The 48,412-nt window shown below is 40.8% G+C and carries 32 protein-coding genes and 1 pseudogene; 11 read left to right on the top strand and 22 right to left on the bottom strand.

Annotation, left to right across the window (positions count from 1 at the left end; genetic code table 11):
* Nucleotides 1-80: 80 nt before the first annotated feature.
* Nucleotides 81-1,194, top strand: a pseudogene (locus IXB50_RS22200) (ISAzo13 family transposase); the annotation flags it as partial.
* A 100-nt stretch (nt 1,195-1,294) separates the two neighbouring features.
* Here the strand turns inward: IXB50_RS22200 and IXB50_RS17900 are convergent.
* The 17 genes from IXB50_RS17900 to IXB50_RS17820 all read right to left on the bottom strand — a co-directional run bounded on the left by IXB50_RS17900 (nt 1,295) and on the right by IXB50_RS17820 (nt 25,308).
* Nucleotides 1,295-1,768, bottom strand: a complete 474-nt coding sequence (locus tag IXB50_RS17900) for a hypothetical protein (RefSeq protein ID WP_215610362.1) — start codon at nt 1,766-1,768, stop codon at nt 1,295-1,297.
* 128 nt (nt 1,769-1,896) lie between these two features.
* Nucleotides 1,897-3,270 (bottom strand): hypothetical protein, encoded by a 1,374-nt coding sequence (locus IXB50_RS17895; protein ID WP_215610361.1) that lies wholly within the window; start codon nt 3,268-3,270, stop codon nt 1,897-1,899.
* An 80-nt stretch (nt 3,271-3,350) separates the two neighbouring features.
* Nucleotides 3,351-4,481 (bottom strand): glycosyltransferase family 4 protein, encoded by a 1,131-nt coding sequence (locus tag IXB50_RS17890; RefSeq protein ID WP_215610360.1) that lies wholly within the window; start codon nt 4,479-4,481, stop codon nt 3,351-3,353.
* 302 nt (nt 4,482-4,783) lie between these two features.
* Nucleotides 4,784-5,590 (bottom strand): sulfotransferase family 2 domain-containing protein, encoded by an 807-nt coding sequence (locus IXB50_RS17885; RefSeq protein WP_215610359.1) that lies wholly within the window; start codon nt 5,588-5,590, stop codon nt 4,784-4,786.
* A gap of 154 nt (nt 5,591-5,744) precedes the next feature.
* Nucleotides 5,745-7,091, bottom strand: a complete 1,347-nt coding sequence (locus tag IXB50_RS17880) for a glycosyltransferase family 92 protein (RefSeq protein WP_215610358.1) — start codon at nt 7,089-7,091, stop codon at nt 5,745-5,747.
* A 73-nt stretch (nt 7,092-7,164) separates the two neighbouring features.
* On the bottom strand, nt 7,165-8,403 hold the full coding sequence (locus tag IXB50_RS17875; RefSeq protein ID WP_215610357.1) for a glycosyltransferase family 4 protein: 1,239 nt from the start codon (nt 8,401-8,403) through the stop codon (nt 7,165-7,167).
* A 31-nt stretch (nt 8,404-8,434) separates the two neighbouring features.
* Nucleotides 8,435-9,709, bottom strand: a complete 1,275-nt coding sequence (locus tag IXB50_RS17870) for a glycosyltransferase family 4 protein (RefSeq protein ID WP_215610356.1) — start codon at nt 9,707-9,709, stop codon at nt 8,435-8,437.
* A 173-nt stretch (nt 9,710-9,882) separates the two neighbouring features.
* Nucleotides 9,883-10,938, bottom strand: a complete 1,056-nt coding sequence (locus tag IXB50_RS17865; RefSeq protein ID WP_215610355.1) for a glycosyltransferase — start codon at nt 10,936-10,938, stop codon at nt 9,883-9,885.
* A gap of 63 nt (nt 10,939-11,001) precedes the next feature.
* Nucleotides 11,002-11,985: a sulfotransferase family protein gene (locus IXB50_RS17860; protein WP_215610354.1), complete on the bottom strand. Its 984-nt coding sequence runs from the start codon at nt 11,983-11,985 to the stop codon at nt 11,002-11,004.
* Between the two features lie 60 nt (nt 11,986-12,045).
* Nucleotides 12,046-13,170: a glycosyltransferase family 4 protein gene (locus tag IXB50_RS17855; protein ID WP_215610353.1), complete on the bottom strand. Its 1,125-nt coding sequence runs from the start codon at nt 13,168-13,170 to the stop codon at nt 12,046-12,048.
* A gap of 390 nt (nt 13,171-13,560) precedes the next feature.
* A complete protein-coding gene (locus tag IXB50_RS17850) occupies nt 13,561-14,343 on the bottom strand; it encodes a class I SAM-dependent methyltransferase (protein WP_215610352.1) in 783 nt (260 codons plus the stop codon).
* A gap of 45 nt (nt 14,344-14,388) precedes the next feature.
* Complete coding sequence (locus tag IXB50_RS17845) at nt 14,389-15,525, bottom strand: glycosyltransferase family 4 protein (protein WP_215610351.1); 1,137 nt, start codon at nt 15,523-15,525, stop codon at nt 14,389-14,391.
* Between the two features lie 185 nt (nt 15,526-15,710).
* The gene (locus tag IXB50_RS17840) at nt 15,711-16,793 is read right to left on the bottom strand and encodes a glycosyltransferase family 4 protein (protein ID WP_215610350.1); all 1,083 of its coding nucleotides are present in this window, start codon (nt 16,791-16,793) and stop codon (nt 15,711-15,713) included.
* Nucleotides 16,794-16,937: 144 nt separating this feature from the next.
* On the bottom strand, nt 16,938-17,894 hold the full coding sequence (locus IXB50_RS17835; protein ID WP_215610349.1) for a sulfotransferase family protein: 957 nt from the start codon (nt 17,892-17,894) through the stop codon (nt 16,938-16,940).
* Between the two features lie 205 nt (nt 17,895-18,099).
* Nucleotides 18,100-20,088, bottom strand: coding sequence for a CRTAC1 family protein (locus IXB50_RS17830; protein ID WP_215610348.1), 1,989 nt, complete (start codon nt 20,086-20,088; stop codon nt 18,100-18,102).
* A 5-nt stretch (nt 20,089-20,093) separates the two neighbouring features.
* Complete coding sequence (locus IXB50_RS17825; protein ID WP_215610347.1) at nt 20,094-21,533, bottom strand: lipopolysaccharide biosynthesis protein; 1,440 nt, start codon at nt 21,531-21,533, stop codon at nt 20,094-20,096.
* Between the two features lie 94 nt (nt 21,534-21,627).
* Entirely contained in the window at nt 21,628-25,308 is a 3,681-nt protein-coding gene (locus IXB50_RS17820) for a DUF4347 domain-containing protein (protein ID WP_215610346.1), read from the bottom strand.
* A gap of 2,925 nt (nt 25,309-28,233) precedes the next feature.
* Here IXB50_RS17820 and IXB50_RS17815 point away from each other — a divergent pair.
* The 4 genes from IXB50_RS17815 (at nt 28,234) to IXB50_RS17800 (ending at nt 34,503) form a co-directional block, all read left to right on the top strand.
* On the top strand, nt 28,234-28,842 hold the full coding sequence (locus IXB50_RS17815) for a WecB/TagA/CpsF family glycosyltransferase (RefSeq protein ID WP_215610345.1): 609 nt from the start codon (nt 28,234-28,236) through the stop codon (nt 28,840-28,842).
* A 256-nt stretch (nt 28,843-29,098) separates the two neighbouring features.
* Entirely contained in the window at nt 29,099-30,172 is a 1,074-nt protein-coding gene (gene gmd / locus IXB50_RS17810) for a GDP-mannose 4,6-dehydratase (RefSeq protein ID WP_215610344.1), read from the top strand.
* Between the two features lie 459 nt (nt 30,173-30,631).
* Complete coding sequence (locus tag IXB50_RS17805; RefSeq protein ID WP_215610343.1) at nt 30,632-32,101, top strand: SLBB domain-containing protein; 1,470 nt, start codon at nt 30,632-30,634, stop codon at nt 32,099-32,101.
* Nucleotides 32,102-32,247: 146 nt separating this feature from the next.
* Nucleotides 32,248-34,503 carry a GumC family protein gene (locus tag IXB50_RS17800; RefSeq protein ID WP_215610342.1) on the top strand — a complete coding sequence of 752 codons (2,256 nt, stop codon included), beginning with the start codon at nt 32,248-32,250 and terminating at the stop codon, nt 34,501-34,503.
* A 98-nt stretch (nt 34,504-34,601) separates the two neighbouring features.
* Here IXB50_RS17800 and recQ read toward each other — a convergent pair whose 3' ends face one another.
* Nucleotides 34,602-36,806, bottom strand: coding sequence for a DNA helicase RecQ (gene recQ / locus IXB50_RS17795; protein WP_215610341.1), 2,205 nt, complete (start codon nt 36,804-36,806; stop codon nt 34,602-34,604).
* 251 nt (nt 36,807-37,057) lie between these two features.
* Between recQ and IXB50_RS17790 the strand changes: the two genes are divergently transcribed.
* From IXB50_RS17790 to IXB50_RS17765, 6 genes are all read left to right on the top strand, one after another.
* Entirely contained in the window at nt 37,058-37,393 is a 336-nt protein-coding gene (locus tag IXB50_RS17790) for a hypothetical protein (RefSeq protein ID WP_215610364.1), read from the top strand.
* A 78-nt stretch (nt 37,394-37,471) separates the two neighbouring features.
* Entirely contained in the window at nt 37,472-38,980 is a 1,509-nt protein-coding gene (gene ycf46, locus IXB50_RS17785) for a stress-responsive protein Ycf46 (RefSeq protein WP_215610340.1), read from the top strand.
* Between the two features lie 156 nt (nt 38,981-39,136).
* Nucleotides 39,137-39,487, top strand: coding sequence for a DUF1257 domain-containing protein (locus IXB50_RS17780; RefSeq protein WP_215610339.1), 351 nt, complete (start codon nt 39,137-39,139; stop codon nt 39,485-39,487).
* Between the two features lie 157 nt (nt 39,488-39,644).
* A complete protein-coding gene (locus IXB50_RS17775; RefSeq protein ID WP_215610338.1) occupies nt 39,645-39,959 on the top strand; it encodes an ArsR/SmtB family transcription factor in 315 nt (104 codons plus the stop codon).
* Between the two features lie 297 nt (nt 39,960-40,256).
* Nucleotides 40,257-41,549: an IS5 family transposase gene (locus IXB50_RS17770; RefSeq protein ID WP_215610337.1), complete on the top strand. Its 1,293-nt coding sequence runs from the start codon at nt 40,257-40,259 to the stop codon at nt 41,547-41,549.
* An 824-nt stretch (nt 41,550-42,373) separates the two neighbouring features.
* On the top strand, nt 42,374-42,526 hold the full coding sequence (locus tag IXB50_RS17765) for a hypothetical protein (protein ID WP_215610336.1): 153 nt from the start codon (nt 42,374-42,376) through the stop codon (nt 42,524-42,526).
* A 32-nt stretch (nt 42,527-42,558) separates the two neighbouring features.
* Here IXB50_RS17765 and IXB50_RS17760 read toward each other — a convergent pair whose 3' ends face one another.
* From IXB50_RS17760 to IXB50_RS17745, 4 genes are all read right to left on the bottom strand, one after another.
* On the bottom strand, nt 42,559-43,284 hold the full coding sequence (locus tag IXB50_RS17760; protein WP_215610335.1) for a rhomboid family intramembrane serine protease: 726 nt from the start codon (nt 43,282-43,284) through the stop codon (nt 42,559-42,561).
* Between the two features lie 101 nt (nt 43,285-43,385).
* The gene (locus tag IXB50_RS17755) at nt 43,386-45,497 is read right to left on the bottom strand and encodes an NACHT domain-containing protein (RefSeq protein ID WP_215610334.1); all 2,112 of its coding nucleotides are present in this window, start codon (nt 45,495-45,497) and stop codon (nt 43,386-43,388) included.
* 961 nt (nt 45,498-46,458) lie between these two features.
* The gene (locus IXB50_RS17750) at nt 46,459-46,872 is read right to left on the bottom strand and encodes a hypothetical protein (protein ID WP_215610333.1); all 414 of its coding nucleotides are present in this window, start codon (nt 46,870-46,872) and stop codon (nt 46,459-46,461) included.
* A gap of 246 nt (nt 46,873-47,118) precedes the next feature.
* A partial coding sequence (locus IXB50_RS17745; RefSeq protein WP_215610332.1) for a GAF domain-containing sensor histidine kinase occupies nt 47,119-48,412 on the bottom strand: 1,294 nt, incomplete at its 5' end.

Genomic DNA, 48,412 nt, shown 5'->3' with positions numbered 1-48,412 from the left:
TAAGCTCCCCGAATATCAACGTGGCGAAAGGGCGATGAACCTTGCTATTGCTGGGTTATAGGCCGAATGTCGCCCTGCCAGGGCATGGTGGCATTAGCAGTGTCTCGCGTGCAACAGGCCTTTCTCGGACGACGATTCATGCTGGCATTGCTGAATTAGACCACCCTCAATCCTCGTCGTCATCGCGGTCAAATCAGACCAAAATTCGCCAGTCTGGAGGAGGTCGTAAACCTCTGTGTGAGACCGATCCAACCCTACTGAGTGACCTTAAATATCTGGTCGATCCCGTCACACGAGGGGATCCAGAATCGCCCTTATGTTGGACGAGCAAGAGTGCAGCCAAACTGACGAAAGACCTCCAAGATAAAGGGCATCAGATCAGCCCACGAACGGTTTGTACGCTACTCGATGAGTTAGGTTATAGCTTACAAGCGAATCGCAAAACCCAAGAAGGCAAAGAACATCCAGACCGGGATGCGCAATTTCAACATATTGCCGACACCGTCACCGCCTTTCAAACGTGTCATCAACCCGTCATTTCAGTGGATGCTAAGAAGAAGGAACTGGTTGGCAACTACAAAAATGAGGGCCGAGACTGGCAACCCAAGAAGACGCCTATTCAGACCAAAGCTCATGACTTTATGGATAAGAAACTGGGCAAAGTCATCCCCTATGGCGTCTACGATATCACTCAAAATCAAGGGTGGGTGAGTAGTCGGTATCGACCATAATACGGCTCAGTTTGCGGTGGCAACCATTCGCCAGTGGTGGTCTTATATGGGACAAGCACTCTACCCAGAAGCTCAGGAACTTATGATTACGGCGGATTGCGGAGGGAGTAATAGCTATCGAGCCAAATTATGGAAATGGGAGTTGCAACAGTTGGCTAACGTCTCCGACTTAACCCTACACATCTGCCATTTTCCACCAGGAACCAGTAAATGGAATAAGATTGAACACCGTTTGTTTTCTCAAATTACTGAGAATTGGCGCAGTCGACCTCTCGTGAGTCGCGAAGTGGTGGTCAACTTAATTGCCAATACCAAGACGACTACAGGCCTTAAGGTCAATGCTGTGCTTGATGAAGGGAACTATCCCACCGGCATTCAAGTGAGTGATGAGCAGTTCAATTCTATCTCGATTGAACGCAACTCTTTTCATGGTGAATGGAATTATCAAATATGTCCCTCATAACAAGAACAACTGTTCAAGTTATTTTTGCGCAGTCCCTTAGCGGCCGTCACGGTCCAATAGATACGGTCTCCTTTGTGCGTACAATGCTTTTCATCGGCCACTAGATGGGGGGGAGCGAGGCCTCTGTTTTCAGAGTCGTTCCGACGATGGACCCTCGGCCAAGGGCTTGACACAATCGATACCAATGCATCTCTGAACGACCTAACACGTAGGCAATCCAATCATAGGAGATACCATGCTTTCTCAAATACATCGCTTTGCCTGCTAGCTCAGACGTTTCACTCATATAAGGCGTGACAAAATCCGGGCGGCGTTGATAGGCTGTTTTTTCGTTAGGCAGATAGATACGACGGGTTTTCAGCTGTGGCCGAGTCGACATTACCCACCCATGAAACTGATACCCTGCATCAATGCCCTCTGGAAAGAGTTCCGGATGAGACGCAATTTGCTCGTTCAAGTACTCACGATAGGCGTCACGGTCTTCGACTAACTGGTCATAATCAATATCATCCGCTATCGGTAGACAGATCGTTTTGTCCCCAGCGGTTCCTCGTTGCTTGCGTTCGGCCATCATGCTTGGCCTCCAACCTCGACAACCTTATGATATCCAAACAAACTCAGTTGGAACTAGGATTATTTTTTATCCGCCAGCGGATGACGTGCTCCCGTCAGAAACTCTTACTATCTGGAAACATTTCCCCATCAGCTGCTTAACGGATTGCTGTCAGGGACGATTACCTTCTCCTTCAAATCCAAGCCAAGGATGTAAGCAACTGTAAGCATATGACCTGGCTCCTCCATTTGAGTCAAAATAAATCCAAATATGACTGTTGAAAGTATTAAAAACTTAGACATATAATTGAAACACATCCTACGCCATACAATTGCTCCTAAATAAAGATAAGCAGCTAAACCAACAAAACCAAAATCACCCCACAGCCCTGCCCAAGTAAATAACGGAAAGAATATGGTGGATTCCTTTGCAATCCATCCAGACCCCACCACTTGAGACACTTCAGCAGATGCCGGATGAATAGTTGCCCCCAGTGGAATTAAAAGCGAGCTATATTTCTCTAACATCCAACCTCCAAGGCGAGTAACACTATGGCCTGGCCCTATTCCAAAAAACCAATTCAACGGTGTCTCATAATGGGAGTAAACAATGGGGAATGCCGCTATTTTTGTTTGAGTTGCTACACCATCTAGACCAAAAATCCCTTCTCGCCTTGTCCAATTTTTGTAAGCATCCAAGAATGCTAAATCTAAGTTTTGGTAAGCCCAAGAAGCAATTATGATTATCAATAACGTAGGTATTCCGTACTTAAGAAGTTTAGAAGGATCTACGCTATTCATAAGCACTAATATTAAGCCCCCCACTACAAAAGCCAAGAAGACTTGTTTAGAGTCAGAAACTTGAGCTTGGTAAATCGCTGCTAGTAATATACCAATTCGAATCCAAAGAGGTCGTGACTTACAAGTCGTAAAAAAATATAAGGCTGCATATATCGACACCGTACAAGATATATAATTTGCAGCACTTCCACCACCACCACCAAAAATACCTCCAATACCATCCTGTATAGTTCCACCTCTTCTAGGATAAATCCCAGCTGGTATCAAAACAGATTGTGCAAGCGCTAAAAATAGATTAAAAAAGCAAAACCTTAAGAACCACTTCTTTAGTTTATTAAAAATCCTATCGTTGACCGGAAGAGCGACAAGCGCTAGCAAAAGAATAAAAGGTTCTGCACTGATTAGGTATTGAAGTAAAACATTTATTAGACCTGAATTGTTAATAATAGCGCTTGTCACCATACATATGAAAAGCAGCAAAAGTCCGAAAGCTAACTCTCCAGCAATATCAATATGCTCTTTGTCTCCAATGTCACTCGTATATGCTACTACACCACATACTATCAAAACGGCAAAGAAATGAAAAAAATTAAGTGGTGAAGGTGCACCAAAATAAGTGAGCAATCGCGAAAAGAACGCCGTTGACAGTGCAATTATTATTAACGTAGAGTTCTCTATAACTAAGTTGGAGCGGCGCTTAGAAAAGTCTTCATTATTCAGCATAGGATCTTCTTGCTACTTATGACTGACAATTAATAAAGAACCGATATAAAATCTAAAACTAGTTTATTAAGGTAGACACATTAAACAGTTTGAATAGAAGTGTAGAAATCTAAAAGCTGATGAGCTATGTTATTTTTTGAGAACCTAGATTCAGTATACGCTGAATCTAAGGCTCCTTCATTAAGGCTTGCAGCAATTGCCGATGATAAGTTTAGAACTGGGTTTTTATATAGGTCTATGTATCGGCAATGCGATGATCCAACTTCCCGGAAAATGGAGATATCCGAGCATACAACCGGACAATTTAATATCAACGCTTCGACCAAGGGCAAACAAAATCCTTCATTTGAAGAGGGCATAACAAATACAAGTGCATGCTCGTAAAGCCAACGTAACTCCCCATCCTCAATCCCCGAGATAAACATAACTTGTTCATCAAGATCTAAGGTTTGAACTAGACGTTCCAAATAATTAGTTTCAGGCCCTGTATTTCCAATCAATAAGAGCTTTGTTTTAGGTTGAATTTTATCTTGTGTAATCAATACACTATAAGCTTGAATTAAAAGATCTAGATTTTTATTTTTGCGATGTTGAGCAACATTTAGTAAGAAAGAATCAGTTAAGCTATCTACCAAACAATCAGGAGCTTTAGATTTTATGTTTGCAAAGTCTATAGCATTGTAAATAACTTCTGTTTTATTTTGTTTTTTGACAAAAGAAAAATGATTTTCTAATGTTTCTAGCGTACATCTAGATACACAAGCAAGACCATCACTACCACTAATACATTGTCGAAGAAAAAGCTGGTTAAATAAAACCTGTGGATAACCAAAGTTCTCTGGACATTCATACGGATATAGATCATGAATGGTTGATACAATCGGAACTTTGTATAATTGCCTGATAATAGGCAAAGGAAAGGACATATGAATTAAATCTGGCCGGAGTTGTTTAGCAAGTTTTGGTAGGCCAAACATAAGCCAAAAGTTTCGGGAGAAAGAGTTATTTTTAATATCAACACTTACTAGCTGGATTTCTTTTGAATCAAGATTAAACAATTCCTCAAAATAAAGTTTTTGCCATTCTCCAACTACTAGAGACACAGAATTCACTCGGCCAGTACTAACCAAGCATTGGGCTAAATTTACTGCATGTCTACAAACACCAGTTGGTTTTAGGGGGCGGTGCAACGCAGAAATTAAAATATGCATCTATAAACACCAGGGGAAATTAGCAAAAATTTTAAGTAGGTAAGGGTAGAAAAGTCGAAGTAAGTTTTGAAATGTAAATACAGTTGAATTCTATGTGAGAAAAGGGTTTTAGCTTAGTTGGCAAAAGGAAACTTAATTGATTGTTTTAACCCTGGCCTACTTATGAGCTAAAAATAACAAGAAAAATAAAATCTCTAACAAATAGACATTTTGTATGAACTAAGAAATATTTATGATACAGGAGCTCATATATATAGATGTTACAATGTGTATCTTCTCAAGACTCCTATTATTATAGTCCTTCAGCTCGTAACAGACCTTACCTTTTTATAGAAGGCAACTTCATCTTCCAACATTTCTTGCAATCGTTCTTCTTCAGAAGAAGATAAGCTGAGATCAACCTTAGGAACAAATCTACGTTCTTGTGATGGTTTTAGCGGTAGCTTCAAGCGCTTACCTAAATTTATAACGTCTTCGTTAAAGTTCTCAGTAAAGAGAACAGCAGAGCAACTAATGGCCTTATCTATTGCCTCTGACACATCATACTGTGATGAAAACATATAAAGTTGGGGAGTCAAATCATGTCGAGGAAGGCGATCTAAAAAGTCATGAAACGACGAGCCCACTAATAATCTTTTAGCCTCGTGAGAAGCCTCCTTCCAAAGAGGATCATTAAATTGAGCTGTTGGATCGTTTTGAATAAAATACATGTAGCGGTAAAACGACAAAACCCTTTTAACAGGTGACCGTAAAACAGTGATCGTAAACGTTTTGTCAGGCAAGTCTAATGCGTGTGATGGATTGTGGGAGTTAGCAAAAAAATAACTACCATTTTCAATCGCCTTCTTGCTGTTATGAACAAAAACATAACCATTTTTGAAAATATACAGTTTTCTACCTATAGATTTCAGATCTAATCCTGCCAAATTCCAAAAAGCCGAATTAAGGCTAGTGCCTGCCGTTTTGCGAATATGATAATGGTATATTCGCTGATAGTCTTCTCCAACGCAAAACCGCCAAGCCAGCTGGCTAGCTCGGGCCTCACAACCTATATCTCTCAAGGTTCGAAGCGGTTTTTTCATTTGCTCAATTAGTTGAATGGCACTCATATCTTTAAATTTATAAAGTATTTTTCCTTCTCTTAGTTGAAAATATTTATACCAACACGTGGCTTAAGAATACAGCATAAAATTATGCTATTAATTGATTTTCAGATTGATATCGTAACTTTTACACCTCCACTCTATCTATCTATCTATCTATCTACTCTAAAGTCTCTGAAGCTTTTATTTGTGGAATAGCAGCCCTATCTATAGAATCAAAAATTCTTATTACAGAAAAATCTTCTGTTAGCTCATAGGAAGAACCTTCACTGTGCTTTACTTCTAAACGGTTCCAATAAGATGATTTCCAATTAGTAGTAATACCTACGTAGTCTAGAAAGAAACCCTCTTCAATAGGTACAAAATAACTGTTGAGCATAGATTTTCCTATATAGATAACAAGATTTTCAAAAATAGAATCGAAAAAGGATTGAAGTTTCCCTTCTAACTTAAATAATTTCGTATACTGGATCTGTATCCTTTCAATAACATCCAAAATCTTTACTGCGAGCCACTCTCTAAGAGGGATCTCTCTAAAGAATTGTACCTGGTGAACCTTAGCCATCCATACTGCCGAAAACTTGTAAACATACTTATGAAGATTACTCTTTTGACCTTTCTTCCTTCGATTAAGCTTCAGAGAGTAGCGATTCCTTTTAGGAAAATCTCTATAGGAATAATCATTGTGCTCAGGCTGTATGTAAGGAACTTTAAAGCTACTAAAATATGCAACATCATAGTCTTTTAGAAAATCATCAATTCTTTTTTCTTTATTATTAAGAACTAGCATCTCATCGATATCAAAGTTTAAGCAATAATTATTGTTCCCGAACTTTAATCTACAATGATTTAAGGCTGCTAGTTGACAAAAGTGATTAACTGTGCTTTCAGTGGGGCCATATAAAAAATTCCAGCGTACGATCAATGTAGAGTTTGATTGACTGTCAATTTTTTGGTCCAAACTTTCTTGATAAGTACTATTGTTATCATATAGAACTACAATTTCTACCCCATGAGCAGCTCGATAATATGAAATCCAGTCTTTTATCCATCTAATTTCATTATTCTTTTGCAGTGTCATTAAAGTTAGTCTTGACTCATTTTGATATTCATTCTTAGGAATTATCAGCTCATATTGAAATATCCCACCCAAATCAATTAAAATCTCATTTTTCTTTCTCACTTGATGGTCAGCATTCAACTTACCGCAAAGGAAAGTAGTGCTTCTACCGACAGTTTCAACTAGTTCAAACTCAACTTTCTTTTGGTTGATATAAACACTGATGGGTGATAGTCCTTCCCATAAATTTAACAATGGTGGACCAAGCGCATAGATAAATTGATTACTTGGATCAAAGAAAACATCATAGAAAATAACCTTTCTGTCATACTCGGACAGATCTTTCTTGTTCAGTGGTTCCCCATCTGTAGTACGAAAGTTTTTCCTCAGGTTCCTTTGTAGACTGGAACTTTCTGGAAGAATAACTGGATAAACGTCAATTAGCATAGTGAGTTCAGACTTTGATGTTAACGATAAGTTTCTTATTAGCCCTGAATCCTTTGAGGTCGGTTACTAAGATTTAGGCTTTACCGTGTAGACTTACCGCGTTTTGATAAGTGTTATCTAGGCGTTTACCTACAACTTTCCAACTGAAGTTTTCATCAACAATTTTCTTGCCGACTTGTCCCATCCGGACCCGCAAATCGGGAGCATAGGCAAGCTTTCGCATGGCTAGTGCTATATCATCAACTGTTTGTTCAGGTTTATGCGCAGGTATCTTAAATCCAGCCTGCTCCGTAACCTGAACAGCAGGACCACCTAGGTCTAGACAAATTACAGGACGACCAGATGCCATGGCCTCAATACATACCCATCCACCAGAATCATGCAAACTAGGGTGAACTAGAACATGACTCTTTCCTAAATTTTCCAAAGTATCTTCGCGGGATAAACGTCCCCAGAACTTAATCTGATTTGCAACGCCACAATCTTGCGCAAGGTACTGCAAATTGTCTAATTCCGGTCCATTACCAACTAACCAATATTCTGCATCAGGCAAATTAGCCTTAGCAAACGCTTGAATCCCCAAATGAAATCCCTTCCAGTGGAGCAAACGCCCCATGCTAATGAATCGGATAGGTTGAGATGATGGCGACGGGAAGTTATTAAGAACTGAGATCTCCTCATCTAATAAGCCAACCTCTGGAACAACATGTACTTGAGAGGCTCCCATGTAATAAAGCCTCTTAGCAGTATCGTCAGTAGTAGCACGAACGATAGTACTATTATGGACAGTTAAAGTAACAAGAGGATCACGCTGTCCAACGTTACGAACAAAATTCCTCGCTAATTCATACAATCGAGCACGCAAAGAAAAGTCTTTCCAAAATTTGGAAGGGGCCGATTCGCCACCACCCACAGGCCCCCAGACAAAAGGAGTAGGTATTAGAGAAAGTAAACTAGGGGCAGAATATTTTACAAAGGTCACATGGTGAATAACATCGAATTTAATATCTTGATGCAAGCGTCGAGCCACAAAATAAGCTTGAATTTGCCATAGATAATAATGAATCTGCATAGCTCCAGATTGACCGAAGCGCATACTATCTTGCCAAAAAGGCAAAGTACAGTAAACAAAATGAAAATTAGGAATGGGTCTTGCTAATAATTCAGCCTCAATGGCTTCTTTGCTTTCATCCGGCCGGGTAAGAACCCAAACTTCGTGGCGCTTGGCTGCTTCGCAAGCAACATTCCAACCAACCCCTCGTTCTGATCCTCTGCCAGGTTCACAGGAATAAGCAGATATGAGTACTTTCATAGTTCACTAGCTTCATTTGAGATTAGGCTTATCAGGGAGTATTCACAGGAACGCGCTCAATGGATTCTAACGATGCTTTAGAAAGTGAAAGCTGGGAAGCTGCGTCACTACCTTTGGATTTAATTCGTTCGATAACCTCAAGAAAAGCATCAACTTCACAATATAGATCCTGTTCACTGAATATCTCTTTAGAGCGATCTCTATACTGGCTTCTTAACTCGTTATCAGTCATCTCAAGAATAGCTTCACTCAGAATATCAACTTTTCCACAAGGGTAAACTAGACCGTTATACCGATGACGTACAGTATCGTTGTAGCCCCAGTTACCGCAGCGATCGCTCAGAATTGGTGGTGTCCCCGACACCATTGCTTCTGAAACCACTAGAGGGTGAGGGTCAATGAACGAAGTAACGACAAAAACATCTAATGCAGCGAAATAAAGAGGAATTTTAGATTGATTTACGAAGCCATAATTCACCACTTCACCATCTAACTCAGCTACACGTTTGTTAATAGCCTCTTCTAACTCTCCACCACCAAATAATATGCCGCGCACTCGCGAATCCCGTTGATGAGCTTTAGAAATTGCATCAATAAATTCAAAAGGGTTTTTACGAGCAATATATTTACCCATAAAGCCATAGAGAATGGTGTCATCATCCCAGGTTAACTCCTCTCGTATACGTGAGATTTCGTCGGGAAAAGCGGCAATAGTTTGTCTGAAACGATCTCCATCAACAGGATGACATCCTCGAATGATCCTATCATCGGGTACACCATAATGTCGTAAGTGAACCTCATTGTGATCACCACAAGATAACCAGTAATCTGCCAGGTTATTCATCCATGGATATAGTAAAGCCATAACAATTAATCGAAACCGACCGTAGCGGGCGTCAGACATTATACTGGCATCATTCTGCATAATAAGTGGAATATTTCGCAGCTTACATAACAGAGCCGTCAGTCGATAAGAGTAGTTTACAAAACTCTGCATGAAAACAGCATCAAAGTTTTGGCGAGTTAGCTGCTTAAGCAATTCTGGACTAATGAAAGTCTTCTTTTGCTCAAAAGGAGTGTTTCCAAAAAAATCTTTCAAATAAGCATATTCATAACCACTCAACAAATCAACATCCCAGGACTGCGAATCTTTTCCAAGTAAGGCATCTCCACCGACTTGGTTCTCATTAGAAAGATAAAATACTTTTACGCGCAAGCCCGATTGCTCACTCAACTTCCTCCACAGTGGACCATGATGCTGTGTTGGATGTGTAAAAATTACTGCTAGATTAAATACATCGCTCATTTCTCAGTTCCTTGTTAAACAACGCATTATGATGAATAAGTAATTACTTCAGAGGGATACCTTTCGATAAGGTATGTAAGGCTTTAAAAATCAAAAATTTTATTCGATTTTTACTTTCTGAGGCAAAATCCTTGACAGAAAAACTACATAACGAAAAACTCGAATCTAAGAGCTTATGAATCAACAAATAATAAAGATTCTGGTATAGGAGAATGCAAAGCACTACTTTGAATATTCCCAGTTGCAATCAACTGAAATGTTTCTAGTTCCTTTCTCTTGCGAGGAGTATGTGATGACTCGCTAGGTGTCCAATGGGAAAACTCATCACTGCTAAAAAACTTTAATTCATAAAACATAGGTCGAGAAAAACTTTTGCGCATAACAAATGGTCTTGCAACATCTCTATTCCGCCACAGTACATCGAAATCTAGATTTAAGTAAGGTGACTCAAGTATCTCAAAATATTTTCCTTTTTTATAAATATTAAAATAGCTTAGAGAAAAAAACCTTGGCTCATAATAGACTTCTTTCTGAGAAAGCCAAAAATTATCAAATGAGTCTCTGTAGACAGTTTGACCATACAAATTCCAAACACCGTCTGAGTTTGCATTATCAACCTTCTGATAAAAATCTCTAAACTCGGATAATTTACTTTGCTTAAAAAGCATATCAGCATCCCATTTACAAACAAATCGGTGAGTACAAAGAGATATCGCATAGTTCGAAAAATATGTAAAATTGCGAATCGAGTTTTCAGGAACTTCCTTGTACTCAGAACCAAATCTCGCCATTTCAAATGGATAACTAAATATCTTTAGCTTATTATCTGAGTCATACTTTTCCTTAAACCTGTAAGCTAAGTGAATAGTATTATCATTACTATTGTTATCTACAAGGACTATCTCATCAAAAACATCGATAATTGACATTAAACACTTATGAATTTTATCTTCTTCATTTTTAGCTCTTATAAAAGCAGAGATGCCTTTTTTATCGCTTCTTAGAGGTATGCAAAAGTTAAAATCGGTTAGACCTTCTATATTTTCAAAGCAGATTTCCAGAGGTGCTTTTCTTGTCAAAAGAAGAAATTTTAACTCAGAGTAATCTATAATCTTCTTGAATAAATTTTTAACGAAATACTTGGATTTTCCAGACAAGGGCAAGAGTTTCAGAAGCTGGTTGAGTCTTCGAATTATTTTTGTTGAAGCTCTGTCCGCACTTGAATTCATAACCAGTCTTATTTTTTAAAATTTTCAGCAACTAAGTATCAAAACTATGAGATGAGCTTACAGCTATTCAGATTTCAAAGCAGTCTTAAGATCACGACGAGCATAACGCCAATCATTGATTAATCTTGCTGTTTTATATAAAAGAAATCTTGGTAGATAGAAGAGAGATGAACCGAGCCAAGGAAATTCTATTTCATAGTCATATTTCTCTAAGTATGGGGAGGCTAATACCTCAAAGACAAATCTATGAAAGACAGACATCTGTCCTTTATACTTTTTGGAATTAGTCGCATCAATCCCTGAGTGAACCTTTTCATGTAGTGCTTCTGAAAGCTTTTCAGGAACCAGAGCACGATTTTTTTCAAATGATTGAAACTTTTCGTGAATGTATGAACTATATTTAACACCCAAAAAGCTACAGAGTCGTTTGAGCTCAACATCGGGATTCTGTAATATAGTTTCATATTTCAACTCATAAACTTTATCACTCTCTCCATAATCTTCTATTCGTCGTAATCCATCTACCCAGTAAAGCGCATTTTCCAGTAAATTTTTGGGGCCGAACTTAATCGAGTTTTTTCTATGAACTTTTTTATAAGACAAGTAAACATCTCGACCATCTCGAACAATATGTAGAATTTTACTAGAGGGATGAATACGCTTAATTCTGTCTAAACTTGCGATTAGTACAGGTGCCTTAATTCCCCAAATTAAGTTAGTTGTTCCGTGCTGTTCATGATACGCCTGACAAATTCGGGAATGAACAGCAGAAAAGTTTTGAGGTCTATACTTGCATAGGTAGTCACAAAGGAAATCTTTATTCATTCCCCATCCCTGAGGTTGAGAAGACCGATAAAAGATATCCACCAAATCTAAATAATCACTTTTGCTGAAAGCCTTTTTCTGAGCATATAGAGAAAATGCTCGCGCAACAAAATCACTTTCATAAGGAATAAAGATTTGTTTGGTTGCATTCAAAATTGATACAAGCAATGTGGTGCCCGATCGGCCTGAACTAACAATAAAAATTCCTGGAGATTTATACATGAATTAGTAATTATGGAGAGTCAAACTGAAAGATTAGAAGAAATCTAGACTACCTAAGCATTATTTAGATAAAACACTTCCATATACCTGAGCCACCTTCTCTGCTGTTTTTAACCAATTAAAAGACTTACTTCTCTCGATGCCTTTACTCACAAAAGACTTGTAATAATGGAAATCTGACTTTAAGTTAATAACAGCATCTACTATCTGATCAACATCCAACGGATCAACTAGCACAGCAGCTTCACCACAAACCTCTGGCAAAGATGAGACATTTGAAGTAATTACCGGTAAGCCACATGCCATAGCTTCTAACACTGTGAGACCAAATCCTTCATACAAAGAAGGAGCAAGCAACATATCCGCAGCATTATAAATATCTACCAACTCAGAACGACTTGGCGTACCTAAATCAAGAATAAAATCTTTTAATGCATTATCCTCTATGAACTGTTTTTGAGATGATGTAAATCTTCCTCCCAACCTCCACAACCGAACTGGAATCCCTTTCTCTAAGAGTTTTTTAATAGTTTGTAGTATTGCCAGTACGTTTTTTCGTTGATGAGTCGAGCCTACATTCAACAAGCAGATATCCTTAGATGATATATGTTCAGTTCTGGCATTATCTTTCTCACAAGATGAATATGGATTAAACTCTGAGCTAACTGCATTTGGAATAACTCCAACTTTATCTGGGGAAATATTTAAGTTATTAATAATGTCATTTTTAGTGTTATTCGAAACAGCAATAATACTATCAGCTTCATGCATTCCACCTACCGAATATTTCCAAGCAGCCATGCTTAATCTAGGAAAACGTGATTGATCATTCAGAATTTCTGGATAAACAAACTGAACTAAATCATGGCATGTAACTACAAAGCGTTTATTTGATTTCTTCAACCAGTAACCGATATGTCCATCAGTGTGATCAATGATATGAAAAACATCAGCCTTTACATGATAAACAATATCTCGTGGATGATTCCAAAATCGCTCGTAATATTTTCTTATTCCTATACCTGACTTCCAATAACTTTGATGGCCACTCCACCAAGGTCTAGGGCTAATCTCAAGGATTTCCCAATCTGGCCGGACAGTTCTCAGTCCACTAATCAGCTCGTCAGCATATACGTCCATGCTGAATGCTATTTGTGGTGCTCTACGTAAAATTGCAATTCGCATAGACACAATACTTATGAAAGCTAGCTAACTTTAACAGAGCGAATACTCTAAGGTTTATTGGAATAATAAAATACCTATCTAACTTTTATCTATTTAATAGATAAGAAGATTCAAAATATAATTAAAACCGACAATAAACGGAAAACTAAGTAAGTTGGATAAACCACTTAATATGATTAAAAGTTGTGGATAAGCATACAGGTAATTCAGAGCTGTACTTAATCTGTAGATACTTTTCTATTAACCTTCAAATACATTATCAACCAGACAAGCTCTAAGAATATAAATGGAAGTAATTCGCCTCAAGAGATAACAAGAATTATATTTAGCAACTTCCCCAAAACTTTAGAACATAATAGCATTGATACGGCCTTCATATTACAAAAAAAGTTACAAGTTAGGTTTCATGCACAGAAATATATCTTCTTTTCGCAGTAACCCATAGCTTTTTACACTTTTCTCATCTAAGGTTTTGACGTATGGATCCACAGTTACTTGAAATCCTGCTTCACTTAGTCTATCTTTGTAGTCACACCCATATAACCTTACGTGTTCTTCATTCCAATAGAAATGAATACGCTCCTCGGGTGTAGTTATATTGGGATCCTCTAAAGTTCCTTCTAAGTTTGTATCGATTGGAACTTGTAAAATCGCCCAACCACCAGGTTTTAGAACTCGATAAAGTTCTGACATAGCTTTACGATCCTCAGGCACATGTTCTAAAACGTGACTACAAAAAACAACATCAAATTGATCATCTTTAAACGGGATATCAGTGATGTCTACTTTTAACATAGCTAATGAAGAAAACAAATCAGCACTAACATAATCCAAATTCTTCATATTCAGAAATTTAGCTTGAAAAAAAGGCTCAGGAGCAAAATGTAAAACTTTCGCTTTTTTAGAGAAGAACGAAGTTTGATTCTGAAGATATAACCAAAATAGGCGATGTCTCTCCTTGCATGTACACTTTGGGCATTCGGCACCAGTTCGCCTTATCGACTCCGGGCCCGCTGGCATAAATTCTCGAAAATTTCCATTGCAAACTGGGCAATAAACGCTGTTCCCTCGGTAAACAAAAGGACGCAACAATTTAATATAGAACTTCTTATAGATTTTTCCTTTTAACCCTTTAGGAAGAATAGTATTCAGAAGGCTTTTGACTATGCTCATAATTCTTACCCTTAATCGATCCTTTCACTCCTTTAGTAAGAGTGACTAAACAACTTTGCTGCCCTTTACTGCTTGAATACCTTGATGAATAGCCAATGCAGTTTTTTCCCAGGAAAATGACTGCATGACACGCTCTTGACCCAGAAGTCCCATTTTTGATAAATCTTCGGGCTCCTTTATTGCCTTAAGAATAGCATCAGCAAGCAGGTCAAATCTACCAGTAGGTGCAAGAAACCCTGTTATTCCATCTTTAACAATCTCAGGAACTGAACCAGATTCATAAGATATAACCGGCAGTCCAGCAGCCTGGGCCTCAGCAATAGAACGTCCAAATGATTCTGCCCTAGATGGTAAAATTGCTAATCCAGCCCATTCAAGCTCTCGTAACAACTTATCTCGCGATAAACTTCCTAAATACGTAACGTTGTTGTCGCAATTGTGCTCAGATATCGCTTGTCTTAGTAGCTCTTCATCACCCCATCCAGCGATCTTAAGATGCCAATCTCGATATCCTTTATCAAGCAGATGACCTAAAGCCTTTATAACATCAAAAATACCTTTAATCGGTGCCAGAGAGCCATAGAAGATGAAATTAGAAGCATGTCCAGACTGAGATCTCTTTATTTGTGAGAATACAGGATCAATACCCCTGCGGATCAAAACTACTCGCTCTGGTTGAACTCGAATCAGATTAACTAACTCATTCTGAGTAAAGTACGACGATACAAAAACTACATCAGCTGACTGCAATGGTCGCCAACGAAACCAATAATTTGAAATTCTCTTAGTCGGATTGATAGATTTCTCTCTATTAATCCGAACTTGATAGGATGGATACGCTGCAATTATGCCGAAAACAATATTCTTTGACTTTAGAAAATCAACCATAAATGCAGCTTCATATTCCCAGCTCAGAACTGCATCAACCTTCCTTTCAGCGATAATTTTCCTGACAACTTTAGAAATTTGAAATCCATTAAGCAAAAAGTGAACGCTACTTGGATGAGCAGGCTTTACTGTAAGTGATTTATCAGGACTGTTGCCATCTGAAGATGTAGAAACGGGAACTGCAATGACCTCAATATCTAATTTTTTCAGATATTGACAAATCTGTAAAAAGCTTTTTGTTCCTCCACCAGGCTCACTAAAATCTTTAGGATAAGTAATTATGTAAGTTTGCATATTGCTTCATAAGTAGTTACAAGTTTCTCAATAATCTCCAGGCAAAAATGTAGCCTATAAAGCTAAAAGCAAGATATTTTCAACCATAAGTTTAGACAGCCTAGTCTTAGATTAGCTTTACTTATATGGATTTATTATATTTAGAAGTACAAGCTTATCTAGCCTATTTTTAATACCTATTCAATTCAGCTTTTTTCAATACATAAATTATAAACATCTAAAGTTATTTTACTAATTCTGGGCCAGTTATATTGATTAGATAATTCTAAATTATGAATACCCATAGAAGATAAATCCTCCTTTTCCTGAATAGCTAGCTGTATCGACTTCTGTAAACCATGGGCATCAGAGACATCGTAAAGGAATGAACCAACATCATCCAAAGCCTCGGCTATGCAACCTAATCTGGGAGCAATGCAGGCTTTGCCAAATGACATCGCTAACAAAACAGCTCCCGATGTAAGAATATTTTGATAAGGAAAGACAACAACGTCAGAAGCATTGAAATATACTTGAAGTCTATCGTTCGGTACAAAACCAGGAATAAAACTAATTCTGGGATCAGAATTACATCCTTCTTCAACCGACTTGTAAAAAGCTAAATCATCACCCCAAACTTTTCCTACTATTAAAAGCTTCACCCTGTTGTCATTAATCAGTTTAAAGGATTCTATTAACTCTAAAACTCCTTTATAAGGACGAATAAGGCCGAGAAAGAGGAAAACTGTGTCCTTATCTTCTAAGCCAAGATATTTTCTACTATCGGTTTTTCCAACTATATTTTCGTAACTTGAAATATAGTTCCCGTGAGGAATCACACAAACTTTATTATCATCGTGCAATCCAAATTCTCTTATAATCTCTTTCTTCGCAGCATCACAGTGAGCAATGATTCTATGAGATAACTTGGCAAATAGAGAAGTAACCTTTTTGTCTAGATTTATGTACAAATTGTCGTGATTCTTTAAATTATGAACTGTCCAAACAATTTTGGAGCCGAATAATCGTAGAATAAATATTTGAGAAATGAACAGTAAAGATGAGGTGAACGATTTGATAAAGTTGGACTTGACAATAAAAGAATGTAACCAATGAAAATGTAAAACATGAGGTTTTTGAATTCGAAAAACCTTCAATAGGAAAAACGATTGGTGAGATAGGTAGTCAATATCAACACCAAGCTCTTCAAGACTATCTGCTAATTGCCTTTGATAGGGATTATTTTCTGTCGAACCCCGAGGAATAAATAACGATTTCAGAGTGCTCATAAAATCCGAGTATCAAAATAAAAAACTTTCAATTTTTTAGCAACTTGGAAAACTTCAAGTTGCTAAAACCATCCTTAATAAGAAGCTTAGTCTTAAAATTTCTGATAATTTTCTAGACTAATATACATTGATGAAGTTGAAGATTTATTGAACTTCTGTATAGTTCAATAAATTCAGCAATGGACCTGCCTCACTGTAAACTTTTTCAAGATCTTTCTCTGAAAACTCTCTTTTCCATTGGCCAATCAATGTAGGGTTTGCAGAGCGAATGGTTTTATTGAAAGCATCATTTGAATCAGAGTTTACGATATCTAGAAATTCTAGAATACGTCTAGCTTCATGCATAGGATTATGAGCTAATGATTCATATCTAAGTTCAAGATATGAATCATTGGGTAGCTGTCGAGTCTTCTCCAATGCAGTCTTTGTAAAGCTATTCCAAACCCAAGAACAACGATGCAGATCGGTCGTAGTCTCAAATTCTTCGTGTTTTTCGGGAGCGACCCAAAACTGTGCATAAGGACCATATGGATATCCACCCGGCTCATACTTACCAGATCCAGCCTGTGAAGCTAAAAACCAAGGCTTTTTGCTTAATGACAATGCAACATCTCTACCATCCCGAATAATATGAATAAATTGTGCATCAGGAAAAGCTTTAGATAAGAAAGGTACTAAGAAACAGTTACGAGGCGTCTTCTCGGCAAACTGTAAATCTCCATCAAAATGAATACGTAGTAACCATGAGTAAACACTCTGATAAAACCACTTTGCCTGTCGATGAGTCCAAAGTTTATCGTAGACGTATCTGGCTGCTGCTTTAGTGGCAATTGGTTCAAAGTGATATGAAATTTCGGGAAGGTTTGCTATGCATTTTCCTAAAAACGTAGTCCCTGAGCGAGGCGCTCCAATAATAAATAGAGGCTTGTTAAGATTTGGAACTGCAGAGAATAATAACCTAGATAGCTGAAACGAGCGTTGTTTGGGAAAATATGTATGGCAATCTGCATTATAGGTGCGTCTTGCCCACCTTAAAATATTGTTCCGGGTAATTGATTCAACAAGAGGTCTTTCTTGAGGAAATAAAGTCTGAGAATTCATAGTAAATGAGTAAGTCACTCAACTAAACGATCAATACTCTTACAGATAAACTTTTTTCAGCTTAGAACATAAAGCAACAGTAAAGTAATGAAACATGAAAAATAAACAATATCAACTTCCTATCATCTAAAGAATGAGCAGATGCTATGCCAAAACAATCACTGATTACCTAATTGATTAAGCAATGTGAAAGATCTATTGACCATCAGGCTGTTTGCTCAATATGTAGTAGGTGATTAATTGGTACAGTATCTATATCCTTAGTTTGACCATCAGGCCAAAATACTTTTACCGAATTCACCCTTTCCTGTTTACCTAAGCCAATATATAAGCGGTAGTGCCCCTGAGAATAATGAGAGCCTTCAGACTCACCAACTTGATGTAACTGTTTAGTACCATCGGATGACTCAATAATTACAGCTGCTCCAACAGCTTGTTTGTTACCATTTTTGCCGAGCAGTTTGATTTGTAGCCAATTATTGTTATGGGTAAGATTTTTGTAAAGCTTAACATTGGTAGATCTAGGATTAGGTATATCAAAGCCCGGTAATTTATCTAATAGACGAAGCCAAAATGGTCGATATTTCAAGAACATAAGCAAATCTCTTGAACCATCGTTATCAAAATCAAACCAGGTACTTTGAGCTCCAACTAACTTCGATAAGTGTGTCTTCACTTCAAGAATATTTGTCGGTTTGAACGTATGGTCCTGTTGTTGTTGATATAGCCCATTGGGTATAGTATGCAAATCGATAAGCCCATCATTGTTATAATCAACCCAAGTCGCTTCAAGGACACGATTAGGCAATCCCAAAGAAGAGAGTCTAATACTCTTATAAATCCCTTCACCCTGATTTTTTAGTAGGCTGCACCCAGGTCCAGAAATCACCAAAATATCTAGAAGACCATCTGAATCAAAATCATAAATTGACAATGAATTAGGAAAGCCATTTTTGTTAGAGATTTTAGGTTGTGGTTTAAGGTGCCCATCACTATTTAGAAATAGTTGAAAACTCGACTTAGACACCCAAAAGAAATCTAGGGTATTGTTATTATCAACATCAAGCCAGACAAAAATACCTGTCTCAGGAAAATCTAAGCCTACATCATGAGCTACATCAACAAATTGCTGATTATCAGTTTGATGGTATAGCTGGTTTGGGCTTGTCTCAGCTGGTGGACTACCTCTACCACAAACTGTATATAAATCCAGCTTACCGTCACCATCAAAATCAACCCAACTAGTTTGTCTACCTGGACAGGCTTTTTTATACACTCCAGCCTGCAAAGCTTGATCTGAGAATCCGTCAGTTTCACCTCTAAGTAACTCATCGTTAAAAAACGGAGCACTATAAAGTTCAGGAGCTTCCACTATCTTACCCTTTAAACCACCTCTAGATATATAGACATCAAGATTAGAATCACTATCATAGTCAGCCCACGCCATCCCATGCCTATCTTTCCAAGAGAGTTTAAAATTTGGCGTTGAAGGGGTCAATTTACTGGAACCTATATAAATCAAATCAAGCGGAATCTGAGGATTCATGTTGACTTCAACAGGTATTGCCGTCAAAGATTCAAGCACTAATTCTCCATTACCTAAAACATCAAAAAAAATTTTCGTCTGAATACCACCTGAACTTAATTTACTTTCATCAATATCTATTTTAAAGTTCTTATTTTTTTTCAGTGTGACTGCAGAAGAAAGACTTAATGTACCTCTGATAGGTAAACTTTCTCGATTAATACGATGAGTTTTTATCACTAAATGGTTATCAGGGCTTTGAGAGCTTAGTCGAAAGTTCTTCTCTCTGTAAAAATATATGCCAGGAGAATCAATTTTAACTGCTTTAGCTGAAATCTCTAAACCAGGAAAAACAGAGTCTTGCTGTAAATTCTCTTCAATTAGCCTGTCAGAAAATTTCCCAGTCGATTCATTTATTAAGATACTTTGTAAAGCACTATGGTTAGTTGTAAAAATATCAATCAGATCATCACCATTTAGATCAACAACACCTAAATCATGTAAGTCATAATTATTTAAGGATATTGGTATTTGATGAAATTTCCCCTCTAAATTAATCTCTGCAGTCAATATACTCTTGAAGATAAAAGTGGAGATAAAAGAGATGACTGCGAGAACAATAATCCAACTAATTGCCAAGTTTTTCTTTCTTGTTCTGACAAAATCCATGATTATCACCTAACTAATTTTACCAGCTTATAAATTTGGAAAAACACATCTGAATCTATGAGAAGTATACTTAGCAAGTAAACAGCAATTCCAAAACAGGGACACACGATAATCGTAAGAATCTCGCTTGCTGAACCTAAAATGAAGTTATCTAATCCGTATATCACCGATCCCATGATAATTGCACCTAGTATAAAAGGTATAAATTGGTAAATATAATCTTTAAAGTTCAAAGCTATCAGTTGTCGAATCGCCCAAATACTGACAGGAAAAGTCAAATAATTTGTCGCTGCAAATGATAACGCTACTGCAACAATCCCCCATTTTACAGCGATCAAAAAACCAAGAATATTAAGTAAAACATTAAGACAACTAATCCAAAGCCTCCAGTCTGCTTTCCCCGTTGCTACCATAATGACCCCATTGAAATAAGATACTGACTGAAGTAAGCCAACTAAGATCAGTGCCTGCATAACAGGGATACTGGATATCCATTTCTCACCAAACAGAACTGGAACAAGGTTAGGAGCTAAAACACCTACTCCTACAAATGTAGGAAAAGAGAAAAAACTAGTTACTTGTGTCACCCGATAAAAAGCTTTCAAAACTCTCTTTCTATCTTTCTGTAAACGGGAAAATGTCGGCATAGCAACCGATGAAGTTACATTAGTAAGAATATCCACCAATATTCGTAACAAACGGTAGGCAACCGTGTAGTATCCTAACTGAACTGGACCTAAGAACATACCAATCAAGAAATCATCTGATCTTTGATTGAAAAACTTCAGAATATTGAAACCCAGAACATTTAAGGAAAAAGGCAGTAACTCCAAGAAATGTCGCTTTGAAAAATGAAAACTTGGACGCCAATCACTGACCTGCCATAATACTAGAACATTAACAAAATGATTGGATAGCTGCTGAGCTACAAGACTCCATACTCCGAATCCTAAGAAGGCCATACTTAGACCTACAATGCCACCAGTCAATGTGGCAAGTAGAGAACGCATAGCAAGCTCTTTAAACGCAAGATTACGGCTAAGTATTGAAAATTGGACCCCTCGCAACCCTTCCAGTAAAAAGTTGAGGGATAAAAATTGAATAATAGGAGTTAATTGAGGTTCCTGAAATATTGAAGCTATAGTATCAGCTGCAAAGATACTGATTGTAGTTAAAATAACAGCAACGCTAAAGTTCATCCAAAAAGCGGTATCCAGATGCTCTGGCTCTAAATTTTCTCTTTGAACTAGAGCTTGAGTCAACCCTTGACCAATAAATACGCTCAGAAATGCCATATATAAACTGGCGAGCGCCGTTAGGCCAAATGCCTCCGGGCCTAAAAGCCTAGCCAGTAATAAAAAAATCAGACTAGAAGAAAGTTTGCCTCCCCATTTGTCTACGAAAGACCAGATAACTCCACGAACAGCTTTTTTTTCTAAACTCATCCATACAACCTAACTGTATTGATTAATCACTCAAAAACTACTGAGTAAGGAACTGATATTTATCAGTTATCAGCTCCTTATTCAACTTAACAGATTAAATCCCATACTCTTGTTGCAAAAAGGATTCTATCTGTTGACGTTCTGCCTCGGTCAGCGCCCGCTCAAAGACCATAATTCTTGCAACTTCCATATCAATGGAATTGTTGCCATTGAAGTTAGAACCAACTACTAGTTTTTCCAAAACAGTATTGAAGTTGCGCGCTTGAGTATCAATGAGCTGACCATTACTGTAATGAGTAACAACCTCTTTAAAGTTGCCACTAGGATTGTTAGCTACAACGGCAGACTGCACTAGCCAACCCTGACCTGTGCCTGGCGTCGTTGTTGGCATTGACGCACCACCCCAAGCCTCTACCAACAACTCTCCTTCAGCATCTACCCCTAACCCGAAGGCTTTGTTCTGATTTGTCTGGCCATACGCAAAGCCACCGTACCCCGTCTCGTTATACTTGGCCACCATAATCACAGTGCGTTCGCTATCCCCAGAGGGAAGACCACTGGTCGCATCCAAAATGGTTTCAAGCTTATCGCCATTAGTATCAAACTGAATGACATTGTGTCCATTCAACACACCCGTTGCCAGGGTGGGGTTGCCTGACGCTGTCAGACCAAGACTGGAACTAGATGTTACATTCACATCATCCCAAGCAGTGACGGTACCACCACTGGTGGTAACAACACCTTGATCTGCATCCAGGTTGAGCACCAAACCGTCAAAGATAATATCACCGACTTGCACGCTAGCAGTTGCAGTGTCAGTATCACCTTTATTGTCTTGAATAGTGTATGTAAAGGTATCTATCCCTATAAATCCAGCAGCCGGGGTATACAGAACTGTGTTGTTAACCGCATCAACAACTGCTGTTCCTCCATTGGCAGTCGTAAGTGTCTGTATTTGTGAATCCCCTAACCCAGTAATCAATAAATTATCCGTGACATCTTGATCGGTATCGTTGGCTAATACATTGAGAACATTATCGGTTGAGTTCTCATCAATGCTGAAACCATTATCATCTAATGCAGCTGGTAGATAATTTGCAAGGGAGTAATTAGCCGTAAGCGTAGTATCTGTTTCAGGAATGAAGTAATCTCGAATGGAAGCAGTGATTCCATCTGACCAGTTAATAAATTCGTACCGTGCCCCTTCTCTGATGATGGTTGTTTCTGCTTCGAGCTGATTTTGGAAACCAATGACGTTGTCATACACAAAGGGATCGGCTCCCAGAGGCAGGCCATCTAGCTTCACAGGATTATCGTTGCCAGGCAAACTTGCACCGGTATCAACAACAAAAGAGCTAAACGTTGACAAACTCTCATCAGGGAAGATCGTAATAGAATCAGTAGCCGTTAACCCATCCGAATCAGTTGCGGTAACGATAATAGTGAGGTTGACGTCACCAAAATAATCGTGCCCAGAACTTTCAATCTGAAGCGACGGATTAGTTCCTGTATATGCCGCAGGATCAGGATGATTATGATCATTATGGAATAGGACGGTATCCCAAACTAAACTAGCACCAGTAAGCGTGCCATCTTCTGCATCGGTGGCAACGGCCTCAAGATTTACGACTTCTCCTGCTCTAACTGTGATGCCGTTAGCAGGAGTTACAATGCTAACAGTCGGCCCAGAGCCAACCTGAATCGTAGTTGGGAAGAGATCGTCAGAGCGATCAGACAGTTCACCGTCTGTAACTACGACAACAGGTAAATAAGTACCAGCATTGGCATAAGTATAGGTTGTTGAACCAACTGTAGTTACGTCTTCCCAAAGACCAGCAATACCAGCAAAGCTAGATCCTGTATTCGGATTGCCATCCAAATCCCACTGATAAGTAAGAGTATCTCCATTAGGAGCAGCCGCAGTTACTGAAAAATCTACGACTAAACCAGGAGCCCCACTTGTTGAAGACACTGAGAAATCGGATATTGCAGGAGGAAGATTACCACCGCCACCTCCTAGGTAATTAATTCGTCTAACTTGACCACCGCCTCCGGCTGAACGGCTATTAATGTCTAAATAATATAAGGCCCCATCGGCACCTACTGAAAAATCAGTAATTGCCCCCGCATTTTCCTCAAACAGAATATTACCACCAGAACCACCGCCATTAGCATCATTGGGCACTGTATCGCCGCCAATGATATCGCCACTTTGATCAAAGGTCAGATACTCAATGGTTTCATCGACGAAGTCTGAGAAGAAGTAAGCTCCTTGATACTGTTCAGGGAAGAGGGTCCCTCGATAAACTAAGCCACCAATAATAGCGGCACCCGATTCGTTATGTTGCCAGCTAAAGAAAGGATCAATATAGTTTGCAGGAGGCGTCGGATCACTAGGTTGAGCTGGCCCCTCATAGGTTGGCCAACCATAGCTGGCTCCAGCAGTATTCAGGGTAGCGACATTTAATTCTTCCCAAGATGCATCTGTTCCGGTATTGTCATTACCACCTACATCTCCAATGAAGAAACGGCCACTTTCAATATCCCAACTTGATCGGAAGGGATTTCTTAACCCTGAGGCCCAAATGTCTGGGAGGGTAGTGGGGTCATTGTCAATGGCATAAGGGTTGGCTATTGATCCATCCAATCCGTCAGGAATAGTTCCATCCTTGTTAATTCGAACTATCTTGCCATTATGTTTATCTAAATCGGGTGATGTGTTTTGTTTAAATTTATCTCCAATGGTGAGCCAGATCTTACCATCCGGTCCAAAATCAATGGAGCCACCGATATGAAACACCGCGCCATCCAAGATATTCACATCTTCCCAAATAATTTCCTCAGTTGGGTTGACATTATTTGTATCCCAGCGGGAAATTGTAGCCTTATCTGTAAGTGCGCTTGAGTAGTATGTGTATAGGTAGCCATCTGTTGCGTCGAACCTGATATCCATCAACCCAGTTTCTTTAGCCTTAAAGGTGTTGGTAACAGTCAGATAGTTTGAGACAACTGGGTTGAGGGAACTGGGGTCAAAGGTAAGAATTTCTCCTTCTCGGAAGGCAACCAACATATTGCCATTAGGCAGGGTTTCTAGGGCAACTGGCTGAACTAAATCATCAACTACTAATTCATTCTGAAAGCCATTGGGTAATAGCGTACTGGTGAAATTATCAAGGGCAGCTTGTTGGAATGGTAGTGCTGTTTCAATCTCACCTGTGCTAAGTTCAAGGTCCCAATCACCACCAACAAAGCCATTTCCTGTAATGTCGCTAGAGGCGGCAACATCTGCACCTGTAAACTGACTCAAAGTTTTAATGAAAGCTTGATCAGACGGATCTTGCGCAATATTACATCCGTATAGAAGGATATCGGCATCCGCTGACAAGTAAGCACCCCAGCCAGTTAGCGCATCTTGATAGGTGCTGATGTTATCTGAGTTGACTGAGTTTGCACCAAACTGAATCGTATTGCTAGTGCCATGGGAAACAACATGCAGACTCGCGATGTTTGAGTAGCTGCCACTAGCCAAAATAGACGAGATCTGGGCGATCCCATCCTGTGTACTATCAAGAATAAAAACATCAATATCTGCAGTTGCAGCCGCAACAAGGTCTTGATAATCTTCGACTGCAGAATCAACAAAAAGAAGGTTTTGCCCTGACGATTGACTTGGCGACAAGGAAGAACTGCTCCCCGTTTCACCTTGTCCAAGTAGAGAATTGGTATCAGCAGCAAACGTGTCTGTGCCTTGTAATATTTCGGAAAAACTTTGCATGGTTATAGTGCAAACGATTGTTCAGGCTTTATGGAATGAGTGCAATTAGCAGCTTACTTATTTGGTGCTTCGATTAACATGTCCCCCATCTACTACGGTAGATCTCAGAGAGAATGCAATGCGAGTCCCAAATTGCCCCCTGTGAATATTAAAAATATAAAAACAGTCAACTACTGAAACGAAATGATCAGTTTAATAATCAGTGGAATCAGACGGTGAACTTAGAACTTAAGAAGATACTTACTACCTCCCTTCAAATTATCTACAGCTACAACTATCTGACTGAGTAAATAGTAATAAGCAAATTGCGCTGACAAGGCCAGCTACACGTGTAGCTTTGAACACACGGTTATGGAAAGCAAGATGTAAGGGAATGTGTTTACGTAAACCTCATATTTCAGATACAAGTTTCCTCTGATGTTTCTAAGATCTGAGAATGAAAATTTCTGCTCTGGAAATTTTTTGATAGACAAAATCCCCACATACTACACCTTTCAGGTATATGTATAAAAGAATACATCTCAGCAGGGCGAAAACCTGGAAAGTCTTGGTGAATGGTAAATTCAAGTGACTTTTCTAACTAGTAATTTGTACGTTAGGGAAAATATGAACTTACTTCATGAATCCTTTAATAATACTCTGGTCAGAATTAGGAAAGGATTGCTTTGCAGTCATAAAGCCTTCGATAATTGGGATATGACTTAATCACATTCGGGTTCAAATCTAATTTGCCAATAGAGTGTTCAAGCAGGTAGCCATTGAATTTACGGTGCTTAGAGAAGGCCATCAAACGGATAATACCGACCATTTGGCTGCCTTTGGAAGATATTCCCTTGAGCTAACAGCCTCCGAAAAAACTTAGTAATACCAAGTATGTTAGGGAGTTTTATCACCAAATGATGGGATGAAATTACTAGAAAACTGATAATGACTTTTAAAAAGATGAGTATCAATTTAAGCTGGGAAATCCTGACTGGGTGGGAGTCAGGAGCCAGGAGCCAGTAATGCACTGAATTCTGATTCCTGAATTCTGTAGGGCTTTGCCCTTCTCGCAGAGTATTCTGTCCCTGGGACAACGTTCCGCTTTAAGTTGATCCCCAAAAAGACTAAAGAGGAAATAAGAGAAATAGTGTCTCTACCAATATCCTCTGATGAGGTGTAAGTCTCTTCATGCTTGCCCAAGTTGCTACTCTTAAACAACTAAATCGATAAGAATCCTCCAAAACGGTTGCCATTACTGAAACACAACGATTTAGTTACTGTGATTTCTAACAGGCAAAGGTAGACCTATGTCCGTGGGTCCGTGGGAAGCTCGGAAAGCTTAGAAACCGCATCTTAGCTATCTGATTTTTTGTAAATCCTTGCAATGGGCAGCTACGCCTCAAATAAGAACATCTCGATGCTTGTCCTCTATCTTTCCCTTAATATCACGAACCAACTTTCTCTTGATGAGTCGAACTTTCTAATTTTCTTAACGGCTTGTCAATAACTCAAGAAAACTCGACTGCATATTAGTTAGTTTTAAACCATATGTGTTTGACTCTTTCAGCTCCATGTGTCATGCAGCTGACTTTATCTTTAAAGGAATAATAAAGTTGATGATTTAAGCTTCATATAAATCAAGCTTGTTTCGAAAATTCCTCTTAAAACCATTGAAATTTGGTGCGTTTAGCTCTTCGTTTCTAAAAAAAGTATCTTGTGATACATAGTCTTTGGTTCCTTGCTGTGTAAGAATTGCGCCAATTTGCTGAAATTAGTTTAAGATGCCAACTGTGTGGAAATCACTTAGATGATCTACTGGTGAATGTAAGGTTTAAGTAAATATGCCGTCTTATGGTGTTGTTTTACTTATTCACATGTTTGAGTATATGTAAGACAAATAGCGACACCTTCATTCGATAGCGTTTTTTTCAGTATTTATAGAATTGAGCAAATTCTTCTATGGAAATCGTAGTTCCCATACTAAAGCTTGAATTTTGCATTTCTTTAAGGCTCAATAGCTGTTTCAGGGAGGTGGACTAATGCAATGGCCTGTAAGCCTTACCCAAAGCATGGTTCAGAGGTCCTGCGCCTCCCAGGCTAAAACCCTTGTATGAAAAGGGTTTTAAGCGTTTCTTGATTCAGACCTCCCAGAAACCCATATAGAGCCTTCTTTAATATATGCAAGTGTTGAGATGTATAGGCAAAGGCATTCTCTTCAACTTGCTCTGCGGAATCATATAGTTGAGAGCTGTGCAAAACTAGCATAGTTTTCTCGATCCTATATTCTTTGAACTTTATGGAGTATAGGTGTTCTGTAATACGGTTTTCATTGATTGATAGAGTTTTACTATTTATTACCCCGGCAGTCATTGAGTGTGTATTTTACAGCCAGAAATCCTTGCAGGAACTGGATTGTTGTTCAGAACTTATACTGCCGGAGTAATAGGTAAGTGTTTTTCTAGGTTTTCAAGCGAGGTTACTTCGATATTAGTATTGTGTTAAAAATCGGCGCGAGATAATTTAGTGGGCTGTTGAGAGCCTTATGAGAATTGATCTATATATTGCAACTACACCCGAAGTTGTTTTGACTTTCGTAGAGTTTGTTTCAGGTAAAGGGTTTATGGGGGATAGGCTCTTGGGATTGTATAGTGTTCAATTTAGTACGGCGTAGCTCGTAAAGATTTTTTTGTTTTTTGTAAGACTAGATTCTTATAAAAGCTATTTTTCATTTGATGGGCAAAGGTTATGGCTTCTGCAAGCGTAGGGTGTTCAACGCAACCACATAAGGTTCACGTAACGGGTATACCCGTTACAGCACTTGTTTTTCGAGATCAGATCGCAACGATGTTAGAGTGGGCGAAGCAGCGCTCAAGTAGGATTGTTTGTGTGGCAAACGTTCATATGCTCATTGAAGCGCGCTGTAATAGGCAGCTGAGGTGTGCTTTGGATAAAGCTGATTTGGTTACTCCAGATGGTATGCCAATAGTCTGGATGATGAAAAAATTAGGTATCGTAGAGCAAGACAGGGTCGCTGGGATGGATATTTTTTTGGCAATCTGCCAAAAATGTATGGAAGATGAAATTTCGATTTATCTTCTAGGATCGACCCAAAAAGTTTTAGATATGGTGACGGCTAAACTTACAAGAGATTTTCCATCTCTTAAGGTTGCTGGGACAGAATCTCCTCCATTTCGCCCTTTAAGCGATGTGGAAAATTCTAAGATTATTTCGAGAATCAATAGCAGTGGAGCTGGCATCACATTTATATCCTTGGGATGTCCCAAGCAGGAATGTTGGATGGAATCTTATGGCACTCTTATTGAATCTGTAATGATTGGCGTCGGGGGCGTTTTCCCTGTGTATGCGGGGCTGAAAAAGTATGCCCCAAGGTGGATCCGCAATATGGGGTTAGAATGGTTATATCGACTCATTCAAGAGCCTAGGCGCTTGTTTATGCGCTATTTCACAACAATTCCTCCATTTATCTGGTTAGCTCTTCAACAAATTAGACAACAATCAAAACATAGGAATGACAATCAGCTAAACTTTTGAGTTAAGGTTTTAGCAATCAGTTAGTGTATGCAAATTATACTTGGCTCAGTATGGTTAAGTATATTCAGTAGCATTGAGTATTATGGTCATAACGTAGTAGATAAGTATGCAAAATTTCTTACACAAGAATTTGGCTAAGTTTTCTGGCTTGAGGCAGTTATTTAAAACCTGTTCTTTAATCTAAATGGTTCTGCCTAGACAATTATTCAAGTGCATTTAGATATATTAATAGTAATGGTAGGGGAGTGTGGAAGGCATGTCTAAGAAAGCATTAATTACGGGGATTACGGGGCAAGATGGTTCTTATTTAAGTGAACTATTGTTATCCAAGGGCTATGAGGTTCACGGTATTATCCGTCGAACCTCAACTTTTAATACTGACCGTATTGAACATATGTATCGAGATCCTCACTTGCCAGAGGCTAAGCTTTTCCTCCACTATGGTGATCTGACAGACGGAACAACCTTACGACGTATCCTAGAAGAAGTTGAGCCTAATGAGGTTTATAATCTAGGTGCTCAATCCCATGTGAGAGTTAGCTTTGACGCGCCCGAATATACTGTTGATGCAGTGGGTATGGGAACTCTGAGATTGCTCGAAGCCCTGCGAGACTACTCTGATCGAACTGGCAACAAAGTTCGTTATTACCAGGCGGGATCTTCAGAGATGTTTGGTAAAGTTCAGGCCGTCCCTCAGTCAGAGGTTACGCCTTTTTATCCTCGTAGTCCCTATGCCTGTGCAAAGGTATATGGCCACTGGCAAACGATTAACTATCGAGAATCCTATGACATGTTTGCCTGCAATGGCATTCTATTCAACCACGAGTCTCCTCGGCGTGGTGAGACGTTTGTTACGCGAAAAATCACCCGTGCTATAGCTAGAATTGTGACTGGACAGCAAAAGAAGTTATACATGGGTAACTTGGATTCAAAACGTGATTGGGGCTATGCCAAAGATTATGTAGAGGCAATGTGGCTGATGCTACAGCAGGAAAATCCTGATGATTATGTTATTGCTACTGGAGAAACTCACTCAGTCAAAGAGTTTCTAGAACTTGCTTTTGGCTATGCTAATTTAAACTGGAAAGATTATGTAGAATTTGATGAGAGGTATTTGCGCCCGGCGGAAGTTGATCTATTGATTGGTGATCCTTCAAAAGCATTAACGCAGCTAGGATGGAAGCCATCTGTAAACTTTAACGAACTTGTTAATCTGATGGTAGAAGCAGATCTTAACGCTCTCAATATTTATTCTGATGTTCAGAAGACCCCCAAGATGTCAGTTGAGCAAGCGATGATACGACAAGAGGTAGTAGGTCTAAGCGTTTAATATTGCTAATGTAGCAGTACCTCCAAATATGTCGTTTTTGATTCAGACAAGTGCAAATGCCTAAGCTATCATGGCTTCGTTGTTGGCAAACGATAAACAATGATGAGTGAATCGTTCATTAAACGATTCACTCACATGGTGCTCCTTAAAAATAGAATCACTTATCTATAAGGTAAACACGTGAGTTGAATGTAGGCTATCTTTAGCTATTGGAGCAAGTATGGAAAGGTATAAAAAATATATCCTTTGGTACTATTTTTATACGGGCGTCTCTGTTATTGTGTGTATAATTAAAAAGGTTTATTAGTTTAAATCTAGATTCTAGTCGACTGACTGATTCGGTCACAGACGTTTCTGTTGAATGACGTTTTAGCTAAGCAATTTACTTTTATTTTGACTATATTTATCATCCTAGTCCTTTAGTAATTTAGGTTCTATTTATAAATAGGTATAACGATTATGGCATTAGCCAGTATCTCCCTATGTTCAATACAGAATAGGCTGAGCTTATTTTTAGTATTGTATGTATTTTCTTCGTTTTCGCTGCTGCACCCAACTGCGCCAGCCATAGCCCAGACAACGCAACTAAGCGACCTTAGTAGTGAGATAGGGCGACAATCGTCAATTGGAGGATATGTTTTAGGTACAGGTGATAAAATTCATGTTGATGTATTCCGTGTTCCTCAATATAGCGGTGATTATGAGATTTTAGGGGATGGATTATTACTACTGCCAATGGTTGGTCAGGTTTCTGTAGCAGGGTTAACCATTGGTGAGGCTCAATCGATCATTTCCCAGGCCTATGCTAGTCGGCTCCGCCGACCAATTATCAACGTCACCTTGCTTTCTCCCCGCCCTCTCAAAATCGGTATCGCGGGTGAAGTTAGTCGACCAGGTATTTATACATTGCAACGGGAAGGGACTCAGGCTTTATCGTTAGTTGATGCTTTAGAAATAGCTGGTGGCATTACCCAATCAGCTGACTTACAACAAATTGTTATTCGTCGTTCGACTTCTGGGGGTTCTGAACAAATACTTGTATCGAATCTTCAGGACTTTCTCGATACAGGTGATCTAAGTCATGATCTGTTTCTGATGGATGGGGATACAATTCTTGTCCCAACCAATGAGCAATTTGATCATGATGCGGCATGGCAAGTAGCGTCAGCTAGCTTTGCTGCTGACGAAAATCGCCCCTTAAATATTGTGGTTGTTGGTGAAGTCTTTCGTCCTGGGCCATACACTGTAACCGGAACTGCGCGCACTGGAGAAGCTGGTGTGCCAGGTGGCACTGGTTCAACCAGTACGCCCCCAACAGTAACCCGTGCTATTCAGGTTGCCGGAGGTATTAAACCTGAAGCTAATATTCGCGATATTCAAGTTTCTCGTAGAACTCACGCTGGGCCAGAACAACTAATCACTATTAATCTGTGGCGCTTGCTTCAGGAGGGTGATCTTGCAGAAGATATTGTGCTCAAGGATGGAGATACGATCAAAATTTCCCAAGCAACTGATGTGTCACCCACTGAGATAACAGAAATAGCAGCATCTAGTTTTTCGCCAGACACAATTGCAGTAAATGTAGTTGGGGAGGTTGATCGTCCTGGAATAGTCGAGGTAGCTCCAAATACTCCTTTGAGCCAAGGACTCTTGGCTGCGGGTGGATTTAATAATCGTGCAACTCGACGAGATGTTGACCTTATTCGTCTAAATGCTGATGGTACGGCAACTAAAAGCTCAATAGACGTTGACTTCTCTGTGGGTATTGATGATGAGATGAATCCATTGCTGCGAAACAATGACATCATTGTTGTTCGACGCTCTGGTTCGGCGCGTATTTCAGATACTCTAGATACCATTGCTGCACCTTTAACAAGTGCTTTCTCTATTTTCGCACTGCCATCTACTATTCTCCGATTATTTGATTAGGTACAACTGGGACAGATAACCTGTTATTTAGAGTAACTTTACATTAGTTTTTGTTCGCTGAAACTTACTGACGATATTGATTTTAAAGGCCGTGCTATTGCTAGAATTTCACGATATCTCATGGTCGTTAAGGATGCATTTTGAAAATGACCGCTAAACATTTACCACCAGTAGGTATACCCCTAGACGAGCAAGATCGTGAAGGAGGTCTGCGTCTGGATCATCTGTTAGCGACCTTGAAACGTCATTTCCTTGTGATTACAGGTGTAACAGTATTAACAGCTTCATTAGCTGTGGTTAAAGCTGTCACTGACGATCCTGTTTATCGGGCTGAGTTCGAGCTGTTGACTCCCTCCTCTACACCAGAGTCTAAAGTGATTTCTAACTTAACGTCGGAAATTCTTGGCAGTGTAACAAACCCTGTCGATACTGCTGCTGTCGATGAAACTACATTAAAAATATTAGAGAGTCCTCGGGTCATGAAGCCCGTGTTAGAGAAGCTTCAGCAGCGCTATCCTGATATTTCCTATAAAACGCTCATTTCTAACTTAGGAATTGTGCCTAATGCGGGAGGAGATGTACTAACGGTTTCTTATCAAAATACTGACTCTGAAAAAGTTATCTATGTGCTTGATCTAGTTCTAGATGCTTATCTTAGGTACAGTTTAGAGGATCGTCAGAATGATATCTCCCGAGGTATTAGTTTTGTAGATGAGCAATTACCTGTTGCGCGGGAACAGGTTCAAGAATTGGAAGCCAGGCTCGAAAGTTTGCGTCAAAGTTATAACTTAATTGATCCACTGTTACAAGGTGAACAATTAACGATGCAAGCGTCTAGATTTAGTAGTCAGCGATTTGATTTGCAGGTTGAAATTGAAGAAGCCCAGTCCATATATCAGGATCTACAACAAGAACTAGCGAGAGGTGAAGAGCTGGCATCCACCTCCGCCTTACTTGAAAATGAGCGCTATCAATCTTTATTAAATCGGTTGACGGAGATTGATAGTCAGCTGGCCGAAGAGTTAAGTTTGTATTTGGATGACAGTCCTGAGGTTGCGGTGATTAAGGATCATCGAGCTAATCTTGAACCCTTAATTGAACAGGAAGGCGCTCGAGTTCAAGATCAAATTGCTAGCCAAATTCGGGAGTTGAGCGATCGAGATCGTGCCCTTAGCGATACAATCGATGCCTTAAATCAGCAGATTAAGGGCCTTTCCACCGTGGCTCGCCAATATAACGATATCCAGCGTGAGTTGGATATTGCTACAGCAAACTTAAATCAATTTTTGACTAAGCGTGAGGCTCTTCGCATTGATGCGGCTCAACGGCAAACGCCTTGGGAGCTATTAACTCCCGTAGATAACCCCAAGGCATCATCGGCCAGTGCAAAGCGAAATTTGTTATTGGGTACTGTTTTGGGACTGTTGTTGGGGGTTGGCGTTGCGATCGCATGGGAGCGTATCAAGGGCACAATTAATACAATTGAAGAGTTAAAAGATATAACTCAGCTGCCACTCTTAGCAACCATTCCCCACAATCGGTTATTGGCAAATGGTCAGCCCCTAGCACTTGCGATGACTCAACTAGGGGAATTGGGTGTCAACATGGATTTACCCTTCAATGGTCATTCTAAATCGACACCTTTTTTAGAAGCATTCAAACGACTATCTACCAATTTGCGTCTGAATAATCCAGACACACCTCTAAAATCTTTGGCCATTAGTTCTGCGACACCTAATTCGGGTAAAAGTACGATCAGTTTTCACTTAGCCCATACCAATGCATCTATGGGGCAGAAAACATTGTTAGTTGATATGGATTTGAGACGACCTACATTACATAGGTTCTGTAACACTTCCAACGATAAAGGATTATCCAACTACATAACTGGTGAGTTGGAACTAGACGATATTCTCATTGGTCCACCTGTGAGTGAAAATTTTTATATAATTTCCTCTGGTCCCATTCCACCCGATCCTATGCAGATTTTATCTGCAAAACGGATGAAAGATTTTCTGCAACAGATTTACGAAGAGTTTGATATGGTGATCTTTGATACGCCTCCTTTACTCGGATTTGTCGATGCTTTTGTGGCTGCAGGCTATACCCAAGGCCTTTTGCTAACAGTACGTTTAAGTGAAACCAAATTCTCTCATTTAAATTCTGCAATGGAAGAGCTTTCGATTGCCAAAGTGCCGGTCATCGGCATGGTTGCCAATGACCTCAGGCAAGAAAGTGAAAATTCCTATAGTTACTATCAGTACTATCAACAAACTCCAGAATCCATGGATCAAGAGTTGAAGTATGTGGATAGTCCCAGTGACTATGGTGATACTTTACCCAGGCACTCAACTTTATCAAGGCCATTAAAGACATTAAGTAAATTTTGGGGCAAAAAATAGAATGAGTTGCATCACTATCCATGTAAGAACCGTCACAAGGATAAGGTTCCAGGTGACGGTATGTGGATAAGTAGATGGTTAAGCGATAAATTCGTTTTTTAATGTTGGCTCTCCCACATGGCCCTAACAAGACGGATCTCATTATAGTCGAAGGTTTCACCCAGCTCATCGCGAATGGTTCTCAGGGAATGGGAGCCCACCTTCTCAATTGCCTCAAAGATGGGCACCTGACGCTCGGGCGATACCAAGCGATTGAGGTCTACTTTGCGGTCTGATGCCATCAGCCGCTCCACATGTTCGATGATGGTACCTAGACGGAGGCCCCGCTCAATGGCAATTTCTGATAGGGATAGCCCCTGTTGATGCAATGCGTGGGTACTTAGCTGTGTTGCCGTTAGCTCATTGGCACCTGAATTAGGACTTGAACTGGTTGTGGTTGAGGATGAAGCCGCATTGGGAGTCAGGTTATGGGACTGACAGAACTGTTGAATTTCTTGGGTAAAGACCTGGCCATACTGTTCTAGCTTGCGTTTGCCTACTCCTGAGATAGCGGAAAAAGCATCGCTAGTAATCGGACGCTGTCGAGCCATCTGCCGCAGGCTGGCATCGGCAAAGACGACATAGGGGGGGACCGACTGTTCATCCGCCAACCGTTTGCGGAGACTACGTAGCTGGCCCAACAAGAGAGTCTCATCACCGCTGAGCTGGATCTCATCTGATTTAACACTCGCCTTAGTTGTCTCAGCTCGTTTAAAGACGTGAATATTGACCGGAATCTGTTTTTTCAGAACCTGCCAGCTGCCTCCATTTAACTTGAGAACAGAATAGCCATCGGTGGTTTCTGAGAGTAGCTCCTGGTGTAGCAACGAACGACAGAGCTGACGCCATTCATCGACGCTGTGGTCTTGACCGATACCGTAGGTCGATAACCGATCGTGGCCCAGCTCCAGCAACCTCTTTCGTTTGGAGCCCCGCAGTACATCAATAATGTGATTCATGCCAAACCGCTCCTGGCAACGGGCCACACAGGAGAGAAACTTTTGAGCTTCAATGGTCCAATCTTCAAGGGGAACAGGATTCAGGCAATTGTCACAGTTTTTACAGTCCCCTGGAAAACTTTCACCAAAGTAGCTGAGCTGGATTTTACGACGACAGATAGCACTTTCGGCATAGTTGATCACATGGCGTAGCTGCTGTCGAGCGATCCGCTGTTCCTGTTCATCCGGTTTTTGGCTAATTAGAAATTCAACGGTGGCCACATCGCCGTAGCCAAAAAAGACCGTACAGTTAGCTGGATCGCCATCCCGCCCTGCTCGTCCAGACTCCTGGTAATAGCTTTCAATGGTGCGGGGCAGATCGTAATGAATCACAAAGCGTACATCAGGTTTGTTGATACCCATGCCAAAGGCAATGGTAGCGACAATGACACGCACGTTGTCACGGATAAATTGCTCTTGATTTTCTTGTCGTTCCTGAGCGTTTAGTCCAGCATGATAGGGCAAGGCTGAAATTCCGTCTTGCTTCAGTCGAAAGGAGATTTCGTTCACCCGTTTACGACTGAGACAGTAGATAATCCCAGAGCCCGGTTGCTGCTTAATCAGCTTGAGCAACTCATCATAGGTTTGTTTGGTTTTGGGTTTGACCTCATAGTGTAAATTTTGTCGGTTGAACCCTGAGACAAATACTTCGGGATCCTTGAGTCTGAGTTGTTGGCTAATATCTTGCCGCACCCGTTCAGTGGCCGTTGCAGTCAGAGCCATGACCGGTATTTGGGGCATCTGCTGTTTGAGCTGAAACAGCTGACGATACTCAGGCCGAAAATCGTGCCCCCACTCTGAAACGCAGTGGGCTTCATCAATGGCAAAGGCGCTAATCCCAACCGTCTGTTGCAATTGCTCCAATAGGGGCCAAAAACTCGGGCTCATGAGCCGTTCAGGAGCCAGGTATAGCAGTTTGATATCACCAGCCAGCAGGGCTTTTTCTCGGGCTCGAGTTTCGTCCAGTGTCAGACTGCTATTAAGAAATGTGGCGGCAATACCGTTGTCCTTAAGGCTCCGTACTTGATCCTGCATCAGGGCAATCAGAGGAGAAACTACAATAGTTACCCCTAAGCGCAGCAGTGCCGGTAGCTGATAACACAGCGACTTTCCACCACCGGTTGGCATAATGACCAGCACATCTTGATTTTTAAGCGCTTGCTCAATGATGGCTCGCTGGTAGTAGCGGAAGTCGTCATAGCCAAAAAAGTGCTTGAGAGCGGCCTCTAAAGATGGAAACGATGCAATGGTTGGTGCGCTAGCCATAGATGCATAGAAATCAGCGGCTATTTATTTTAGTCCCCATGGTGCAATTGAGACGGGTGTAGAACCAACTAATCAAAAACCGGCTCGAATGTAAATCTATGTAAACATTTTGCCGTCATGACAGTTTGATGGCTTGACGGCAACAGATACGATGGGTATCGTAACTCCATGGGTAAATGTCCCATGCATGGGTAGGTGGCCCATACATGAGCTCAGAGCCCCGTAGATTATTGCTATTTATTAAGGTTGATATGCAAGGCAAGCAAAAGGTCACTCTTTATATGCCCGATGACCTGCACCGCCAGCTCAAGATTCGTGCTGCTGTAGATGGAGAACCAATGTCTACTTTGGCCGAGCGGGCAATTGGTTTTTATTTAAATCATTCTGATGTTGTTGAAGGGGTGCAGGGTGCAGCTCATGTGGTATATGAGTGTCCCTCTTGTACAACTTCTGTGGTGCTCAGGGATGGCGATCTGATGGCAGTCGAAGCCCACGCTGACTTGCATGAGGAGTTATTGAGTGAAGTACCTGATGTTGTTCCTAGCTCAGTCCGTTCTGATGAAGGCGAGTTAGTTCCTTGTCTCTAGGGCTGTTGATATTAAAGTGTGGCTCTGGGGAATTTGGGTGATCTGTTTGTATCGGTCGGCGTTGAGAGGATAAAAACTATGAAAGAAGAGCTCAAGGTCCTAATTAAGGCTCAGTATCCTCTGATTTATTTGCTCACGTTCGAGGAAGAGAGAGCGGAGCGTACCATTGCTACGCTTACTAAACAGCATCCCCAGCGTCGTCTATTTACATGGACGGTTACCCACGGTGTTGTTGAATTTGGTCAAGCTCGTGGTTCGCAAAATAGCAATACGGTCTCTCCAGAAGCGGCGATAGATTGGGCAATTCGTCAGAAAGATCCAGGCATCTATGTCTTTAAGGACTTGCATCCGTTTATGGATTCGCCAGCGGTGACGCGGTGTTTGAGGGATGCGATCGCAAGTTTCAAAGGCACCAATAAAACTATTATTTTAATGTCACCGGTTCAAGAAATTCCGGTGGAACTAGAGAAAGAAGTTGTGGTTTTGGACTTTTCCATGCCAACCATGGGAGAGCTAAATCAAGTGCTCACAGCAGAGCTCAGCAAGTCTCACGGTGCTAGCATCACCACTGATATTCGTGAAAAACTGCTAAAAGCGTCCCTAGGTCTGACCGAGGATGAGGCAGAAAAAGTATTCCGCAAAGCCAGGGTTGTGTCTGGTAAGTTAACCGAATCAGAAGTCGATATTGTGCTCTCTGAGAAAAAGCAACTTATTCGCCGTAATGGCATTCTAGAATACATAGAAGAAGACGAGACCCTTGATTCTGTGGGTGGTCTAGAAGAGCTGAAACATTGGCTTAGACAGCGTTCAAATGCGTTTAGTGAGCGTGCTCGGGAGTATGGTCTCCCTCAACCTAAAGGAATGTTGATCCTGGGGGTGCCAGGTTGCGGTAAATCGCTGATCGCAAAAACCACCGCTCGACTTTGGGGACTACCCTTGTTGCGCCTGGATATGGGCCGGGTCTATGATGGTTCTATGGTGGGCCGTTCTGAGGCTAATCTAAGGGGAGCCCTGCGTACAGCTGAGTCAATCTCACCTGCGATTCTATTTATTGACGAGATTGATAAGGCCTTTGCTGGCGGTGCGGGTTCGGCTGATTCTGATGGGGGTACCTCTAGTCGGATCTTTGGTAGCTTCTTGACTTGGATGCAAGAAAAGAATTCCCCGGTGTTTGTGATGGCCACAGCCAACCGTGTGGAACGGTTGCCCAGTGAGTTTCTGCGCAAGGGCCGGTTTGACGAAATATTCTTTGTTGATCTTCCCAATGAGGAGGAGCGCAAAGAGATATTCAAAATTCACCTTGGTAAGCGACGTCGTGACATAGAGCGCTTCGATTTTGATCAGCTTACCAAGGTATGTGAAGGTTTTTCGGGGGCAGAGATTGAGCAAGGTTTGATCTCTGCAATGTATGAAGCGTTTGCGCAAGGCCGTGAGTTTAACCAACTCGATATTATTGCGGCTATTCGGGCAACATTACCGTTATCTAAGACCATGAGTGAACAGGTAACGGCGCTTCGTGATTGGGCACGACAACGTGCTCGCCCCGCTGCTTCATCCGTCGCTGAGTATCAGCGGATGGAGTTTTAACAGGCTTTTGTTAGGGGATTTCCCCTAGCAGAGGGCTAACCTCAAGGGTTAGCAGTTTTCAGACAATGGCTTAGCAAATTACTAATATTGGTTTGTTAATCTATTGGCTTTGCGTTTTTACTTTATGACTCTCACTTTCCACTGGAGGAAACACCAATGTCTCACTTTAGTACTCTACGCACTAAGATCACTGAAGCTGAAATTCTCACTGCTTCTCTAAAGGACCTCGGAATCTCGGTTAAGACTGAAGCTGATGTTCGTGGCTACAATGGCCAGCGTGTTCGTGCTGACATCGTAGCTGTTCTAGAGGGTGAGTACGATCTAGGCTGGTCTCGTAATACCGATGGCTCCTTTGATCTGATTGCGGACCTTTGGGGTGTTGCCAAGAAGCACAACCAGACTGAGCTAATCAACTCTATTAACCAGAAGTATGCGGTTAATCGGACTTTAGCAGAAGTTAAGCGCCCTGGTTTGCAGAACGCTAATGTGAAGCTTGTCCTTCAGTAGCAGCGAAAGCTGAAAGCTACTGCTTCCTATACGCGTTCCCGCGCAGTGTTCAGGCTGGCTCATTGAGAGCCAGCTTTTTTAGTGAGACTGAGTTGGAGATGTTCAAATTCAAAATCTTATCAGGCAAGCTATGATTTAAGTAGATTGCAAAAAGGTTATGAAAACGACTGTTTCCACTGATGTTTTATCCCTCTTTCAGGCATTTTCAGAGTCCTATCGGATTCAAGTAATTGAGCTACTGCGAGATCGCGAGCTATGTGCTTGTGATATTGCTAATCACCTGGGTATAAGTGCATCTAAGCTTTCATTCCATCTCAAGATTTTACGGGAAGCAGGATTGATCCAGGGTCGCCAGGAGGGACGCTGGATTTACTATCGGCTAAACTTACAGCAGTTTGTGACTTTAGAGCAGTATTTATCTGAATTTCGACGGACGAGTCCGATTTTGCCTGCACGGAGTTGTCCGGATTAAGGAGAGATTTTGATTTTGTTTTGCTTCAGGCCAAGGATTGGGCAGAAACTGCCTAAGGGGCAAGAGAGGTAGAGGAAGGAGACTTAGAGCTTGCTCAGTCAGATGGGAGCGCACTGACTGAGTGTCAAGAATATTTTAATTAGTCCTTGCGCATTCAGGTTTTAAAACGCTAGGGGGAGAAACTAGATAGTCGGCCCTGAAATACTAGCTCAGGTAAGAGCTGAAGGGGGTTTCATCCGTTGAAACAGGGTATAGAATTGCCAGAGAAGCATCCCGATTGAGTTAAAAGCTTGCAAAATGAACCGTTCATCTAGCCCCTCCTCCCCCTCCTCTGAGCCAAGCCCTTCGGTGTCGGCATTAGAGCGCCAGTTGAACCCTCAGCATCCGTTGGTTAAACTGTCCGAATCCATTGACTGGGCGTCATTTGAGACGTCGTTTGGTCGAGCTACGACCAGTGCAGGGGGTCGCCCGCCCCTGCCAACTCGGTTGATGGTGGGTCTGCACTATCTCAAAGGGCTGTACGACGAAAGTGATGAATCGGTGGTGAGCAAATGGGTGGAGAATCCGTATTGGCAGTATTTCTGTGGAGAGGAACAGTTCCAGCATGAGTTGCCGTGTCACCCAACCAGTCTAGTGAGCTGGCGCAAGCATGTGGGTGTTGACGGGATGGAACAATTGTTGAAACAAGTTCTCAAGACAGCGATGGAGACAAAGGCATTGAAGCCAAGAGAGATTTCACGAGTGAATGTTGACACCACTGTGCAAGAGAAAGCGATTGCGTTTCCAACAGATTCACGACTCTATGACAAGGCTCGCCGTGCCTTGGTCAGAGCAGCCAAGAAACAAAATATAAAGCTGCGTCAAAGCTATGAACGTGTGGGCAAGAAAGCACTCTTTCAACAAAGTCGTTACCGGGTTGCGAAACAACTGAAGCGAGCAAAAAAACAAACTCAAAAACTACACACTTATTTGGGACGTGTGATTCGAGATATTGAGCGCAAACTCCCCCAACCGGACCCAGACCTGCAGCAGTTGCTGGATCGTGCCAAGCGAATTTATCAGCAACAGCGAACCGATTCCAACAAACTCTACAGTATGCATGCTCCTGAAGTGGAGTGTATTGCCAAAGGCAAGGCGCACCAACGCTATGAATTTGGCTGCAAAGTGGCGTTTGTGACCACCAGTCAAAGTAATTGGATTGTAGGCACCCAGGCCATCCATGGCAATCCCTATGATGGGGCCACCCTCACCCCGGTTATCGAACAAACCCAGGCATTGACCGGGGTGATGCCCAAACAAGCGGCGGTTGACAAAGGCTTTCGGGGGCAAACCCACCATCCTCAAGGGGTAGAGGTGTTGGTCGCGGGCACTCGCAAATTTAAAGGGGTGCTCAAACGGTTGGTCAAACGGCGCAGTGCCATTGAACCGGTGATTGGCCATGTCAAGTACGATCATGGGCTCAAACGCAATTATCTCAAGGGCACCCACGGTGACCGGTTCAATGCCCTGATGGTCGCTTGTGGCTTCAATCTCAGAAAGCTCTGCCGATACTTTCTAGACTCACCGGCCAAGATCCCAGTTAGGGCCTAAGCATGGAGTTTTTCAGGGGCGACTAGATAGCCAGTAATCCAAGCTAATTAGCTTATGTAAGCATTATAACGGTAGCTGTTGCCTATCCTGTGACGCGGGCTTTACTTTTGTAGAATCAATAATTTCCTCTAAGTTTGGTTTTGATAATCTTAGCGGTGTCAGGCGTTGGCGAATATTGTTGGCTAATTCGGCTGAGACGGCATATATAAGATCGATTTTATTGGGATATGGATTGTTAGGGAGTGGCATAGCAGGCATTGCCTCAAATAGCTTTTAACTAAAGATTTTGCCGTTGCTGATTTGATATATGAACCGATCTGAAAGGAATGTACTAAGTCAAGATCTTACAGATAACGTCATAGTTCGGAACAGCAACGTCCAGATGTTTAACCTACCGCCAACATAAGAAACACCGGTCTAGAATGCATAAGTTATTCCACTGAGAACTGCAACTCTTCACAGCTTTTTCATCAATTATTATTGATTCATTCTAGAAGGATGTTTGTTAGTGACGTGGGTTAGATGAAGGGGAGCTGATGTTGCCCTTCATCTAAAAACGTTTGCCCTAAGGGATAAGGATTTTAAACCTTGTCCACGTCCAGAACTGGAGTTTTTCCGTAGAAGAAGCTACTGGTTTCAACTTGGACGTGGTTTATAAAATCCAAAAATTATGTCTGAAGAGGTTGCCATGGCAACCTGTACATCAAAAGATAGAACCTAATTGAATCCTCATTCCTAAAGAATAAATTGTCCAGAGGATATGAGGCTGAGGACAAATTCGTTATTCTAGGCCTAGCTGATGGAAATTTTCACTTAGACAAAGCGTGCTGTTAGCTCAATATCCTGCCCAACCTCGAACCTTTCAGGAAACCTTAGGGGAAACTGGTAATCTTAAGAAAGAGTTTACTATTGACGATAGTGAACCACTTGCCCGACGGGTGATTGAGAGTAAAATTGTCGAATCCAAATTTGGATAACCTACGGATAGCTATTGTTGGCGATCTGTTATCTAGTGAGCTTCATTTTCTAGGCTGTGAGGTGAGTTCAGTAGCCCCAGGGCTGGCCCTAGGATAGCCCCAAATACGAACCCTCCTGCATGGGCCCAGTAGGCAATCCCACCATCTGCCATGCCAACATTAGTGGGTATGCTGAGGCTGGCAATACCATAGGCCGCTTGCTGCAAAAACCAGATACCTAAATAGAATACGGCTGGAATCCTGAGGGGCAAGAACAGGAACCCCAAAGGCACAATAGTGAGAATACGAACAGTGGGAAATTTGAAGATGTAGGCTCCCATCACACCTGCGATCGCACCGCTAGCACCTAAGGAGGGCACTTCGGAAAACATGCCAAAATACCACTGGGTCAAGGCGGCTAGAACACCACAGCCTAGATAGAGGAGAAGGTATCGAGCCCGACCCAACTGCTCCTCAACGTTGTTCCCAAAAATCCACAGGTACAGCATGTTACCCGCCAGATGCAGGAAACCAGCATGAATAAATTGACTAGTGAACAGGGTAGACCACTCGTAGAGATCGAACGGGATTGACCCGCCACCCCAAAAACTTTCCGTCAGCTGCTCTGGGACTACGGCCCATGTCCTGAAGAATGCTGTCAGCTCCATGGGTGACGATAGCGTCAGCTCATAGAAAAAGACTAAAATATTGAGGAAGATTAGCCCATAGGTTACGTAAGGCGTAATCTGAACCGGGTTTTCATCACGAATAGGGACCACGCTGCACCAGGATATACACTGCTTTACAAGATATCAGTAATACGTGGATCAACATTCGGGCCGCATGGATAAGTAAAACTAGATCATTACTTGAACCTAGCCTAGTTAGCTCGCAGCATGCGTGTTTCTATAGTTCTCCATGTGTAATGAGATACTCGAACAGAGGCTTTTTGACACTTCAACATGAGCAGGTTAGTCGCTAGATATTGATTGAATAATTGAATCTCAGCAGGAGATAGATCTATACTCTCAATATCTATGTCAAAAGCTTTTAGCCAATTCTGCCAAACACTGATAGCAAGCTCATTATAAGCTGGACTAGCTTCATGGGAAACTTCAACCCGAGGTTTTAAATTTTCTAAGTTTGCCTTTAAAATTGAAAAATTAATATTTTGAAAACCTTGTATTTCTTTGAATTTAGCATCAAGGAATCGGATACGTTTTCGATAATTTTTGAAAGCTCGAATGTTTGCTCCGGTGCAGATGACCTGCCAAATGCGAATAAACTTGTGGTACAGTTCGCGGTCAAGCCTAGAGGTCAAACGACCACAAGATTTAAGACCTATAGAAATTTCATGAAGTGGTTCAAACCTATGTTTATGAGCGTAGATTAAGCTGCAAACAATACCGAGAGCTACAGCACGTTTCGCAATTGGATTGAAGCTTTGGTGCCACTCAACGGTCGCTCTATCTGCCCAGTTCAGTAATGAAAATAATTTTGGATTAGCCATAAAATTCTGTGATTCTTTTTCCATTGACAAAAGCAGCTCATCCGCGCCAGCTCGCATCAATCCGGCAACCAACAGAAAGACATCTCCCCAGCGACTATCTGTCAAATGTTTAGAAACTATATTCTTGATCTGACGATGGTCATCTATATATTGGGCCGTTAAATATTCCTGAAATGATGAGTGAGAGAATGAATGGATATTATGGGCTCGCTTCACTAAAATCCCTTGCTGGATTTCAATCGAATTTAAAATCTTCTCGCCATCTAGATGTTTAGGTGCATTTAAATTCTCTCTTAAAAAGGCTGTAATTCTATCAACAACTTCTCTTTCGGAAAAGAAAAACCTATCTTCTTCGAATCCTTTATAGGCAATTTCTGATAACATTGCTTTCTCTATGGGGGGATTTAAATCTTGATAGATGGGGTTACGTTGTACACGTTTTTCTACTAACCATTTGTTCATAAGTAAGTCTAATGCTTCGTCATATAGAGATGCACGGTTCTTTGGCAAGTTCTGAGAGCCTGCGTAGACAAAGCATAGTAATGTTAGGAGTAGAGGAGTATGTGCCAGCTCCTTTGCTCCAGAATTTTCTGGTTTTTGTAAAATTTCCCAACATTTTTGAGCAATTTTATCAGTTTTGTCGCATTCCTCTTGAAACCACTTATGTAAAAAGAACTCAATTTGTGAGTCATCAAATTCAGTCATTGAAAAATCACTGAAATTCAAGTAGCTGTTGTAGTACGCTGCACTTCTGCAAGAGGCAATGAATCTATTGTTATTATATTTATCAACAAAATTTTTGATATGAACTAATACGTCATATAAATTACTGGTTGGCACTTCATCTAAAGCATCTAATAGAATCAATAATTTCCCTTGTGATAATGCGTTAGAGGTAAACCTTTCGGCTTCTGGGAAACCACAAATCTCGAACTCTTCTGAGATCTTATTCTCTAGATTGATATTGTTTTCCGTAAATTGTTTTAACTCAATAAAGACAGGAATACATGGATTATCTAATTTTCCATGTTTTGGTTTTAATGCTTCTAACCCTATCCTCCTGAGAAAGGTAGACTTTCCAGCTCCAGGTCCACCAAGTATCATCAAAAACTTTTCCTGATTAACAATATCAAAAGCTTCTTTCTCAGGGGGATTTACAGTGTCAAATTTTCGTCTTCTTCCTTGGCGATGAGACTCCTCCAATGTTTGAATTGATTTGAATTGGCGACTTTTACTCCTTCCTAGTTTGATATTTGTGAAAACAGATTCTATGTCTCTAGGTTCTGTCATTCCTAGCAGTTTTAGTTTTCCATGACGAGTCTTATATCTTTCCTCATATTCATGAACCGAAATTTCAAGATTCCTTTCATATTGAATTTTTCGATTAAACCAACTAAAAACATTTTTTCCAGGGCCTATAGCAGACTCATAAATTGGAGCAACTAGGCTTATCAATACTGATTGTGTTAGAGGATCTATCATGGATTTCAGGAACTAAAGAGCTGATTGAAATATGACTATATGAACTTTACACAATGGGTTTTGTTAAAGAATAAAATGTTTGATTTTGGGTGGGATGCATATGTGAATTCGTCATAATATGCAGAAAGTATGCCTGAGTTTGAATTTAATAACCTCGGATATCAACTTAAAGCGGAACGTTTTCCCAAGGGCAGAAGTCAGAATTCAGGAGTCAGAATTCAGTGCCTGACTGGCTCCTGGCTCCTGGCTCCTGACTCCCCACCCAGTCAGGATTTCCCGGCTTAAATTGATACCCATAACCTCAGTGAATCATCAATTTTTAATTGAAATTAAATCAATCATTTGATTGAGACTTCGAAAATAATTCTGATTTCAAGGAATATCTAAAGCCAGGTAAAAGATATTCTAGATAGCTAAGAGAAGAATCAATAAATTGAATTTTACTGATTCAAAGCTCTATGCTTCCCAAAAGCGTTATGAATACTTTCATAATGTTTGATTTTTTAGCCATAAGTTGTAGAGTGTCCATCTAAACCCCTATGGAGAGTGGGTTGATTGAATTAATCTATAGCTTTTTCAAAAAGCAGTGACTTATATTGGTAATGTATGTGATTTTTGTCACGAAAGAGATGGAGAGATAGTTGAGCTCAAGTTTATAAGCCTACCAACTATGGATACACGCAACCACATTATCGTCAAACCCTTCTGAAATAAAATCACATGATATAGTTTATGACACCACAAGAGCTGCGCCCCTAGTTCACATAGAAACGCAGCTTCAAATGCTAATTCAGTTAAAAGACGTTTCAATCCCTATTCTGGGTATCAACTTAATGCGGGACGTTTTTGGGAAGATAGTAGTTGGTAGTTAGTCGTTAAACTCCAGTCAGGGACTAACTACCAACCCCGAACCACTAACTTCCTTACCTGATCAGAATTTCCCGGCTTATGCGGATACCCCCTATTCTTGAGGTTCTACTACTGAAGGTAGTTGTTCATCAGCCCAGTGAAGACCACGGGCGATCCACTGCCACACGGCCACAGCGGCCAAAACCAGGGTTGCCAATTTTAGGAATAGGATAATCAACCCATTAAATGTTGTTACCAGGGTGACTAACGCGATCGCAAGCACCGCTAACGCTGCAGTCAATAGTAATTGAACAGGCTGTGTACTGCGTAGTAGTTGCCAAACAGCCTGAGTCTTGCCATTAGTCACTGGTTGATACTCAGACCATAGATTAAGTGCACTGTCTGTGGCTTGGGTGGCCAAATTATTGAGCCTGCTTTCTAGGGCAATGCGATGCTGATCGATGGTATCAGCGGTGGGCAGGTCAAGACTAGTCGTATGAGTGGATGTTGGTTTTGCTAAAGTCATAGGTCACTCCTTATGTGTGAAGTTTGGATTGAGGCTAAGGCTGCATAGCACTAACAACCTTGACCTCATTAAGATGTGTGAGGTGTAGAAAATAATTAAGTACTATTGTACTATATAAATGCAATTAGGAAACTATGGCTTAACAAAGTCCCCTATCTAGCCAATGGTCTGGCCAATGTGGTAGACGCTATATAGTCAGCTATTATCCAGGGTTAGCAAGCAAGGTCAGCAGTTAAGGCTGACTTGTTAATAGTTGGGCAGATCATGGATAACTGTTGTTGGGTAATAATTATCCATGAAGTCTTCCTTGGGACGTTTGGGTAGTTCTACCTTAATGCGAGTTCCTTTCCCTTGCTTGCTTTTGACAACAATACTGCCACCATGTAATTCTACAGCGGCTTTGACAATGTTTAGGCCCAAGCCAGTTCCAGGTATTTCACCAACATTGCTACCCCGACGAAACACTTGGAATAAGTAGGGAATATCGGCTTCTGGGATTCCCATGCCTTCATCATTGATATGACAGGTGATTTGGGTGGCTTCTCCCACAATCACTAGCTGAATATCCCCTCCCTTTAGGGAGTACTTAATAGCATTGGATAATAAGTTCTCAAACACTTGTTGCAAGAGTCCGAGATCGCCAACAAAATTATCGATATTTCCGAGACTGGTTAGAGAGATCTGATTTTTATCCGTTTCAATGTCTTGATGTTCGTCGATCAATTTAGAAAATAAACGCTCTAAATTAATATCCATCGGTTTTAGCTGTAGCTGGTCGAGATCTGCTTGGTTGGCTATCAGCATATCTTTTACCAGCATAGACAGGCATTGAGCCTTATATTCAATCATAGAAAGGTAGCGATCTCGATGGCTGGGGGAAAGGGAGTTGGAGTGGACCCGCAATGTCTCGGCAGCTGCTTTTATAGCGGTTAGTGGAGTGTTGTACTCATGGGAAATCGTGGTTAAAATTTTTGATTTAAATGCACTTAATGCCTTAGCTTTTTCTAGGGCGGTCTGAGTTTGTTCTAATAGCTGAGCTTGCTGAATCGCAATGGCAATATGCAGAGATAAAACCTCTAATAGTTTTGTGTCATCAGAGATCCATACCCGTGGCCCCACGCATTGGTGGGCTACCAGTAAGCCCCACAGGTGTGGGGTGGTCTTATTGCTGTCTTGCAGTAAAATCGGTGTGACTAAAATTGCCCGCACATTAAACTGTTCGAGTAATTTGATATGACAGGGATCTAAGTTAGCTGTGTAGATATCATCTACCCATTGGATTCGTCCTTTACAGTACTCCTGAGCACCCTGATCTTGAAAGTACGAATCACGTACGGTTTGTCCCAGCGATGCTTGGTAGTCCGCTTGAACCGACTCAGCAATGATGGTCCCACTCATGTCAGGCGAAAATTGATAGGCGAGCACCCGATCACACCCTAATAGCTGTCGAACTCCTTCTACGGTTTGGACTTTGTACAAATTTGTAGAGAGGGATGTACGAAGAAGCGGCAATAGGCGATAAAGAGCAAATAAAAACACA

It is taken from the genome of Leptothoe spongobia TAU-MAC 1115 (assembly GCF_018739885.1).
GTDB classification, from domain to species: Bacteria; Cyanobacteriota; Cyanobacteriia; order Phormidesmidales; family Phormidesmidaceae; genus Leptothoe; species Leptothoe spongobia.
Note: the sequence above shows the minus strand (reverse complement) of the source record. Positions and strands in the feature narration are given on the sequence as shown.

Coding starts and splice junctions, on each gene's coding strand:
- gmd (WP_215610344.1), top strand. CDS start 29,099: ATGTCTAAGAAAGCATTAATTACGGGGATTACGGGGCAAGATGGTTCT.
- IXB50_RS17880 (WP_215610358.1), bottom strand. CDS start 7,091: ATGCTAATTGACGTTTATCCAGTTATTCTTCCAGAAAGTTCCAGTCTA.
- IXB50_RS17770 (WP_215610337.1), top strand. CDS start 40,257: ATGAACCGTTCATCTAGCCCCTCCTCCCCCTCCTCTGAGCCAAGCCCT.
- IXB50_RS17875 (WP_215610357.1), bottom strand. CDS start 8,403: ATGAAAGTACTCATATCTGCTTATTCCTGTGAACCTGGCAGAGGATCA.
- IXB50_RS17755 (WP_215610334.1), bottom strand. CDS start 45,497: ATGATAGATCCTCTAACACAATCAGTATTGATAAGCCTAGTTGCTCCA.
- IXB50_RS17775 (WP_215610338.1), top strand. CDS start 39,645: ATGAAAACGACTGTTTCCACTGATGTTTTATCCCTCTTTCAGGCATTT.
- IXB50_RS17845 (WP_215610351.1), bottom strand. CDS start 15,525: ATGCAAACTTACATAATTACTTATCCTAAAGATTTTAGTGAGCCTGGT.
- IXB50_RS17865 (WP_215610355.1), bottom strand. CDS start 10,938: ATGAATTCAAGTGCGGACAGAGCTTCAACAAAAATAATTCGAAGACTC.
- IXB50_RS17850 (WP_215610352.1), bottom strand. CDS start 14,343: ATGAGCATAGTCAAAAGCCTTCTGAATACTATTCTTCCTAAAGGGTTA.
- recQ (WP_215610341.1), bottom strand. CDS start 36,806: ATGGCTAGCGCACCAACCATTGCATCGTTTCCATCTTTAGAGGCCGCT.
- IXB50_RS17870 (WP_215610356.1), bottom strand. CDS start 9,709: ATGAGCGATGTATTTAATCTAGCAGTAATTTTTACACATCCAACACAG.
- IXB50_RS17835 (WP_215610349.1), bottom strand. CDS start 17,894: ATGAATTCTCAGACTTTATTTCCTCAAGAAAGACCTCTTGTTGAATCA.
- IXB50_RS17790 (WP_215610364.1), top strand. CDS start 37,058: ATGCAAGGCAAGCAAAAGGTCACTCTTTATATGCCCGATGACCTGCAC.
- IXB50_RS17900 (WP_215610362.1), bottom strand. CDS start 1,768: ATGATGGCCGAACGCAAGCAACGAGGAACCGCTGGGGACAAAACGATC.
- IXB50_RS17885 (WP_215610359.1), bottom strand. CDS start 5,590: ATGAGTGCCATTCAACTAATTGAGCAAATGAAAAAACCGCTTCGAACC.
- IXB50_RS17780 (WP_215610339.1), top strand. CDS start 39,137: ATGTCTCACTTTAGTACTCTACGCACTAAGATCACTGAAGCTGAAATT.
- IXB50_RS17895 (WP_215610361.1), bottom strand. CDS start 3,270: ATGCTGAATAATGAAGACTTTTCTAAGCGCCGCTCCAACTTAGTTATA.
- IXB50_RS17750 (WP_215610333.1), bottom strand. CDS start 46,872: ATGACTTTAGCAAAACCAACATCCACTCATACGACTAGTCTTGACCTG.
- IXB50_RS17800 (WP_215610342.1), top strand. CDS start 32,248: ATGACCGCTAAACATTTACCACCAGTAGGTATACCCCTAGACGAGCAA.
- IXB50_RS17890 (WP_215610360.1), bottom strand. CDS start 4,481: ATGCATATTTTAATTTCTGCGTTGCACCGCCCCCTAAAACCAACTGGT.
- IXB50_RS17860 (WP_215610354.1), bottom strand. CDS start 11,985: ATGTATAAATCTCCAGGAATTTTTATTGTTAGTTCAGGCCGATCGGGC.
- IXB50_RS17805 (WP_215610343.1), top strand. CDS start 30,632: ATGGCATTAGCCAGTATCTCCCTATGTTCAATACAGAATAGGCTGAGC.
- ycf46 (WP_215610340.1), top strand. CDS start 37,472: ATGAAAGAAGAGCTCAAGGTCCTAATTAAGGCTCAGTATCCTCTGATT.
- IXB50_RS17820 (WP_215610346.1), bottom strand. CDS start 25,308: ATGCAAAGTTTTTCCGAAATATTACAAGGCACAGACACGTTTGCTGCT.
- IXB50_RS17830 (WP_215610348.1), bottom strand. CDS start 20,088: ATGGATTTTGTCAGAACAAGAAAGAAAAACTTGGCAATTAGTTGGATT.
- IXB50_RS17825 (WP_215610347.1), bottom strand. CDS start 21,533: ATGAGTTTAGAAAAAAAAGCTGTTCGTGGAGTTATCTGGTCTTTCGTA.
- IXB50_RS17840 (WP_215610350.1), bottom strand. CDS start 16,793: ATGAGCACTCTGAAATCGTTATTTATTCCTCGGGGTTCGACAGAAAAT.
- IXB50_RS17855 (WP_215610353.1), bottom strand. CDS start 13,170: ATGCGAATTGCAATTTTACGTAGAGCACCACAAATAGCATTCAGCATG.